Origin of the sequence: Delftia sp. HK171, assembly GCF_001886655.1 — a bacterium.
Classification (GTDB): domain Bacteria; phylum Pseudomonadota; class Gammaproteobacteria; order Burkholderiales; family Burkholderiaceae_C; genus Comamonas; species Comamonas acidovorans.
The window spans coordinates 2680172-2735073 of the sequence record NZ_CP018101.1 but is presented as its reverse complement, the minus strand read 5'-3'; the positions used below and the strand labels follow the sequence as shown (position 1 = coordinate 2735073).

Sequence of the window (54902 nt, the reverse complement as noted above, 5' to 3'; positions counted from 1 at the left end):
AGAAGGTGGCCGAGTGGAACTACGACCCGCGCTGAGGCGTGGCCCTGCTCCATGCCGGGCTGCATGTCGGGCTGCATGTGGCGGCGTGTGCCACGCCCGGCACACGGCGACACGCAAGGGCCCGGCCGGCACCATGAACGCCATGGATTCGCCCGTCGCACAAACCGAGAGCCCGTACGAGATCATCCGCCGCCTGGAGGGGCTGATCCGCACGGGCACCATCGCCGCAGTCCGCCATGCGCGCCCTGCGCGCTGCCGCGTCAAGACCGGCAACCTGACCACCAACTGGATTCCCTGGCTGGCCCTGCGCGCCGCAGGCGAGAACGCCAGCGTCTGGTGGCCACCGGCCGTGGGCGAGCAGTGCGTGCTGCTGTCGCCCGGCGGCGACCTGCTGGGCGCCGTGGCGCTGACCGGCATCTACAGCAGCGCCGCAGCCCAGCCCAGCGACCGCGAAGGGGTATGCCACACGCAGTGGAGCCCCACTGATTTCATGGAGCACGACAGCACCACGGGCCGTCTCAACATCAACGTGGCCCATGGCATCACGCTGCGGGTGGGCAACTCGGTGATCAGCATCGACGAGCAAGGCATCAGCCTGCAGGCCGGCGGCGGTTCGGCCACCGTCAATGCGCAAGGCCTGGCCGGCGCGCCCGATGTGACCACCGGCCCCATCAGCCTGCTGCGCCACCGCCACGGTGGCGTCAGGGCGGGCGACGCCATCACGCAGGGACCGCTATGAACCGCCATACAGGCCTCCGCATCGAGGGCATGGAGCATCTGCGCCAGAGCGTGGCCGACATCCTGTCCACGCCCATCGGCTCGCGCGTGATGCGCCGCGACTATGGGTCGCTGGTCCCGGCGCTGCTGGACCAGCCCGACAACAACGCCACCCAGGCACGCCTGCGCGCCGCCGTGGCCAGCGCGCTGATGCGCTGGGAGCCCCGCATCCGCCTGACACGCATCGTGATCGAGCGCGATCCGGCCATACCCGGGCGCGCCGACCTGACGCTGATCGGCACCTTCAACAACACGCGCCGCCCGGCACCGCTGAGCCTGCAGATGCCCATTGCCCGCACCCTTTCATGAAGCAAGACATGACCCCTGCACTGGACGCCCTGCCGCCGCCCGGCGTCGTCGAGACGCTGGATTTCGAGCGCATCCTCGACGCCCACCGCGCCGATCTGCTGGCGCGCCACCCGGAGGCCGCCGAGGTCCTGGCGCTGGAGAGCGAGCCGCTCAACAAGCTGCTGGAGGCGCACGCCTATCGCGAGCTGCTGTACCGGGCGCGCGTCAACGATGCCGCGCGTGCGCACCTGATTGCGTTCGCCCAGGGCTCGGACCTGGATCACAAGGGCGCCTTCTATGACGTGGCCCGACTGCCCGGCGAAAGCGACGAACGCTACCGCCAGCGCATCCTGCTGCGCGTGCGCGCGCTGGCCGGCAGCGGCACGGCCGAGCACTACGAGCACCTGGCCATGACGGCCAGCCCCAATGTGCACAGCGCCATCGCCACCCAGCCCCAGCCCGGCCGCGTGAGCGTGCAGCTGTGGCTGGTCGAGCCCGCCCTGGCCGAAGAGACGCTGGCCATCGTGCTGTCGGCCCTCAATGCGCCAGGCGCGCGGCCGCTGGGCGTACCCGTGTCGGTATCGCTGGCGCGCCCGCACCCCATCGACATCACGGCGCACCTGCTGCGCGAGCCCGGTGCGCCCGTGGACATCGTGGCGCGCCTGCAGGCCGGCCTGGCCGCCCAGATCGCGGCCTACGCGCTGCTGGGCCGCGATGTGCCGCGCTCGTGGATCACCACGCGCCTGCATGTGGACGGCATTGCCCGCGTCACCTACCCCGACGCCCAGGCCCCGGCCGAGCTCACGCCGCTGGCCGCCGACGAATACCCGGTGCTGGGCCGCGTCCAGCTGGTGGACGAGGGCCTGCAGGCATGAGCACCGCCGCCATCGCCCCGACGGCGCCCCGCCGCCATGTGCTGCCGCCCAACGCCACGGCGCTGGAGAAGGCCGTGGACCAGGTCGTCCCGAATTGGGATGGCCTGGCCGGCGCCTTTCCCGCGCCAGCCCATGGCGAGCCTGCGGCCTTTCTGCCCTGGCTGGCGGCCGAATGGGGCATTGCCCAGTTCGACCGCTACTTCGACGATGTGCCCGCCCTCATCGCCAACGGCCTGCCCTGGCTGCGCGAGCGCGGCACGGCCGCGTCCATGCAGCGTGCGCTGGGCTGGCTGGGCTATGACGGCGCGCAGCTCGACGAGGATGGTGCCTGGCTGCACCTGGACCTGGGACGCATCATCGGCGACGCAGAGCTGGCCAGCGTGGCCCATGTGGTGCGCGCCAGCCTGCCGGCGCACGTGCGCTTTTACCGCGTCTTCCACGGCCACGACCTGCGCCCGCTGCGGCTGGACCACGGCCCGGGCCTGGACGCCGGCATGCTGGACAACGACAGCGGCACCTGGATCGATGTGTCGCCGTATGGCGAACCCGTCAAGCTCAGCCAGGGCCTGCCCCGCCGCACCGGCACCGAGGCACCGCCTTCGGACGGCGTGCTCACGGCCCAGCTGTTCCGCGTCACCACCATCGCCACCTATGCCGACCGCATGCTGCTCGATGCCTGGACGCTGGACAGCGAGATCCTGATCGACGCCAGCCTGGGCATCACCGAAGTCAACGCCACCACCACGGGCGAGCCCGCCTACTACGCGCCGCTGCGGCCCATTCCCGCGCAGGCCATGGCCACCCACAGCGCCTGGACGGCGCCCGCTCCGCTGGCCCTGGCCAGCCTGCACCCCTGGGCCAGCACCGAGCGCCCGCACGACAACACCCGTACCTGGACCGGACGCTGGGACAGCACGCCCTGGCGCCGATCCTTCGAAACCCGCACCACCACCACCGAAGAACCCGAGGAACCCTGAACATGGCAGTTCTGCAGCAAGCGGGCCGCATCGCCCTCGCCAAGGCCGTCGCCGCCCAGACCATCCACATCGCCTGGGGCCGCGGCCTGCCCGCCTGGGACGCCGCGCCCGAGCCCGAACCCATCACCGCCAACGCCCTGGTCGACGAAATCGGCCGCCGCCTGGTCACCGAGGTGCGCTTTGCGCGGCCCGACGACAACGGCGAGATCGAGCTGCCCAGCGGCGCGCGCTACAGCGTCAGCGACACACCCACCACCTTCGTCTACCTGCGCGCGGCCTTCGGCTTCGACGATGCCAAGGGCGAGGACGTGCGCGAGATGGGCGTGTTCTTCGGCACCCAGGTCGCCACCGACGTGCCGCCCGGCCAGCGCTGGGTGCTGGCCAGCCAGCTGACCGGCAAGGGCGAGCTGTACACGCTGGAGCGCCGCCCCCGGATCCTGCGCAGCGGCAGCGTGCGCCAGGTCGAAGAAATCATCCTCCCCTTCTGAACGGCACCCCATGAGCCAGACCAAGATCTACGACCGCTTCGACGCCGGCAAGCGCTACGACAGGCTGCAGTTCGCGGCCGACCGCGTGCTGCAATCGGCCGAACTCAACGAGCTGCAGAGCATGCAGCAGCACCGCCTGCGCGGCATCACCGATGTGCTGTTCAAGGAGGGCGACATCGTCCGCGGCTGCCAGTGCATCACCTCCGCCGACACGGGTGCCACCACCATCGAGGCCGGCGCGCTCTACGTGGCCGGCGCCGTGCGCGGCATCACGCCGGGCACGCTCACCGTGGCCACCGTGGGCACGGTCTACGTGGGCGCCTACCTGCAGACCGATACCGTCACCGAGCTGCAGGACCCCGAACTGCTGAACCCCGCCGCCGGCACGCGCGGCTATGGCGAGCCCGGTGCGCTGCGCGAGCGCGTCACCCTGGTCTGGGGTGCGCAGGGCGACGGCACGGCCGGCACGTTCTATCCCGTGTGGACCATCATCGACGGCTCCGTCATGCCCAAGGAGCCGCCGCCCAACATCGACGCCGTCACCCAGGCCCTGGCCCGCTATGACCGCGACAGCGCGGGCGGCACCTACGTGGTGCGCGGCCTGGACGTGATCATGGGCGAGGACCTGGCCACCGGCCAGCAGGTCTACACCGTGCGCGAGGGCGCCGCCCGCGTCAACGGCCATCCGCTGGAACTGGGTGCCAGCCGCCGCCTGGTCTACGAGGCCAAGCCCGACCTGTTCTTCGTGGACAGCGAGCCCCACACCTCGGCCGGCACGGCCGCCCAGCGCATCCGCTTCGACCGCCAGCCCGCTGTCGGCACGCCCCAGGTGCGCGTGCAGGCGCGCAAGACCGTCACGCTCACGCATGGCGGCTTCACGGGCGCGGCCGACCCGCTGCCCGACAACGCCGTGCTGGCCGTGGACAGCGTGGTCCAGGCCGGCACCACCTACGTGCAGGGCACGGACTGGAAGCTGGTCGGCGGCCAGATCGACTGGAGCCCCTCGGGCGCCGAGCCCGTGCCCGGCAGCACCTACCAGGTCACCTACCAATACATGCTCAACGCCACGCCCACAGCTGTGGACTCCACGGGCTTCACCGTGGAAGGCGCGCTCAAGGACACCCTGGTGCTGGTCAGCTACCACTACGCGCTGCGCCGCTACGACCGCCTGGTGCTCAACAGCGAAGGCCAACTGCAATGGGTGCCCGGCGTGCCCGCCGCCTGGTCGCCCAAGGTGCCGGCAGCACCCAGCGGCACCCTGGCCCTGGCCTCGGTCTACCAAAGCTGGGACAGCAACCGCCGCGTGGACCAGGACGCCGTGCGCGTCGTGCCCATGCAGACCCTCAAGGCCTACCAGGACCACATCCAGACCATCTACGCCGACCTGGCCGAGCTGCGGCTGTCGGTGGACGTGTCGGGGCGGCACAGCGGGGTCAAGAAGGGGTTGTTTGCGGATCCGATGCTGGACAACGGCCTGCGCGATGCGGGGCGCAGCCAGAGCGCCCATATCCTGGGCGGACAGCTGCAGCTGCCCATGAACGCCAAGCTGCACCAGATCGGCACCGACATCACCGCTCCCCAGACCACGCCCTACCAGCCTGTGGTCGTGCTCGACCAGTTGGGCCGGACCGGCTCCATGCTGGTCAATCCCTATGGCGCCTTCGATGTGCTGCCCAGCGCAGCCACCCTGACGCCGGCCGTGGACTACTGGACCGATGTGCAGACCCAATGGGCCAACCCCATCATCCTGCGCCTGACGCCCAGCCAGGCGCGTCCTTCGGAAACCGAAAAGCTGCTGTCCGAATCCACCAGGGCACTGGAGAAGCTGCGCCAGATCGATGTGCAGTTCTGGCTGGATTTCCCGGTGGGCGAAACCCTCACCGAGCTGATCTTCGACGGCATTCCCGTCACGCCCCAGCCCCTGACGGGCGGCACGCTCGTGGCCACGGCGCAGGGACTCAAAGGCACGTTCAAGATCCCGGCGGGCGTGCCCTCGGGCACCAAGAGCGTGCACTTCACGGGACGCGCCGGCAGCCATGCCGAAGCCGTCTTCACAGGCCAGGGCCAGTTGCTCGAGCGCAGCGTGGCCAAGATCACAGTCCAGCTCTACGACCCGCTGGCGCAGACCTTCACCCTGGGCACCACGCGCGAGATCTGCGGCACGCGCCTGTGGTTCGCTGCGGCGGGCGACAAGGATGTGCAGGTGCAACTGCGTGAAGTCACCAGCGGCGTGCCTTCGCGCAGCATCCTGGCCGAATGCGTGCTCAAGCCGGCCCAGATCAGCGCCGACATCGCCGCGGCCAAACCCACGCAGGCGCAATGGGCGCCGGTGCTGCTGGAGTCGGGCGTGGAATACGCCATCGTCGTGCTGACCAACGACAACACCACGGCCCTGGCTGTGGCCGAGCTGGGCGGCTGGGACGCCGCACGTGCCCAGTGGGTCACCAGCCAGCCCTACAGCGTGGGCGTGCTGCTGTCCAGCAGCAACGCCAGCACCTGGACACCGCACCAGACACGCGACATGGCATTCGAGCTGCTGGCGACCGAACACACGGCCAACACGCGCACCATCGAGCTGGGCAGCATCGCCGTGCAGGACGCCACCGACCTCATGGTCCAGGCCGGCGCCATGCTGCCCGCGGCCGACGCGCAACTGGTCTTCGCCATGCAGTTGGAGGACGGCACCACGCTCGAGGCCGCCGCAGGCCAGCCCGTGCAATTGGCCAGCCGCTACAGCGGCAACGTGGCCGTGCGCGCCAAGCTCTCTGGCAACACCAACCACGCAGCCCACCTGCTGCCGGGCATGCAGCTGGTGGCCGGCAGCCTGCAGGCCACGGGCGACTACATCAGCCCCGCCATCAACGCCGGCAGCTACGTCACGCTCAACGTGGTGGCCGAGGCCGTGCTGCCGGCCGGCAGCGCCCTGGCCGTGCAGATGCAGGCCGAAGGCAGCAGCGCCTGGACCAACGTGCCCTACCTGAGCACCAGCCCCCAGACCGCAGGCGTGCTGGAGTTGAGCTACCGCCTCACCGGCATCAGTGCCGAGCGCCTGCGTGTCCGCCTGGTCCTCACGGGCAGCCACGGCGCCCGTCCCCAGGTCACCAACTTGCGAGCCATCGTGATATGACATTGCACGACGACAAGACAGCGCAGGGCTGGCCCCTGCCCCACCCTGACAACCGCCTGGAAGACGACGTGCTGCGCCTGCGCCAGGCCGTGCAGGACGTGGACCAGGCGCTGACCGCAGCGCGCCAGCTCATCGACACCAAGGCCAGTTCCCAGGGCGTGCAGGACGCCATGGACGTCGTGGCCCAGCGCATTGAGCAACTGGAGACCGCCGTCCAGTCGCTGAGCACCGGCAAGGTGGCCAGCGTCAACGGCGTGGCCGGCGTCAACGTCAAGCTCAACCCAGAGCACCTTGCGCTGGGCCCGGCCAACGGCGCCACCAGCGAAAGCTTCGGCTACGACGCCCAGGGCCGCATCAGCAGCATCACGCGCAGCGTCAACGGCTTCAGCGCCACCACCGCCGTCAGCTACGACGGCGCCGGCCGCGTCTCCCAGCAGCAGACCAGCTACCGCGGGCGCGTGCGCACGGAAACCTATGCCTACGACACCGCCACGGGGCGAGTGTCGGGGGTCAATGCTACGGAGGTACAGGGATGAGTTTCGATCCCATCACGAATGCAGGCGTCAAGGCGCTGCAGGGTCAGGTCAACACGGTGCAGTCGCAGACGACTGCGCTGACGACGAAGCTGGCGCAGATCGAGAGTACGTTGGCCGGTTTGGGGACGGCCGCTGCGCGCAAGCCGCTCAGGGTAACCATCTACACCTGGGGCGCCGGCACGCATACGTTTCTGCCCGAGAGCAGCTACCAATATGTCTGGTTGATAGGTGCCGGGGGTGCCGGAGCTGTTGGCTACTCGTACTCCAACACAAGAATGCGCATCGGAACGGGTGGAGGTGCTGGCGACGAACTCTATCGGCGAATCACTCTCACAGGAAGTGCGACCTACGAAGTTGGCGCAGGCAGCTCGGGCCGCGGAGGCAATACAAGACTCGGGCTGCTCTCAGTGGACGGGGGGCCTCCAGGCCAGACCGGTGATTTCGACGTTCCGGCCTATCCGACAACGCAATCGACGCGGCGAGGCCATGGCATAACACCCGGCAATGTGGGAGCACAGGCTGGGGGCTCTTCCAGCATGGGAGTTGGGGGCGTCTGCGGCAACAACACCGTCGATGCTACGTATCCCACGGGATACGGCGCAGGAGGAGGCGGAAGCTACCCTACCCGCGCGGCGACCCCTGGTGCTGGTGGCTACATTCGCATCGAGGAGTATTGACCATGGAACGCTATGCAAAAGTCATCGAAGCGGTGGTAGACAACATCGTGCTTTCCGAGACTGATCTACCGGATTGGATCCCGTGTGGCGACGCCTCTCCAGGCTGGCTGCATGACGCCAACACGGGCCTGTTCACCCCCCCGCCCACGACGGTGTCCACTTCTGCCACACGCCACATCACCCCCCTGGCACTGCGCCGCCGATTCACCCTGACCGAACGCTCGGCCATCGAATGGGCTGCCGTGGACCGTGCCGACACCAGCGAGAAACAGCGCAAGGATGCCGCCATGCTGCGCGCCTGCCTGAAGGACCAGGAGCAGGCCGGCTTCATCGACCTGGACGATGCGGACGTAGCCGCCGGCGTGCGGCTTATCGAGGACCTGCAACTGATCGCACCAGGCCGCGCAAGCGAGATCCTCGGGGCACCCGTCCAGCCCGGCGAACGCCCCTGACATCTCCACCTGCAAAAGCCCCGGCACCTATTGGGCGGCCGGGGCTTTTCCGTTTCTGATCTGCACCCCGAACCGGTGCAAAAGCAAGCCTCTGTGCAGCCCTCCCGCACAGCCAAGGTCGCTGGCGCCCATGCCCCTGCCGCGAGAACATCAATGCAACCCGGGCGCAACGCCAGCGGCCTTGCAGGCTGCAGGCGCCAACCCGGCCAGGACAACCAGGCCGCCTTGGCTGCATGAACTTCAGCATGAAACAAACCATCACTGTCGATCCCGCCAACGCCGCAGCTTGCGCAAAGGTGCCTGCATGAGCCTGGATGCCGTCATCAGTGCCGATCTGGTGAAAACGCGGGCGGAGATTGCTGCGCTGGGCAGTGCTGTGGCGGCTGCGCGCAATGAGATTGCAGGGCTGAACACACAGGTAAGCGGCAACAGTGCGATCAAAAGCGTACAGCGATTGAGAGTTCAGCCAATTGCGGACAACACAAGCCGCATCTACCACAGCGATGTAACGATTAGTGCGATCAATCCCCTGAAGTCAATCGTGCTGATCCGCCGCATCTACTCCGGTTCTCGGTTCGACACCATTTTCCTGGATTGCGAAATACTCACCCCGACGCAGCTGCGCTGTAGCTCCTATGCTTACTACGAAGGAAGCTACAACGCAATTTCCGGGCCTCTCATGGACATCCAGGTGGTGGAGTTCAAGTAATGCCCCACCACTACGCCCAGCTCACCCCCGCCGGCGTGGCCTTCGCCATCACCGAAACGCACGCCGAGCTCAACGCTCCCGACCTGCTCCCCCTGCCCCGCTACGACACCTCGGTGCTCGGCCGCCGCTGGACCGGCACGCACTGGGAGGACGTTGCGCAGGCCCTGCCTGAAAGCCTGGCTGCACCCGCTGCAGCCAGCGAACCCGCCTTACGCCACATCACCCCCCACGCCCTTCGCCGCCGCTTCACCGTGGTCGAGCGCACGGCGCTGGAGTGGGCCGTGGTGGACCGCGCCGAGGCGGGCGAGGCCGACCGGCTCAACGCGGCCACGCTGCGCTCGCTGCTCAAGGACATCGAGCAGGCGCGGCAACTCGATCTTGACGACCCCGAACTGGCCGACAGCCTGCGCCAGTTCGAGGCCTTCGGACTCATCGCCGCGGGGCGTGCCCAGGAAATCCTGGACGGCCCCGTACAAGCCCACGAACAGCCGTGACCACCCCTTTTTGACGACAGCCCCACGGCCCAACCACCCCCCAACCCGGAGAACACCATGGCGACAGCCCCGTTCCATCATGGCATTCGCGTCACGGAAGTGAGCGAAGGCATCAATTCCATCCGCATCGTGTCCACGGCCGTGATCGGCCTTGTGGCCACGGCCAGCGACGCCGATGCGGCCACTTTCCCGCTGAACCGCCCGGTGCTGGTCACCAAGGTCGATGCGGCCATCGGCAAGGCCGGCACCAAGGGCACGCTGGCCCAGGCGCTGAACGCCATCAAGGAGCAGTGCCGCCCGGTGCTGGTCGTCGTGCGCGTGGCCGATGGCGAAGGCGCCACCGAGGCCGAGCGCCGCACCGACCAGGATGCCAAGGTCATCGGCACCACCGCCGGCAACCAGTACACGGGCCTGCAGGCGCTGCTGGCGGCCCAGGCACAGCTCGGCGTCAAGCCGCGCATTCTGGGCGCGCCGGGCCTGGACAGCCAGGCCGTGACCGACGCGCTGGCGTCCGTGGCCATCAAGCTGCGCGGCTTTGCGTATGCAGCGGCCATCGGCAACGATGTGGCCGAGGCCCAGGCCTACCGCGAGCACTTCGGCCAGCGCGAGCTGATGCTGCTGTGGCCCGGCTTCAAGGCGCTGGACCTGTCCACCGCCGCCGTGCAGGACGCCTCGCCCGTGGCCTACGCCCTGGGCCTGCGCGCGCGCATCGACCAGGAGCAGGGCTGGCACAAGACGCTGTCCAACGTGCCGTTGTCCGGCGTGCTGGGCATCTCGCGCGATGTGCACTGGGACCTGCAAAGCCCCGATACCGAGGCCGGCATCCTCAACCAGGCCGGCATCACCACGCTGATCCAGAGCCAGGGCCACCGCTTCTGGGGCTCGCGCACCTGCACGGACAGCGAGCTGTTCCGCTTCGAGTCCAGCGTGCGCACCGCGCAGGTGCTGGCCGACACCATGGCCGAGGCGCATTTCTGGGCCGTGGACAAGCCCATGCACCCCAGCCTGGTCAAGGACATCCTGGAAGGCATCAACACCAAGTTCCGCGAGTTGAAGGCCCTGGGCTACATCCTGGACGGCAAGGCCTGGTACGACGAAACGGTCAACGAGACCGCCACGCTCAAGGCCGGCAAGCTGGTGCTGGACTACGACTACACGCCTGTGCCTCCGCTGGAGGACCTGGGCTTTCGCCAGCGCATCACCGACCGCTACTTCGCCGACTTCGCCCTGCGCGTGGGCACCGGCCAGTAAGCGGCGGCCGCATCCGACACACCCAATACACCGAACACACCGGATACACAGGAGAAAAGCACCATGGGACTGCCCCGCTCTCTCAAGAATTTCGCCACCTTCGTGGATGGCAACTCGTACATCGGCGACATGCCCGAAGTGGGCTTGCCCAAGCTCACCCGCAAGATGGAGAAGTACCGCGCCGGCGGCATGAACGGCGAGGTCAGCCTGGACTTCGGCATGGAGGCCATCGAGGCCGACCTGACCGCTGCCGGCTACATGAAGGAGTTGATCTCCACCTGGGGCACGCTGCGCCACGACGGCGTGCTGCTGCGCTTCGCCGGCGCCCTGCAGGGCGATGACAGCGAAGGCGTGGACTCGCTGGAAGTGGTCATGCGTGGCCGCTTCTCGGAGTTCGACCCCGGCAAGGCCAAGGCCGGCGACAAGACCGAGATCAAGTACAAGCTGGCCGTCAGCTACTACCGCCTGTCCATCAACGGCCAGGTGCTGATCGAGATCGACCCGGTCAACTTCGTCGAAGTCGTCAACGGCATCGACCGCCTGGCCCAGGTCCGCGCCGCGCTGGGCATCTGAGCCTGGCTCAACTGACCGGGCCGGCCGGCCCGGTCCTCCTCTTTTCTTCACCCGAACGCTGACACACCATGGACACCACCAAGCCCCAGGAAGACCTCCAGAACCAGGCTGCCGCCAACGCGGCCGCCCTCGCATCGGGCGATGCGCGCGAGATCACGCTCGACGTGCCGCTCAAGCGCCCCGGCGGCGACCTGGCCCGGGTGCTGGTGCGCCGCCCCAATGCCGGCGCGCTGCGCGGCCTGTCGCTGGTCGAGCTGCTGCACATGAACGTGACCGCGCTGCAGACCCTGCTGCCGCGCGTGACCGAGCCCATGCTGCACAAGGCCGAGGTGCTGCAGCTGGACCCCGCCGACCTGGTGACCCTGGGTACGGAGGTGGCCTCTTTTTTGGTGCCGAAGGCGCAGAGGGAGCAATTCCCGAGCGCGTAGAGGACGCCATGGCCGACCTGGCCATGGTCTTCCACTGGCGGCCGGCGGACATGGAGGACATGTCGCTGGCCGAACTCGGCCAATGGCATGAACGGGCGCGCGAGCGCTACGAAAGCCAGGACTGAGCCAGGACTGAGCACCACCCCCCACTCCATCGCCCGCCTCTCGCCCCTCTCTTGCACGCCCCTTGCCCATGACCTCCACCCAACGCCAACACCGCACCGGCCAGGGAGCCCTCCATGGCCGTTGACACCCTGCGCCTGGACGAGGTGCTCAAGCAGGCCGAGCGCGTGCACCAGCCCCTGGCGCTGCTGGGAAGAACCAGCAGCAACACGGCCCGGGAACTCAAGGAAACGGTCGACCAGTTGAAGAAGCTGCAGCAGCAGCAAACCCAGCTGGGCGACTACCGCGCGCTGCGCAGCGGCCTGGCCGACACCACGGCGCGGCTGCGCGGAGCGCGCCAGCAGATGGCCCAGCTGCGGCTGGAATCGGGCGCGGGCGAGCAGCCCTCGCGCGCCATGCTGCGCGCGCTGCGTTCGGCCCAGGTCGAGGAAGAGCGCCTGGCGCTGCTGCGCGCCACGCAGCGATCGCGCCTGATGGACATGCGCGAAGGCCTGCGCGGCGCGGGCGTGGACACGGGCAACCTGTCGGCGCACGAGCGCAAGCTGCACAACGACATCCGCGCCACCACGGCCCAGATGGAAAAGCAGCGCAAGGTGGTGGCACCGGCCGCCCAGCGGCTGGAGAGGATCGACGCCCTGCGCGAGCAGAGCAAGACCCTGGCCGATCGCGGCCAGGCGCTGCGCGAGACGGGCGGCAAGATGCTGGCGCCCGTGCGCGCCGTGAGCCAGGCCTTCATGACCGACGACCAGGCCGCCGCGCAGCTGCGCGCCACCATGGCGGGCAGCAACGGCAAGCCGGGCGCCGAATACCAGCAGGTGCTGGACTTGGCCAAGAGCCTGGGCACCGACATGCCCGGCAGCACGGCCGACTACATCGCGATGATGAACCAGCTGCAGCGCCAGGGCGTGTCCTCGCAGGATGTGCTGGGCGGCGTGGCCCGGCAGGCGGCCAACCTGGGCGCCGTGCTGCAGATGCCGACCAAGGAGGCTGCCACGCTCGCGGCGCAGCTGCAGCAGGCCACTCGGGCCGGCGCAGGCGACATGGCCGCATTGGCCGATACGGTGCAGCGCGCCGCCCACCTGAACCTGGACCCCGACGAAATGGTCAAGGGTCTGGATGCCATCGGCAAGGCCCTGCCGCAGCTGGGACAGCAGGGCGCAAGGTCGGGACAGATGTTTGCGCCGCTGCTGCTCATGCTCAACGATGCCAGCATCAGCGGCAAGGCTGCCGGCACCGCCGTGGGCAACCTGGTCAAGAACTCCATGGACCCGGCCAGACTGGGCCAGGTCAACAAGATGCTCGCGGGCCAGGGCGTGTCGCTGGACTTCAAGGACGCCAGCGGCCAGTTCGGCGGCACCGAGCAGATGATGGCCCAGCTGCAAAAGCTGCAGAGCCTGGGCAGCGACAAGCTGCGCGCCGCTGCGCTGGACAAGCTGGCGGGCGGCGATGCGCAGACGCGCAAGGCCCTGGAGGCGTTGCTCCAGCAGGGCCCGGGCGGCTACCAGCAGATCGCCTCCCAGCTCAAGTCACAGGCGGATATGGATGGGCGCGTGGCCATCCTGAAGGACTCGGTCTCGGCCCAATACGAGTCCGTCAAGGACAGCTACAACGGCCTGTTGAGCGACATGGGCTCGACCATCGAGTCCGACCTCAAGGCCGTGCTGGGCACGCTGCGCGAGATGACCGAAGGCATGCGCGCCTGGGTCAAGGAGCATCCCCAGATCGTGCAGTGGACGCTGCGCATCGTGGCCGTGCTGGGCCTGCTGGTCGCAGGCGTCGGCGTGGTGAGCAGCGTGCTGTTCGGCCTGCTGGCGCCGCTGCTGCTCACGCGCACCGTGTTCGGCCTGCTGGGCGCGGCCATGGGCGCAGGCAGCGGCGCCTTGGGCGTGCTCAGGCGCGGCCTGGCGGCCGTGGTCCTGTCGCTGGGCATGATGGGCGGCGGCGGCAGTGCCATGGTCCTGCTGTCGGGCGGCATGCGCATGGCCAGCAGCGCCGTGGGCGTGCTCCGGCGCGGCGTGGGCGCCGTGGTCCTGTCCCTGGGCATGATGGGCGGCGGTGGCGGAGCCATGGGCCTGCTGTCGGGCGGCATGCGCATGGCCAGCAACGCTGCGGGCGTGCTCAGGCGCGGGCTGGGCGCCGTGGTCCTGTCGCTGGCCATGATGGGCCGCGGCGCTGCCATGGGCAGCATAGGCACCGCCCTGGCCGGCGCGGGCCGCGCTGCAGGCCGCATCTTCGGCGGCGGGGCAGGCGCAGCCAAAGGCGTGGCCGGCAAGGGCCGTGCGGGCGCCGTCATGGGCCTGCTGGGCGCCGGCCTGGGTGCCGCAGGTGCCGTCGGCGGTGGTCTGGGCGGTAGTCTGGGTGGTGCAGCCGCATCGCTGATGGGCCTGGTGCGCATGACACCCATGGGCCGGCTCGCAGGCGGCCTGATGGGCGCGGGCGGCTCGATCATGCAGAACTGGGATGGCCTGTCCACCGCCGTCAAGGCCGGCGACTGGAAGGGCGTCGGCGGCACGCTGCTGGACGCCGGCAAGGCCGGCCTCGATGGCGCCACGGGCGGCCTGTTCGGCGTGGTCTCTGACCTGGCCGGCAAGGGCATCAGCGGCCTGGCCTCGTCGGTGGGCTCATGGTTCAAATCCGGCGATGCGTCAGCACCCGACCAGGGCCGCGCCGGCGCACTGCGCCAGGGTGTTGCGGCCGCAGCCACGGCGGCCACGCTGGCCACGGGCGCCATGCCGGCCATGGCCGACACGGGCGCCGTGCGCATCGACAGCCGCCCGCCGCTGGCCAGCGCCGCTGCACCCGCGTCGGCACCGGCCCCGGTGGCCGGCGCCACCATCCACATCACCGTCAACGCTGCGCCCGGCCAGGACGCGCAGGCCATTGCCCGCGCCGTGGCCGCCGAGCTGGACCGCCGCGACATGGCCAAGCGCTCCAGCGTGCTGTCGCAGCTGTCGGACATCGACTGAGGAGCATGAGCATGCTGATCACACTGGGCCAGTTTTCCTTCGGCATCGACACACTGGCATTCGACAAGCTGGTGCGCAGCAGCACCTGGCGCCACCCGAGCAACAGCCGCGTGGGCGCGCGCCCCGCCCGCCAGTCGCTGGGCCCCGGCGATGAAACGCTGGGCCTGACCGGCGTGCTCGCACCCGAGTTCCGGGGCACGGCCAAGTCGCTGGACGACCTGCGCGAAATGGCCGACCAGGGCAAGGCATGGGCCCTGGTGGGCGGCGAAAGCATCCTGGGCGCCTGGGTCATCGAGAGCCTGCAGCAGACCGGCACGCACTACACACCGGGCGGCAAGCCGCGCCGCATCGAGTTCGATCTCAAGCTGGCCCGCGTGGACGACCACCTGGCCGAAGGCAGCGGCGGCGTCGATCCCTGGCCCGATGAAGACTTCTGGGAATGGTGGATCTGATGGCCACGCAGGAATACTTGCACGCCAAGCCCCAGTACGAAATCGTCCTGGACGGGCGCGACATCACCAGCAGCGTGAACACGCGGCTGATGAACCTGACGCTGTCCGAATCGCGCGGCGAAGAGGCCGACAAGCTGGACATCACGCTGGACGACAGCGATGGGCGCCTGCCCATGCCGGGCAAGGGATCCAAGATCGCGCTGAAGCTGGGCTGGGCCGGACATGGCCTGGTCGACAAGGGCACCTACGAGGTGGACGAGGTGGAGCACCAGGGCGCGCCCGACAGGATCGTGGTGCATGCGCGCTCGGCCGAACTCAAGCGCCAGCTGCGCACGCGCTCCGAGCACAGCTACCACAACAGCACGCTGGGCCAGATCGTGCGCAGCATCGCCCAGCGCAACGGCCTGCAGGTGCGCGTGGACGCGCAGTTCGAGAACCTGCGCGTGGACCACATCGACCAGACCCACGAAAGCGATCTGAACTTCTGCAGCCGCCTGGCGCGGCAGTATGACGCCGTGTGCACGGTCAAGAAGGGCAAGCTGGCCTTCATCGCCATCGACAGCAAGATCACCGCTGCCGGCCAGGCCGTGGAGGCCGCCACGCTCACGCGCGCCGTGGGCGACAGCCACAACTACCACACGGCCGCACGCAACGACTACAGCGGCGTGCGCGCGTACTGGAACGACGCGGATCGTGCCGAGAAACGCAGCGCCACGCAGGGCGCCGAGGACAACGAAAAGCGCCTGAAGGACACCTACGGCAGCGAGGCCGAGGCGCAGGCCGCCGCCAAGGCCGAGATGGGCCGCATCAACCGCGCCAAGGCCACCATGGGCCTGAAGCTGGCGCTGGCGCGGCCCGACCTGATGCCGCAGACGCCGCTGAAGCTGCAGGGGTTCAAGGCGGAGATCGATGACACGCCATGGCTGGTCGTCAAGATCCAGCACGAGCTGGGCGACGGCGGCTTCACCTCCAAGCTGACGCTGGAGACGCGCGCCAAGTGAGCGAGAGGTAGGCCGTAGAACGCGTCCTGGAGCGGCCGGCGCAGGCCGTTCAGCGCGCGGCCAGGGTCGCCACGGCCATGATGGCGGCGCGGCCCGAATCGTCGGCCCGGCCATAGCAATCGAGCAGCTCGCGCTCGTCGGGCGCCAGGGTCTGGACCGATGCGTTCGCATGCTGGCCCGTGACCACATACAGGACATCCACGCCCAGGCCCGCCATCACGGCCAGGGCGGCCGCATTGGGCGATTGCTCGCCCTTCTCCCAGGTGGCCAGGGTGCCGCGCGAGACGTCGCAGGCGTCAGCCATGGCGAGCTGCGCCACGTCCAGACGCAGACGCTCTTGCCTCAGCCTTTCACCGATGTGATCGAAATTTCTTCTATTCATCAATTGACATGCTCGAAATTTCGAGCAATGATGCAGTCAGCGTGTAACCAAACCATCCAAACCATCCCAAATACTACATGACAGCCATGCACTCCCCCAGAGCCGTGCCCGGTATCCCTGCGGATCCGGTGCTTCATGACAGGCCCGTGCCGCTGCGCATGACGGCATCCGAACGCGAACGCCACGCCCGCTATGCCAGCCGTGAAAGCCGCAGCGCCTCCAACTTCGCGCTGAAGCTGTACCGCATGGGCATGCAGCAGTACGAGCAGCAGATGCCGCCGCTGCCCCAGGCCGATCAGGCGCGATAGCCACCCGCGCCGACCTGTTCACCGCCTTGTCTTCGATCCCAACTGCCCCCAGGAGCCTGCCATGCGCATGATGTGCCCCCACTGCAACGAACACGCCTACACCCGCACCAGCCTGCAGCTGACCAGCACCAGCCGCGAGACCATCTTCCAGTGCCGCAACTTCGAGTGCGGCCATGTGTTCTCGGCGGTCACCGAGATCAACCGCACCATCAGCCCCAGCGCCATCCCCAACCCCATGGTGATCCTGCCGATGAGCACGCACATCAAGCGCAAGCTGCTGCAGACCCAGCTGGACGCCATGCCGTCCTCGCAATACGAAGGCGCAGCGCACCGCGCAGCCCAGGCGGCCGAATCCGCCCAATCCAGCGAAGGCGTGCGCAGCTAGCGCGGCCGGGGCGCCTTCGCCGCTCCTGACGGCGCCCCACCCGGCGCGCGGGCAGCCCGCCTGCACCGCCGCCACCCCACCCCCTTTCCCGCAATCTGCGGAGCCTGCATGAAGGCCCTGCGGGATGCGCTCACCCTGAAACGACCTGGACAGACCATGAAGCTCGGCGACCTGCGCCTTTCCGATCTGATGCGACTGCTGCGGGCAGACGATGCGCCCGCGCCCGAATACCGGCCCGAGGACCCGCCCGCGCTGCCCGAGGCCTACCAGCGCCTGAGCGTCCAGGACTGCCGCATCCGCCTGCGCGAGCTGCAGCGCGAGGCCGCGCAGCGCTGCGCCAACGGCCGCTGCGGCAGCGCCGAAAGCCGCGAATGGGCGGGCCTGGCCAGCCACTACCGCATGGCCCTGGTGCTGCTGGCGGGCATAGACGGCGAGATCGAGGAGCTGGCCCTGCGCGACTGGCGCGAAATGCCGCCGCCCGAGCGCGACGCCATCCGCCGCCAGATCCGAGCGCTGCGCACCTGCCTGCTGCCGCTGCGCGCGCTGGCCCTGAGGACCTGAGCCCATGTCCGTCCTGCTCGCCGCCAAATCCACCGGCCGCAGGCTGCGCACCGCCAGCCTGCAGCAATGGGACCAGCACAAGCCCCGCCCCCACATGGTCCAGCGCGCCATGCAGGCGCTGGAAAAAGCCTTGCCGCCGCAGTGGCTGCAGCCCATGAAGCTGCTGGGCCTGGGCGACTGGCAAAAGGGCGCGCAACACGCCAACGGCCAGCCCGAATGGGCGGCCTGCCACGACGCGCTGGCCGCCATTGACGACTTTGCCAGCCGCCACGGCCGTGCGGCCGAGTGGAATCTGGACGACTACGAGATCTGCCAGATGGCCAGGCGCCTGAGCGACGAAGTCGGTGAGCTCGACGCCGGCGCCCAGGCCCAGAACATGGACCTGGCCGCACGCGTGGACCTGGTGCGGCTGATGCTGCGCATGCTGGGCCTGCAGGAAAGCACGCCGCTGGCCGGCGAGCCCGCCATTCGCCGCGCGCTGGACGCGGCCTGGTGGCGCCGCATGCTGCGCCGCCACGTCACGCGCACCGTGGAGGCCGGCGCCGTCAAGCTGGGCATCGTCAACCGCCGCACCGGCGGCTATGCCAGCAATGCCACCGTGCGCCGGCGCACCGCGCAGATCGAACGCAACGCCCGCGCGCTGGAGCGCAGCCTCTACCGAAACGAGGCCGGCCAGGTCTTCACCCTGGCCGAGCTGGCCGCGCTGTCGCCGGCCAACCCCGTGATCCGTGGCGGCGAGCTGATGACGCGCATCCGCGGCGCAGAGGAATATGCCGACGCGCGCAGCCACGTCGGCCTCTTTCTCACGCTGACGGCGCCCAGCCGCTTTCACGCCGTCACGCTGGGCAGCGGCGGCCGGCCGCGCCCCAATCCACATTACGACGGCCACAGCACGCCGCGCGATGCCCAGCTGTGGCTGCGCACCATGTGGGCGCGCGTGCGATCGCACCTGGGCCGCCAGCGCATCGCCATGTACGGCATCCGCGTGGCCGAGCCGCACCATGACGCCACGCCGCACTGGCACGCCCTGGTCTGGGCCGAGTGCGAGGAGCACGCCCAGCACATCGAGGCCGCCATCCGCAAATGGTGGCTCAGCGAAGATGGCGACGAGCGCGGCGCCCAGCGCAACCGCATCAACGTCAAGCGCATGACCGGCGGCGGCGCTGCCGGCTACGTGGCCAAGTACATCGCCAAGAGCGTGGGCCATGCGGCCCTGGCCGACCACCTCGACGTGGTGCAGGGCCGCCTGTGGGATGTGGAGCAGGGCGGCATGCCCGGCCACCGCCGCGTGGACGCCTGGGCCGCCTGCTGGGGCATTCGCCAGTTCCAGGCCGTGGGCATGCCCAGCGTCTGCGTCTGGCGCGAACTGCGCCGTGTCAGCAAGGACCAGGTCGAACAGATCCGCATCGAAGGCGACAAGGCCAGCTGGAAGGCCTGGGGCGCCAGCCACCGCCACGGGCCCGACATCCCCGCCGACTGGCGCCGCTACATGGAAGCCATGGGCGGCCACTGCCTGGCCCGCGACCGCTGGCACCTGCGCATGGCACGCCGCCCCGTGCCCGCCGGCGCCGTCAACCAATACGGCGAGGCCATCGCGCCCGGCTGCGGCCGCGTGGTGGGCCTGGAAACCCGGCGCGGCCAGTGGCTGGTCTCGCGCCGCATCGCCTGGCGCAGCGTGGCCCGCGCCACGCTGGAGTTCCAGGAAACCCAAGGTGCGGAAAGCGCCAAGGGTGCCGAGGTCGCCGAGGTCGCCGACGTGGCCCCGCCGACCCTGCTCGCCCGCGCGCCGCTGGCGCGCGCTTGGACTGGTTTCAATAACTGTACGGCCCGGCTCACGGGCCACACGCTGCGCGCCCTCATCGGCCGCAGCGGGCACCTGCGCGAGGACCGGGGCAACCCGGCCGGGCCCGATTCGGGTGCCGATTCCGCGCCCGATTCCGTGCTGCACCGCCCCGCATCCGGCGCCACGCCATCCAACCACCCTTTCTTTACCAGCTGATCCACCCCAGGAGGACCCACCATGCACCACAACATCACCGCCCTGCGCAGCTACCGCGCCACCCTCATCCCCCACGGCGTGGACGCCGCGCAGCTGGATCAACTGGCCGACGCCCGCCTGCTGCCCGTGCTGCGCCTGAAGGCGGCCAGCGCCAGCCACGCCCAGGCCTGCGCCCTGCTGGCCAGCGGCCGGCCCGTTCTGCGAGTCGAGCGAGTTGAACGTGCGGAGCGCAAGAAGGCAGGCAAGTCCATCACGCCGCGCCAGGCCTGATCAAGCACCCCAGCACCGGACACGACATCGGAGAACACCGCAATGACGCAACAGAACATGGAACTCTTTCACAGCGCCCCGCGCCTGGACACCCAGGGCATCGCCAACTACCTGGGCCTGAGCCGCGAGCACGTCACCGCGCGCCTGACCAAGCGCCCGGACTTTCCCAAGCCCTTCATCAACGCCAGCCGCCGCATCCGCTACTGGCGCATGGCTGACGTCAAGGCCTGGGCCGAGGGGCGCCGGTGAGCCGGCACCAGGCCATCGCCGTGCGCTCAGTGATCGCTGCCCGCAAGAAAACGGCGTGCCTGATCACGCGCCCCGTCGAAGATCTGCCGGGCCATGGGCTGCGGCACGCTGGCCGGCAGGCGCGGCTGCAGCCGGTCGATGGCGCCGTCCAGCGCCTCGACCATCTCCACCATGCTCTCCCAGAGACCTGCGATGCGCGTGGTCTCGGCCAGGGCCTTCCAGTGGCGGCGCTGGATCTCGGCCAGGCGGTAGTGGCGGCTGCGCCCCGGCAGGGCCATGGCCATCCTGGCGCGCTGGCGGGCAATCTTGCCGTGGCCGTGACCGATGATGGGCCAGGCCGACAGCACGTCGTACAGCGGTGTCATCTCATAGCCGCCGCCCGGCTGCAGGAACACCGAGAAATTCTTGGCATGCCCGTCCGTGGCCGCCAGCAGCCAGAACGCCAGCTGGGCCATCACGAAGCGGGCGCAATCCTGGGCAGGCTCGCTGCCATGCTGCAGCACCTGCAGGCACTGCAGCATGCCGGGCCCGCCGTGGGTCTCGTACTTGTTGGCGCTGGCAACGCCGCGCACCTGGCAGAAATCTTCCTGGGGCAGACGCGCAATCCAGCCCTGGGCCGTCCAGGCGCGGTCAAAGCGCTCCACGCACAGCACCTGCTGACCGCCAAAGGTCTCGATGCTGCTGTCGGCCACGGCAAAGCCCAGCTCGGCCAGCAGCCGGGCGCACAGCCACTCATTGGCCACTGACTCGCTCAGGTCGTAGTGCCAGTGCGGCACCACGCCGATGGCCGGCTTCAGGATATGCGTGGTCGGCGTCGCACCCAACGGGCGGCACCACTGGCCGCCATGGCGCAGCACCGCCGTCTTCTCCTGCGCACCGGCAATGGACAGCCGGAACTCCTGGTCCACCTCCAGCGCGCCAAACCCACCACCCAGGCTGGCCAGGTGCTCGGCAATCTGCGCCTCGCTCAGCGGCTCGAAGCGCACCTGGTCGAACCCTTCAGGCACGGCCCCCTCGGGCAGCAGTTGCACGGCACCCACGCAATCGCGGCCAATGGCTTCCAGCAGCGAAAACGCATCGATCCCGCGCAGCCCGAAGCGCTGGTGAACGCGCCGGCGAATGCCCTCGCCGTCCGGCAGCAGGTTGTCGAAATAATGGGCCACCACCTCGCCCGCCACCGTCAGGTCGCGCGTGAAGGGCATGGACAGCGACAGCGGCCGCGCATGCGCGCTCTGCGGCCAGGCCGGGTCATAGGCGAACACATGGCGGCCCGTGCGCGTGACCTCCCAGGAGCCCACCCGCTCCCCATTCATCCAGACGCCCAGCGCCGCCATCACCAGGACCCTTTCGGCTTGCGGTCCTGCCAGTGCGGCGGCAGCGCCTGCGGCTTGAAGGCCACGGGGCGGTCGGCGGGCTTGCGGGGCACGTTGTCACCCGCGTACGGCTGTGGAGCGGGCTCGGCAACCTTCGACGCAGCAGGCACAGGCACAGGCACAGGCACAGGTGCAGGTGCAGACGCAGGAGAAACCACCGCATCCGCCCTGGGCCGCATGAGCAGATCGGCATCCAGCAGTTGCAGGATCTCCATCAGCTGGCGCACGCTGATGGCGGCCGGGTCACGCTCTATCGCCGCCACACGCGACTGGGACACGCCCAGCCGCTGTGCCAGTTGGGCCTGGCTCACGCCAGCGGCCTTGCGCAGCGACTTCAGGTGCAGCGCAAGCTGATCGGGCAGTTGCAACAGGTGGTCCATGGTGTTCTCCTGGCCAGGGCATTCAAAATATCATCTCAAGATGATGAATTGAAATTATCACTCCAGAATAATATTGTCAACATATCATATTGGAGTGATATTTCTGGCAGCCATCTTGCCTACAACCGTGCCGCTATGTCCTCGGCCGTCTCCCGGTAATAGGTATTGAACAGCTCGTTGATATCCACGTGGCCGCTGATGCGGGCCAGCGTCATCACATCCACGCGCTTGCTCAGCCAGGTCAGCGCCGTGGCGCGCAGGTCATGGAAGCGCAGGCCCTGCACCATCACCCGGTCGCGCAGCTTGCGGTAGAGCGTGTCGCGGCTGGCGTCGCTGATGGTCCAGTAGGCGTCGCGCCCCGCAGCCTCGGCGGCGGCGTCCAGCACGCGCAGCAGGCGCACGGCACGGCGCGTCAGCGGCACATGGCGCTCGCCCACCTTGGCCTCGGTCTTGTGGTGCGGCAGGTGGTAGACCCGGCGCTTGAGATCCACATTGCTGCGGCCCATGCGCAGGATCTCGCCGCTGCGCATGGCCGTGTGCAGGGCCACCAGCATGGTCCAGGCCGTCTGCTCCATGGCGGTGACAGGCGCCAGGCGCGGCGAGACATTGGCCGAGCGCAGCATGCGCCGCACCTCGCTCCACTGCCCCGTGCGTCGGCGCGCATGGGACTTGGCCGGCAGCTTGATCTCGGGCCAGGGGCTCTTGCCCACCCATTTCCACTGCTTGACCGCCAGCGTCCAGATCGGACGGAACTGCTGCGCCTCGCGCAGCACGCTGGCGCCAGAGACCTGCTGCAGCCGCGCATCGCGCCAGCGCGCCAGGTCGTCACCCGTGATCTCGTGGAACACCTTGGCCGCCAGCTCGGGAAACTCGCGCAGCCAGGCATCAAAGCGCAAATGGTCGGCCCGCGCAGTGCTGGCCGTCTTTTTGTCGGTGACCTCGCGCCGATAGCGCTCCACCGCCTCGGCCAGCGTGCGCCGCGGAAACTCCCCGCGCGCCCCGGCCAGAATGGCCGCCTCCTCGGCCACGGCCCAGCCCTGCGCCTCGGCCTTGGTCGCCCGCGTGGCGGTGCGTCGAATACCCGCTCGCTCCACCTCGGCCCGCCAGCCGTTCTTCACCTTCCGGAAATACGCCATCCCACCTCCTGCAGCCCGCGCGGGATCACAAGCGGGATCTGCGCGGGACTGTGATGTGATTTTGCGCTGTTTTGTGCCGGTTTCAACCCGTTCCGTTTTGCCCTCAGAACCCAGAAAAAAAGCCCGCCTCCTCTACAGGAAGCGGGCTTGAGCAGTGTTCGCCGCAGTTGAGCGGCGTTGGTGCGTGGTGCGCGGGGGGGACTCGAACCCCCACACCATTGCTGGCGTCAGGACCTAAACCTGGTGCGTCTACCAATTTCGCCACCCGCGCTGGTTCTTGAGGGAGCCGCCTGCGCGGCGGCTCCTAGGTCAGGGCGCAGATTCTAGCCGCAATTGCGGGGTGGATTGCCATACCCCGGATTTGAGCGGCGGCCTCTGCGTTTTCGCCGCCTCAATGCGTGGGCTCGCGGCGCACGCGGAACACGGCGGCGTACATGGCCGGTAGCGCCAGCAGTGTCAGCACCGTGGCCACGATCAGCCCGCCCATGATGGCCACGGCCATGGGGCCCCAGAACACGCTGCGCGACAGCGGGATCATGGCCAGCACGGCGGCGGCAGCCGTCAGCACGATGGGGCGCAGGCGGCGCACGGCGGCCTCGATGATGGCGTCCCAGGCCGGCACGCCGCGCGCGCGGTCGGTCTCGATCTGGTCGATCAGGATCACCGAATTGCGCTGGATCATTCCCATCAGCGCCACCACGCCCAGCAGCGCCACGAAGCCGAAGGGCCGCCCCAGCAGCAGCAGCGCCGCCGCCACGCCGGGAATGCCCAGCGGCCCGGTGATGAACACCAGCAGTGAACGGCTGACACTGCGCAGTTGCAGCATGAGCAGCGTGAAGGTGAGGAACAGCATCACGGGCACGCCGGCGACGATGGCGTCCGAGCCCTTGGAGCTTTCCTCCACGGCGCCGGCCACATCGATGCGGTAGGCCGTGTCGCCCGCGGCGTGCCAGCGCGCCTCGATCTCGCGCAGGCCCGGCAGCAGCGCATGGGTCAGCGTTGCGCCCTGCAGGCCCTCGCGCACATCGCCCTGAACGGTGATGGCGAACATGCGCTTTTCTCGCCACATCACGCCGGGCTCCCAGACCATCAAGGGCTTGGCGATCTGCGTGAGCGGGATCGACTTGCCCGACGCCGTGGGCAGGTAGGCGTTGGCGATGTCGGTGATGGCGTCGCGCTCCGAATACGGCGTGCGCAGCACGATGTCGATGAGCTTGTCACCCTCGCGGAACTGGCCCACGGTGGAGCCGCTGAGCATGACGCGGGCTGCCTGTGCGATGGCCTGGCTACTCACGCCCAGGGCGCGCGCCTTGTCCTGGTCCACCTCCAGGCGCACGGCCTTGACGGACTCGTTCCAGTTGTCGTTGACGCCGCGCATGTCGGCGTTGGCGATCATGACCTGCTTGACCTCGTCGGCATAGGCACGCAGCTTTTGCGGATCGGTGCCGGAGACGCGGAACTGCACCGGATAGGGCACGGGAGGCCCGTTGGGCAGCAGCTTGACGCGGCCGCGCACCTCGGGGAACTCCTGGGCCAGCAGCGCCGGCAGCGCCTTGCGCAGACGCTCGCGCGTGGGCAGGTCCTGGGCGACCAGGATGAACTGCGAGACGTTGTTCTGCGGGAACACCTGGTCCAGCGGCAGGTAGAAACGCGGCACGCCCGAGCCCACCCACTCGCTGACCGTGCGCACGCCCTCCAGCTGCATGAAGCGCTCTTCCACGCGGCGCGTGACGGCCTCGTTGGCGGCCAGCGACGTTCCTTCGGGGAACCAGATGTCCACCAGCACTTCGGGCCGGCTGGAATCCGGGAAGAACTGCTGCTGCACGCGCGACATGCCCACCAGGCCCAGCGCGAAGACCAGCACCGTGATGGCGATGGTCAGCCAGCGGTGCGTCACGCACCAGTTCACGGCGCGCCGGAAGCGGTTGTAGAACGGGCTGTCGAAGACTTCATGCTCGGCCGACGAAGCATTGAGGTTGGTCTCCTCGATGGGCACCTCGCCCGAGGCCACCTCGGGCGGCAGCGTGGCCGCGTGCGGCGGGCGCTTGAGCAGCAGCATGCCCAGGTAGGGCACGAAGTACACAGAGGCGAACCAGCTGAGCACCAGCGCAATCACCGTCACCGCGAAGATGGCGAAGGTGTACTCGCCCGTCATGGACTTGGCCATGCCGATGGGCAGGAAGCCCGCCGCCGTGATCAGCGTGCCGGTCAGCATGGGCTTGGCCGTGATCTCGTAGGCAAAGGTGGCGGCGCGGTACTTCTCGTAGCCCTCCTCCATCTTGCGCACCATCATCTCCACCGCAATGATGGCGTCGTCCACCAGCAGGCCCAGCGCGATGATCAGCGAGCCCAGCGACACCTTGTGCAGGCCGATGTTCCAGTACCACATGGCCAGGAAGGTCGCGGCCAGCACCAGCGGAATCGTGATGGCCACCACCAGTCCCGGGCGCGGGTCGATGTACCAGCGCTTCCACAGCGGCTGGTGGCCCTCGCGCTTGTGCAGGCCCAGGCTGATGAAGCTCACGGCCAGCACCACCACCACGGCCTCGATCAGCACCTGCAGGAATTCGTTGACCGAATCGGCCACCGCCTTGGGCTGGTCCTGCATGTTGGCCAGCTCCACGCCGGCCGGCAGCGTGCGCGCGATGTCGCCCACGGCGCCGCGCAGGGACTTGCCCAGGCGGATGATGTCGCCGCCCTTGGTCATGGACACGCCCAGCGCAATCGTCTCGCGCCCCTGGTGGCGCACCTTCACATTGGCCGGATCGGCATAGCCGCGGCGGATCTCGGCGATATCGCCCAGGCGCAGCTGCGCGCCCGATGCGCCGCGGATGGGCATGGCGCGCAGCTCATCCACCGCCAGGAACTGGCCGGCCACGCGCACCTGCACATCCTCGCGCGGCGTCTGCAGCACGCCTGCGCCCTCGATGGCGTTTTGCTGGCCCAGCTGGCCCAGCACCTGGTTCATGTCCAGGCCCAGCTGCGACAGGCGGCGCTGCGACAGCTCGATGTAGACCTTCTCGTCCTGCACGCCGAACAGCTCGACCTTGGCCACGTCGGGCACGCGCAGCAGGCGCTGGCGCACGTCGTCGGCCATGGTCTTGAGCTCGGCGTAGCTGAAGCCGTCGGCCTGCAGGGCGTAGATCACGCCATAGACATCGCCGAACTCGTCATTGAAGAACGGCCCCTGCACGCCCTGCGGCAGGGTGTAGCGCATGTCGCCGATCTTCTTGCGCACCGTGTACCACAGCTGCTGGACATCGCCGGGGCGCGAGTTGTCCTTGAGCTGGAAGATGATCATCGACTCGCCGGGCTTGGAGTAGCTGCTGATCTTGTCGGCGTAGGGCACCTCCTGCAGCGTGCGCTCGATCTTGTCGGTGACCTGCTCGGCCATCTGCTGCGCCGTGGCGCCCGGCCAGTTGGTGCGCACCACCATGGCGCGGAAGGTGAAGGGCGGGTCCTCGTCCTGCCCCAGCTGGAAGTACGAGGCAAAGCCCAGCAGGAGCAGCACGACGATGAAATAGCGCGTCAGCGCCACATGGTCCAGGGCCCAGCGCGAAAGATTGAAGTGCGCGCCCTGCGGCGCCTTGTGCTTGGGCCCGCTCATTGGGCCGCTCCGCTGGGCGCAGCGCCTGCGGCGGCAGGTGCCTGTGCAGGCTGTGTCTGTTGCGGCCGGTGCTGAGCCGGCTGCTGCTGTGCCGGCTGCGGGGCCTTGTCATAACGGTCCTGATAGACCGTGACCTTCTGGCCTGGCGTGAGCACATGCACGCCGGCGGCCACCACCTGCATGCCGGGCGTCAGGCCAGCGGCAATCACGGCCTCGTTGCCATCGGCCGTGGCCAGTTGCACGGGCTGCAGCTTCACCGTGCTGCTGGCGGCATCGAACACCCACACGGCCGTGCCCTGGCCGCCGCCGCCTTCCTGACGCAGCGCCGTGGTCGGCAGCTTGATCACGGGCTGGCCCGTGGGGCCCATGCCCTCGGGCAATGCGTGGACCGTGGCACCCAGCGGCGGCACGGCGGCCGCATCCGACGCGGGCAAAGCCACCTTCACCTGATAGGTGCGCGTGACCGGATCGGCACTGGCCGCCACCTCGCGCACCTGGCCCTGCAGCGGCTGCATGCCGGCCGACCAGGGGCGCACATTCACCTTCTGGCCCACGCGGATGGCACCGCGCTTGTCTTCGGGCACCACGAACACCACGTCGCGCGGGCCGTCCTGGGCAATGCGCACCACGGGCGATCCGGCCGACACCACCTGGCCGGGTTCGGCATCTATGCCGGTCACCACGCCGGGCACATCGGCCAGCAGCTGCGCGTAGGACTCCTGATTGCTCTGCGATGCCAGCTGCGCCTTGGCCTGGTCCAGCGTGGCCTGGGCGGACTTGAGCGTGGCCTCGCGCCGCTCCAGCTCCGCACCGCTGATGAAGTTCTGCGCCTTCAGCTGCGAGTAACGCCTCACATCGGCGGCGGCAAGATCGCGCTGCGTGGTCGCGGCCGCCACCTGGGCGCGCGCGGCGTCAGCTCCCAGCCGGTAGTCGCTGGCATCGAGCCGCGCCAGCAACTGGCCTGCCTGCACGTGCTGGCCCAGTTCCACCTCGCGGCGAACGAGTTTGCCGGCCACGCGAAAGCCCAGGCGCGACTCTATGCGCGCGCGCACCTCGCCCGCGTACTCCAGTTGCGTGTCCAGCGCGCCCACGCCTACGGTGAGCAGCTTGACGGCGCGCACCGGCTCGGGCGGCGGCTCGGCCTTGGAGCAGGCGCCCAGCGCCAGCGCGGCGGCCAGGCACAGAGGGGCAAGAAGAAGATGGCGCGGCAAAGCGCGCGCGGCAGGGTTCGATGGCAAGTCGGGCATGTGGATCCGGGAGGGCTGGTGCGAAAAGCGGCTGCGGGCTGCAAGATCCGGGCAACATGCCGCGGCAGCTGGCTGGCGCCGTTTACTGACTGACGGGTTAGTAATTTAGGAGAAGCCCTTGAGCCCGTCAAGTGAAATGCATGGCCTTGCGCGCAGCATCGACAATCGGCCACCGTGAAGTCCACCGCTCCCACCCTGCCCACCTCCCCCGCCCCGGTCACGCACTACGAGAACTTTCCCGTGGCGTCCTGGCTGTGCCCGCCCCGCTTGCGCCCGCCGATTGCCGCGCTCTACCACTTCGCACGCACTGCAGACGATCTGGCCGACGAGGGCGACGCCACGCCGTCCGAGCGCCTGGCCGCGCTGGCCGCCTACCGTGCCGACCTGATGGCGCTGGGCACCGAAGGCGAGGCCTCCATGCTCTCCCGCACGGCCTGGCCTCTTGTCTTTGCAGGGCTGGCACCGCAAGTACGCGCCCACCAGCTGCCGCTGGCGCTGATGGACGACCTGCTCAGCGCCTTCGCACAGGACGTGCGCAAGACCGAATCCAGCACCACCTACGCCGACCGCGCCGAGCTGCTTGACTACTGCCGCCGCTCGGCCAACCCCGTGGGCCGGCTGCTGCTGCATCTGTACGGGGTGGATGATGCCGAATCGCTGGCCCGCAGCGACGCCATCTGCACCGCCCTGCAATTGATCAATTTCTGGCAGGACTTCAGCGTGGACCTGCCGCGCGGGCGCCACTACCTGACCGATGCCGACTGCACCGCCCATTGCGTGCGGCGTGAAGACCTGCGCGCCGAGCCCGCTGCACTGACCCCTGCCGTGCGTGCACTGCTGGCCGAGCAGTCGGCATGGGCGCGCGCACTGATGCAGTCCGGCGCACCACTGGTGCACCGCCTGCCGGGCCGCATCGGCTGGGAGCTGCGTCTGGTCGTGCAGGGCGGGCTGCGCATCCTGGACAAGGTCGATGCGCTGCAGGGCGCCAGTCTCTACCGCCGCCCCACCGTCGGCAAGGCCGATGCGCCGCTGCTGCTGTGGCGCGCCCTGCGCATGTGATGGCGGGCCGGCCGTTGTGACACCCAGGCTTTGGCTCCCAGCCGTCCATGGGACAATCCGGCCCCATATGAATCCGGATCAGTACGTCCAAGACAAGGCCGCCGCCTCGGGCAGCAGCTTTTATTACGCCTTCCTCTTCCTGCCGCGCGAGCGCCGTGCCGCCATCACCGCCTTTTATGCGTTCTGCCGCGAAGTGGACGACGTGGTGGACGAAGTCTCCGACCCCGGCGTGGCCGCCACCAAGCTCGGCTGGTGGCAAAACGAAGTGCACCAGGCCTTTGCAGGCAAGCCCTCGCATCCCGTGATGCGGGCGCTCATGCCGCACGCCCCGGTCTACGCCATCGAGGAGCGCCACCTGCAGGCGGTCATCGACGGCTGCCGCATGGACCTGGAGCAGACCCGCTACCTGGACTTCCAGGGCCTGACCCGCTACTGCCACCTGGTCGCAGGCGTGGTCGGTGAAGTGGCCGCGCGCATCTTTGGCCAGACACAGGAAGAAACCACCGCCTACGCCCACAAGATGGGTCTGGCCTTCCAGCTGACCAACATCATCCGCGACGTGGGCGAGGACGCCATGCGCGGACGCATCTACCTGCCCATCAGCGAGCTGCAGCAGTTCGACGTCAAGGCGCATGAAATCACCAAGCGCGAGTACTCCGACCGCTTCACCGCGCTGATGCGCTTTCAGGCCGAGCGCGCCCACCGCCTCTACGACGAGGCCCTGGCCCTGCTGCCCGCCGCCGACCGCCGCACGCAAAAGCCCGGCCTGATGATGGCCAGCATCTACCGCACCCTGCTGCGCGAGATCGAGGCCGACGACTTCCGCGTGCTGCACCAGCGCATCAGCCTGCCGCCTCTGCGCAAGCTGTGGCTGGCCTGGAAGATGCAGGCGCTGGGGCGCATGGCGCGGTGAGCAGAGACAGCGCCAAGCACACGCCTCGCGCCGCTCAGCCGCGCGCCGCCATCCTCGGCGGAGGCTGGGCCGGCTTTGCCGCCGCCCTCACGCTGGCGCGCAGCGGCTGGCACATCACATTGCACGAGGCCGCACGCGAGCCCGGCGGCCGTGCGCGCGGCATGGACCTCGACACGCCACAGGGCCCGCTGCGCGTGGACAACGGCCAGCACATCCTCATCGGTGCCTACACCGAAAGCCTGCGCCTCATGCGCGAAGTGGGCGTGGACCCTGAACGGGCGCTGCACCGCCAGCCCATGGCCCTCCCCTATGCCGATGGCAGCGGCCTGCGCTTTCCCGACTGGCCTGCGCCGCTGGAAGCGCTGGCCGGCATTGCCACCGCACGCGGCTGGAGCCTGGGCGAGCGTGCAGCCCTGCTGGCGCGCGCCGTGCGCTGGCGGCTGGCGGGATTTCGCTGCGCGCCGCAGGCCACCGTGGCCGACCTGTGCGCCGGCCTGCCGCAGCGCCTGGTCACCGAGTTCATCGACCCGCTGTGCATCTCGGCGCTCAACACGCCCATTCACCTGGCCAGCGGCACGGTGTTCCTTCGCGTGCTGCGCGATGCGCTGTTTAGCGGCCGTGGCGGCTCGCATTTCCTGGTGCCGCGCCGTGACCTGGGCAGCCTGTTCCCGGCGCCGGCCGCGCAGTGGCTGCAAGAGCGCGGCCACGCCGTGCGCCTGGGCAGCCGCGTCGCAGAACTGCAGCCCCAGGGCCCGCACTGGACGCTGGGCGCAGCCCAGGCCGAAGACGCGCCCTTCGACGCCGTGCTGCTGGCCTGCCCCGCGCCCGAGGCGGCGCGCCTGGCACTCACCGCCGCAGAGCACGACAGCCTGCCTGCACGCGACGGCATAGCCCTGCAGCGCTGGGCGCAGCTGGCCCAGGACCTGCAGCACCGCCCCATTGCCACCGTCTATGCGCAGGCCTTTGACGCCTCGCACACATTGCCCCCGGGCGCGCCCTGGCTGGCGCTGCGCTCCACGCCCGATGCACCTGCGCAATTCGTCTTCGACCGTGGGCAACTCGGCGGCCCGCAGGGCTTGATGGCCTTCGTCATCAGCGACAGCGCATCGGACCGCGAAACCCTGCAGGCCCAGGTGCTGGCCCAGGCCCGGGCGCAGTTGGGCTGGCATGGACTGGTTGCGCTGCGCACCGTGATCGACAAGCGCGCCACCTTCGCCTGCCTGCCGCAGCTGCAGCGCCCCGGCATGGAGTTGGGCCACGGCCTGTGGGCCTGCGGCGACCATGTGGATGGACCGTATCCGGCCACCATCGAAGGCGCCGTGCGCAGCGGCCTGCAGGCGGCCGAGGCCATCGGACAGGCCCTGGGAGCCGAGGGAAAAGCCTGATCCCCCGGGTATCTCCGTAGCCTGCAGACCCTGGTTTGACAGCAGATTGACAGCCGCCCGCGCCACCATCGCTGGCGCCGCATCCGCTGCCCATTCACTACAACGATAGCCAGGAGACCAGACATGCCTTCGCGCGACTTTCTTCACCACGCAGACCTGCCCCCGCTCGGCCGCCGCCAACTGCTGGCCGGCACGGGCGCCATGGCCCTGTCGGGCCTGCTGCCTGCGGCCGCGCTGGCGCAGGACGCCTGGCCCACGCGCCCCATCCGCTTTGTCGTGCCCTTTGCGCCCGGCGGCAGCTCGGAAATCGTGGCGCGCTCCACGGCCGCCGAGCTGTCCAAGACCCTGGGCCAGAACGTCTTCGTGGACAACAAGCCCGGCGCGGCCGGCAACATCGCCATGCAGGAAGTGGCGCGCGCCGATGACCAGAGCACCGTCATCCTGGGCCACATCGGCACCCTGGCCGTCAATCCCTACATCTTCGACAAGCTGCCCTACGACGCCAACAAGGACTTCCAGCCCGTCAGCCTGCTGGCCAAGGTGCCCAGCCTGTACGTTGTCCACCCCGATGTGCCGGTCAAGAACCTGCGCGAACTCATCGCCTACGCCAAGAAGAAACCCGGCCAGCTCAGCTACGGCTCGGCCGGCAATGGCAGCGCCGGGCACCTAGCCTTCGAGTACCTGAAGATGACGGCCGAGATCTTCATGTTGCACGTGCCCTATCGCGGCACGGGGCCGATGATGACGGACCTGATGTCGGGCCGGCTGGACGCTGCCTCAGTGGGCGCCGCCGCCCTGCTGCCCTTCATCAAGGCGGGCAAGGTGCGCTGCATCGCCACGGGATCGACCCAGCGCCTGCCCCAGTTGCCCGATGTGCCCACCGTGGCCGAGCAGGGCTTCCCGGGCTTCGAGATGACGCAGTGGTACGGCATGCTCGCCCCCTCCAGCATGACCCGAGCCCACGTGGACAAGCTGGCTGCCGAATGCGCCAAGGCCGTCAAGGCGCCCGACGCGCTCAAGCGCCTGCAGGGCGATGCGGCCGAGCCCATCGGCAGCACGCCCCAGCAGTTCGCGCAGTTCATTGCCACCGAGCAGACGCGCTGGCAAAAGGTGCTCAAGCGCGCCCAGGTCAAGCCGGACTGAGCGCACACGGACTGACACCCCCAGGCACAGGCCCCGGCATCAGCTGGCCGGGCCAGCCTTCTCGGCCATGGCGCGCAACACGCCCTGGCCGGCCTTTTGCACATGCTCGGCGCTCAGGCGCGCGGCCTGGTCCGCGTCGCCCTGCTCTATCGCCGCCACGATGGCGTCCAGCTCGGCCAGCGTCTGCGGCAGGCGCCCGGGCTGGGACATGGAGATGCGCCGCAGCACCGTCACGCGGTTGTTCAGCTGCCGCAGCATCTGGCCAGCCACCAGATTGCCGCAGCCCTCGATCAGGATGTCGTAGAACTGGTTCTTGATCGCCAGCAGGGCCACCTTGTCGCTGGCCACGGCGGGCACGGCCAGCTCGCCCAGCTTGGCGCGCAGCGCGGCGCGCTGGCCTGCCGAGGCATGCAGCGCAAAGCCCCGGCTGGCCAGCCCCTCCAGGCTGGCCCGCACCTCGTAGATATCGCGCACTTCCTGCACCGAGATGTCCGTGACCTCGGGGCCTCGGTGCGGAACGATGGTGATCAGCCCCTCGGCCTGCAGATGCTGCAGCGACTCGCGCAGGCACGAACGGCTCACATCAAGGCTCTCGCACAGTTCGCGCTCGGACAGCTTCTGGCCCGGCGCAAACACGCCATCGAGGATGGCCGTGCGCAGGGTCTGCGTCGTGCGCAGGCGCAGCGACGTTTCTTCGCGGGGGACACGCAGCATCTGGTTCATGGGACGAATCCTACCCGCCGATCCAGGGGTCGGACGGACTGACGGATTGTCATACACACACCTGGCGCTGCAGGCAATCCCGATTTTCATCAAGTAGGATTGTCTGACAATCTGATTAAATCCACTCCACCGAAAGACATCTTCACCGCCTTCCATCAGGAGTTTTCATGACCCGAGCCTATGCACCCAAGAACCCCGCCCTCTTCGACCAGGGCCTGTCCACCCGCCGCGAGGTGCTGGGCGCCGAGTATGTCGATGCGTCCATCCAGAACGCCACGGACTTCAACATCGACATGCAGGAGCTGGTCACCCAGTACTGCTGGGGCGATGTCTGGAACCGCCCCGGCCTGGACCGCAGGACGCGCTCCTTCCTGAACCTGGCCATGATCACGGCGCTGAACCGCCCGCATGAACTCAAGCTGCATGTGCGCGGCGCCATCAACAACGGCCTGACCAAGGAAGAGGTCAAGGAGGTCTTCCTGCAGACCGCCATCTACTGCGGCGTGCCGGCCGCCATCGACTCCTTCCGCGTGGCTTCGGAAGTCTTCAAAGAGATGGACATCTGAGGCACGCAGCATGACCACCATAGGATTCATCGGCCTCGGAATGATGGGCCAGCCCATGGCCCACCTGCTGCACGCCGCAGGGCACGCCCTGGTCATCCGGGACGCCGTGCCCGCCGCCACCGCACGATTCGCGCAGGAGCATGCGGGCGTGGCCGTGGCATCCGGCGCGGCCGACTTTGCCGGCTGCAGCGTGGTCTTCACCATGCTGCCCGACTCCCGCATCGTCGATGCCGTGGTCGGCGAACTGGCACCGCACCTGCCGCCCGGCGCCTGCATCATCGACATGAGCTCGGCCGACCCCAACCGCACGCGCGCGCTGGCCGGCCTGCTGGGCGAGCGCGGCATCGGGCTGCTGGATGCGCCGGTCTCCGGCGGCGTCAAGCGCGCCATTGCGGGCACGCTGTCCATCATGGTCGGGGGCGATGCGGACCTGCTCGCCCAGCACCTGCCGCTGCTGCAGCGCATGGGACAGGCCGTCACCCATGTCGGCCCCGTGGGCGCGGGCCATGCGCTCAAGGCGCTGAACAACTATGTCTCGGCAGCGGCCCTCATCGCCACGGCCGAGGCCATCCACGCAGGCGCGGCCTTCGGCATTGCGCCAGCCACCATCGTGGACGTGATCAACGCCTCCACCGGCAAGAACAACACCACCGAAAACAAGGCCCACCAGTTCATGCTGAACGGCGCCTTCAACTCGGGCTTCTCGCTGGCGCTGCAGGCCAAGGACGTGGGCATTGCCCTGTCGCTGGGCCAGGCCATGCACACGCCCATGGCACTGGCCGAACAGGTCAGCGCCATGGCGGCCGAGGCCTCCAGGTCCCTGGGACCCGCCGCCGACCACACCGAGCTGTACAGGTACGTGGCCCCGGCCTGAGCCTGCGCCGTCTCGCCGTCGTCAAGGGCCGCATGCGGCCCTTGCCTTACTGCCTCACGCCACCAAACACGCCACCGACAACCGGCCGCACAGAGCCGGCGGCCCCTGCACGCGCCTCCAGGAGACAAACCCATGCGCCCCCTCATCCGCAATCCTCTCGCCCAGACCCTTCTCGCCGCCGCGCTGGCAGCGGCCAGCCTTGCCGCCCAGGCCTTCCCCAACAAGCCCGTCACCATCGTCGTTCCCTACGCGGCCGGAGGCTCCACCGACGTGCTGGCCCGCGTGCTGGCCGAGGCCATGACGCGCGACCTGGGCCAGCAGGTCATCGTCGAGAACCTGGGCGGCGCCGGTGGCACCATCGGCACCAGCCGCGTCACACGCGCCCAGGCCGACGGCCACACCCTGCTGCTGCACAACATGGGCATTGCCACGGCGCCCGCGCTCTACAGCAAGCTGGCTTTCGATGTGAGGCGCGACCTGGAACCCATCGCGCTGGCCGGCGACGTGCCCATGATCCTGGTGCGCAGCAAAGGCTTTGCGCCCGCCACGCTGGCGGATTTCATCGCCCACATGAAGGCCAAACCGGGCGAAGTGCGCTTCTCGCATGCCGGCGTAGGCGCCACCTCCCACCTGTGCGCCATGCTGCTGCTGCAGACCACCGGCACCGAGGCCACCCTGGTGCCCTACCGTGGCACGGGCCCGGCGCTGCAGGACCTGGTGGCAGGCAATGTCGATGTCATCTGCGACCAGCCCGTGGCCACCGGCCCGCACATACAGGCCGGCATGCTCAAGGGCTACGCCGTCGCCACGCGCGAACGCCTGCCCTCCCTGCCCGATGTGCCCACCTTCGCGCAGGCCGGCCAGCCCGGCTTCGAGCTTGCCGTATGGCACGGCCTCTACGCACCGCGAGGCACGCCCCAGGCCGTCATCGAGCGCCTCAACAAATCGCTGCGCACCGCCCTGGCCGAGCCCGCCCTGGTCAAGCGCTTCACGGACATGAGCGTCATCATCCCGCCCGCAGACCGCCTCACCCCCGACGCCCTGCGCCAGCACACCGCCGCAGAAATCAAGCGCTGGGACCCGGTCATCAAGGCTGCGGGGGCCAAGGCGGAATAGAGGCGCAGCAAGGAGCAGGCAGGCCAGGAAGATAGGCGCGCTGAGCAGGGCACAAAAACCCGACGCAGCCCAAAGCCTGGGACACCGAGCAAGGGCCGCCCCGCCGCGAGGGTGTCGTCCCCCTCCCGCGAAGCGAGAGAGGGGGAAGCCGCGCAGCGGCTCAGGGGGTGACGATCATTTTTCCATCCACCACTGGATGACGATCTTGGCGATGTAGCCGACAAAGCCCACGCCCAGGCCCAGGAAAATCACGAAGGTGCCGAACTTTCCTGCCTTGGACTGGCGCGCCAGCTGCAGGATGATGAACACCATGAAGAGGATGAAGGCCCCCACGCCATAGGTGAGGAAGAAATGGGCGATCTGTTCTTCTGTATACCCGAATATCACGACAACACCGTCCTACATCCTCCCCTGCAGGCCCGGCCGGTCCGGGCCCGCCCGGCTCAACGCGCCGGAAAGGCCGACGCATCGACCAGATCGCGGTACGCGTGCCAGCTCGCGTGCCCCAGCAGGGGCATCACGGCCACCAGTCCCAGCAGCCAGCTGCCCAGGCCCAGCAGGGTCAACAACACAATGAGGGCGGCCCACAGTGCCAGAGGCACAGGGTTGGCCAGCACGGCCAACCAACTGGTCAGCACGGCCTGGCGCACCGTCACCCGCCTGTCCAGCATCAGCGGCATGGCCACCACGCTGGACGCAAAAATAGGCGCTGCCAGAAAACTGCCCAGCGCCAGCCATATCGCAAACAACTGCCCGTCGCGGGCCAGCACCACGTGCTGCACGAAATCCGCCGGAGTGGCGATGCGCACGGGCGAGAGCACGGTGATCAGCGAGGCCGACACCAGCACCCAGCCCGTGGCCGCCAGCGACAGCAGCAGCCCGAACTGCACCAGGCACCAGTAGCCGCCCTGCCCCTCGGCCTTGGACGCGTGGCCGCTTTGCCAGCGCATCCAGGTGCTGCGCACCAGGGACAGGTCGGCGCGCTCGCCACGCTCCAGCGCACGGCTGATGGCGTAGAGGCTGGTTGCCACGACAGGGCCGACGATCAGGAACCCCGACAGGGCCCCAGCCATCAGCCAAAAGCGATTGTGCCCCAGCGTCAAGATCAAAAACCCGATCAAGGTCAAGACCAGGCCATGTGCCAGGCTCAGCCAGGGCGCCCTGGCCATGTCGCGCGCGCCACGCGCCAGCCAGCTCAGGGGGTGTTTCCAGCCGATGCTGCGCACGGCGGGGAGGACGGGGGGGTGGAAGAAAGCGGTGCTGTGGCTGGTGGGCATGGCATGGCGCGGCTTCGCGGGCAGGCAGGGTCAGCTGTCAGCCAGCCCCTGGCACAACTGCGCAAGGCTGGCCACCGTGACGTGGGGCGTGGACCCCTCGTGAGGCCATGCTACGCCCGTGCGGTTGAGCCAGACTGCGTGCATACCCGCATCCATGGCGCCCAGCGCGTCGAGCCGCGCGTCGTCGCCAATGTGCAGCACCTCGTCAGGCGCCACGCCTGCCGCCGCCGCTGCCGCGTGGAAAAAGCGCACGTCCGGCTTGGCCATGCCGGCCTTGGTCGCGCTCAGCGCGGCATGGAAATGCTCGCCAATGCCCACCACGTGCACGCTGGCGTTGCCGTTGCTCAGCGCCACCACGGGCCAGCGCGCGGCCAGGAACTGCAGGGCGGGCAGCGCGTCCTCGTACAGGTCCACGCGCTGGCGCTCGGCAAAGAAGATGTCGAAGGCCGTTTCCGCCAGGCCGCCATCGTCGCCATTGCGCTGCAGCGCCAGGCGGATGGACTCGCGGCGCAGGCCGCTCAGGTCGTGGGCAAGGTCCGGGCGGTCACGCTCGATCTGCACGCGGATGGCGCGCAGGGTGGCCACGTCGCGCAGCGCTGCGGCCGTGGTGGGCGCATGGGCGTGCAGCCAGTCCAGCAGCACCTGTTCGGCGCGCGAGATGGCTGGCCATACGGGCCACAGCGTGTCGTCCAGGTCGATGGAAATGGCGCGGATGCGGCCGCTGCGGCGCAGCTGCTGCAATGCGGCCAATGCAGGGTCAAGAGAGGATTCGGCGAGGGGGGCGATGGTGGCTTGGGACATGGTTCGAGCATAGCGAAGGCAGCCGTTGCCGGCAGCAGCCGGGTCATCCGACTCGCGTGGCAGGCGGCTCCGTCCTGCCACAATCGGCCCATGCCTTCCCGCTTCGCGCCAGAACCTCCATTCCGCCACGACCAACCCCAGCGCACCGCCGTGCTGCTGTGCAACCTTGGAACGCCCGATGCGCCCACGGCCCCGGCCGTGCGCCGCTACCTGGCGCAGTTCCTGGGCGACGACCGCGTGGTCGAGATCCCCAGGATTGCCTGGCTGCCCATCCTGCACGGCATCATCCTGCGCACGCGGCCGGCCAAGTCGGCGGCCAAGTACGCCACCGTCTGGCATGAGAAGGACGGCTCCCCCCTGCAGCACTGGAGCGCGCGCCAGGCCCTGCTGCTGCGCGGCTGGCTGGGCGAGGCCGGGCACAACGTGCTGGTGCGCCATGCCATGCGCTACGGCAACCCGTCCATCCCCAGCGTGCTCGATGCCCTCAAGGCCGAGGGCGCCACGCGCATCCTCATCCTGCCGCTGTACCCGCAGTACTCGGGCACGACCACGGCCAGCGTGTTCGATGCGGTCTATGACTGGGCCCGCACCCAGCGCCATATTCCCGAGCTGCGCTTCGTCAACCGCTACCACGACGACGCTTCCTACATCGACGCGCTGGCCCAGCGCATCGAGGCCCATTGGCGCAGCAACGGCCGTGGCGAGAAACTGGTCATGAGCTTTCATGGCGTGCCCGAGCGCACGCTGCACCTGGGCGATCCCTACCACTGCGAATCGCGCAAGACCGCACGCCTGCTGGCCGAGCGCCTGGGCCTGTCGCCCTCGCAATACCTGGTGACCTTCCAGTCGCGCTTTGGCAAGGCCAAATGGCTGGAGCCCTACACCGAGCCTTCGCTGATCGAGCTGGCACGCAGCGGCACCAAACGGGTGGACGTGGTCTGCCCCGGATTCACCAGCGACTGCCTGGAAACGCTGGAGGAAATCAGCCAGGAAGCGCGCGAGGCCTTCATGCATGCCGGTGGCGAGCAGTTCGAGTTCATTGCCTGCCTCAACGACAGCGCGCCCTGGATCACGGCGCTGAGCCGCATCGCCCAGCAGCATATGCAGGGCTGGCCCACGCAGAAGGCGCCGCAGGCCGAACTCGACGCCAGCCTGGAGCGCGCCAAGGCCGTGGGCGCACAGCGCTGAGGCCGTTCTGCATCTTCTGCACCGCGCCATATAACCCTGCCTCATGAGCAGAATGCATAAGCGTCTTTGTATATAGATGCTGCAAGCGGGACAATTGCACTCCAGTTGCTTGTTCCGCCGGTCTTCCATGATCGGCCCCAGCCATCATGACCAAGACATTTCTTCCCTCGCTGCCCCTGGCAGTCCCGCTGCTGGCGCTGGGCCTCGCCTGCACCGCCTTCGGCACGGCCCACGCCGCCGAACCCCTGCTCACCCCTGCCGGCGTGCAGGCAGCCGCCGGCCAGGACGCCGTGCGCATCATCGACATCCGCGATCCCAAGGCCTATGGCGAGCGCCATATCCCAGGCGCGCTCAACGCCCCCTACGGCAAATGGCGCGGCCCCGCCACCAACCCTGGTGAACTGCCGGAGCTGCCCAAGCTCACCGAACTCGTGCAGTCCCTGGGGCTGACGCCCGCCACCCACGCCATCGTGGTCTCCGCGGGCGCGGACGCCACCGACTTCGGCGCCGCAGCGCGCGTGTACTGGACGCTCAAGCTGCTGGGCCTCAAGGAGCTGTCCGTGCTCAACGGCGGCATGAAGGCCTGGAACGAGCAAAAGCTCCCGCAGGACAACGAGGCCGTCAAAGTGGCCCGCAGCAGCTACCAGCCCCAGCTCGACACCAGCCTGATCGCCACGCGCGAGGACGTGGGCCAGCACGTCAAGCTCAGCAACGCCGCCCTGGTGGACTCGCGCCCCGACGCCTTCTACCAAGGCAAGACGCGCGCGCCCGCCGCCAAGATCTCGGGCACCCTGCCCGGCGCGCAGCAGCTGGACTTCAACCAGTGGTTCGTGCCCGGCACTTCCACCTTTGTCGATACCGCCACGGCCAAGCAGATCGCCGCCAAGGTCAAGCGCGAGCAGGGGCAGGACATGGTGGCCTTCTGCAACACCGGCCACTGGGCAGCCACCGACTGGTTCGGCCTGTCCGAAGTCGCGGGCCTGCCGGGCGTCAAGCTGTATGCGGGCTCCATGGTGGACTGGACGCAGCAGGCCGATGCGCCGCCCATGGCCAACCAGCCCGGCCGCGCCGAATCCCTGGCCTACGACGCCAAGCAGTGGTGGGAAAAAAAGTTCAAATAAACACCCCCTGAGGCGCTTACGCGCCTTCCCCCGTGGCACGGCGCCTCTCTACCCGCTTCGCGGGGGAGGGCGACTGCATGGAGAAAAATGATATGAAACGACTTCCTCTTGCGGCCATCCTGGCCGTTTTCTTTGGCTGGCTTCTGTGGAGCGTCTCGGTGCGCCAGGCCGCGCTGTTCGCCGTGGGCCTGGGCCTGGGCGCGGTGCTGGCCGGCAAGCGCTTCGGCTTCACCACGGGCTGGCGCATGCTGATCGAGGACAAGGACGCCAGCGGCGTCTTCGGCCAGTTGCTGCTGCTGGCGCTGGCCGCCGCGCTGGCCATGCCGCTGCTGGGCCACTATCCTGAACTCACGGCCGCCCTGGGCCCGCCCAGCATCAGCCTGCTGGTGGGCGCCTTCGTCTTCGGCCTGTGCATGCAGATCGCGGACGGTTGCGGCAGCGGCACGCTGTACAAGGCCGGCATGGGCATTCCCATGAACGCGGCCATCCTGCCCGTGTTCGCCATCGGCAGCTTCCTGGGCAGCCTGCACCTGGGCTGGTGGCTGGACCTGGGCAACACCCAGCCCGTGGGCCTGGTCACGGCCTGGGGCTGGGCCCCTGCCCTGCTGGCCACGCTGGCGGCGCTGGCCGTGGTTGCGCTGGCCGTGGCCTGGTATGTGCGTGGCGCCAACATGGCACTCAAGCGCCCGGCCAAGCCGCTGTTCGTGCGCAAGTGGGTGGTGGGCGCGGTGCTGCTGGCCGTGCTGGCCACGCTCAACCTCATCATTGCGGGCCAGCCCTGGGGCGTGGTCTACGGCTTCGGCCTGTGGGCCGCCAAGATCGCCAATGCCACAGGCGCCGTGGACCTGGCCGGCAACTGGTTCTGGAGCCAGCCCGGCAACGCCGCGCGCCTGCACGAGACCGTGCTGCTGGACGTGACCAGCATCACCAACATCGGCATCCTGGGCGGCGCCCTGTGGGTGGCTGCCGCCAAGCCCGTCAATGCCAAGCCGCTCACGGGCACGCAATGGATGGTGGCCCTGGTGGCCGGCCTGGTGCTGGGCTACAGCTCGCGCCTGGCCTTCGGCTGCAACGTGGGCGCCATGCTCTCGGGCATCTCCACGGGCAGCATCCACGGCTGGATCTGGGTGCCGCTGGCCTTTGCCGGCACCATCTTCGGCCTGCGCATCCGTCGCCACTTCAATTTCTGAGAGGACCCGCCATGACACAGCAAAACACCCTGCGCGCGGTCTTCTGGGCCGTGCTCGTCCTCTTCCTGGCCTGGGACCACCTGCACTCGCCCCCCGTGGACCTGCGCTTCGAGGCGCCGCTGATCGCGGCCGGCTCGGGCAAGGCCACGCAAGGCGGGCACTGCTCGATGCCGGCGGGCAAATAGGTCAAGGCAAGGCCAAGGCCAAGGTCAGGGCACGCTGGGCGCCGGCCCCTCGTCCGCGCTGGCCGTCACGGGCAGCGGCGCGGTTTCCACGTCGAAGCCAGCCGCCTGCCAGGCCTTGAGGCCGCCCACCAGCGGGCGCACGTTGGCAAAGCCGGCGCGCTGCAGCTGGCGCGCCAGGCGGGCGGCGGATATCTCGTTGGGGCAGTCGCAGTAGATCACCAGCCCGTGAGGATGGTCGTGCTGGGGCAGCAGGTGCGCATGCGACTCGCCGCCATCGCGCGGGCGCAGCTCCCAGGACTGGGCGCCGGGGATATGGCCCTGGCGGTACTGCGGCAGGGCGCGCACATCGATCACCGTGGGCTCCATGCCCTGGGCATGCAGGCCCGCCAGTTCGCGCACCGACATGCGCGGCATGCGCAATGAACGCACCATGCGATGGCGCTGCCACCACTTGCGCACGATGAACAGCCCCAGCGCCACGCCCAGCAGCAACAGGCCCCACTGGCCCAGTGCCGTGAGCACGCCCAGCAGGTCTTCCACCGTGGAGCTGAACAGCGAGCCCAGGTACACGGCCGAGCCCACCCAGATCAGCGCGCCCAGCCCGTCATACAGCACGAAGCTGCGCAGCGGCGTGCCCATCACGCCGGCCAGCGCGCTGGCGATGGAGGCAAACCCCGGCACGAACTTGGCCACCAGCAGCGACCTTGCGCCCCAGCGGCCATAGACGGTCTCGGTCTGGCGGATGCAGGCATCGGGCGACAGCGAGATGCGGCAGATGCGCCCCAGCACCCGGTGGCCGTAGGCCTTGCCGGCCTGGTACCAGAACAGGTCGGCAATCAGCGCCGCGCTCACGGCCACGGCCACCAGCCACAGCAGGCGCACCCAGTCAGCGCCTTCCAGCGCGCCGGTCACGACCAGCACCGGGTAGGCCGGAATCGGCGCACCCAGCTGCTCGACGAACACATTGAGAAAGACGATGCCGAAGCCGTACTCGCGGATCAGCTCCACCAGAAAACCCATGTCAGGCCTCTCTTGCCCAGACGGTGCCCGCGCCCGAAAAGAAGGCGAAGCTGCACCCGTCGCAAATGCTAGCGCGGCAGCAACATCCGCGCCCGGCCCGGGTTGATGCTCAGCCGCGCTGCAGATGCTCCAGCACCCATTGCCAGTGCGCGGGCACGTTCAGCGCCGGCGCATGGCCGCAGCCGGGCACCTCCTGCCAGTGCAGCAGGCCGCGCGCGCCGGGGCCGCGCGTGGTCATTTCCCGGGCCACCTCGGGCAGCACCAGGTCCGAGTCCACGCCGCGCAGCAGCAGCACGGGAATCTCCAGTGCGTCGTAGTGCGGCCAGATGCCGTAGTCGTCGTCATGGGCCGTGAACTGCTCGATCATGGCCGGGTCGTAGTGCGGCGTGACGCGCCCATCGGGCAGGCGGCGCACGCTGGTTTCGGTGAGCTTGCGCCACTCGGAGTCGCTGAGCCAGCCATAGGGCCGGTAGGCCTGGCGAAAGAAGGCCTCCAGCTCGCCCACGGTGTCGAAGGCCGGCGGCTCGCCCGCATAGGCCTTGATGCGCGCCAGCGCCGACTCGGCCAGCTGCGGCGCATTGTCATTGAGCACCAGCGTCGCAATGCGTGCGCGCAGCGACGGCTCGAACAGGCCCGAGGCGCAGACCGTGCCGATCGCACCGCCCATGGACGTGCCAACCCAATGCGCGCGCTCCAGCCCCAGCGCATCGAACAGCCCGCGCGCAATGCGGGCGTAGAAGCCCAGCCGGTATTCCTCGCGCGGCGCGCGGCTCCACTGGCTCAGGCCCCGGCCCGGCGTGTCGGGGCAGATCACGCGCCAGCCCTGGCCTGCCAGGAACTGGGCCAGTGCATCCATGTCGCGCCCCGTACGTGCCAGTCCGTGCCAGGCGACGACGGTGCCCGCTGGCGACACATCGGGCGCGGGCTGCCAGTCCATGTAGTGGATCTCGTAGCCCGCGCATTGCGTGTAGCAGGAAGCGGGTGCGGGCGCGGATGAGGAAGATGCTTTGGAAGCCATGGGAGAAATCTCTGCTGTGCAGGAGCGGCCGGCCGCCGTGGCCGCCGGCCGCTCCAGGGCCTGGCTCACTCAGGGATGCGGATCAGCCCGTCGCTGACCTCGATGGTGTTGGCCGTGCTGGGCCGCGCCACGAAGGGCGGCACCTGGGCCGCCGTGATGGCGGGCGCCGCGCCCGGCTGGCCGCCGCGCGGCGTGGTGCGCACCACCTGGCTGGCGGGCAGCGCGGTGCTGCTGCGCAGGTTGGCCCACACGGCATCCATGGCCTGGTTGAAGTACGGATGCAGCGGCACGAAGCGCGTGTCGAAGCCCGAGAACGGCAGGAAGGCATCGAAGTGCTGGGCATTCACCACCTCGATATAGCGCAGCCGCGTGTTGCTGCCGTCCAGCCCCCGGTTGAGCACCGTGTAGGCGCGCGCATTGTGGTTGACCGGCACCAGCGCATCGCTGCGGCCCGCCACGATGATAGTGGGCTTGCCGCGCAGCTTGGCGGTGTGCAGCACCTCGTTGATGCCGGCGCGCACGGCGTCGCTCTGGGCACGCGTGGGCACGCTGCTTTCGGAGAGATTGAAGCCGGTCACCGGATCGAAGCCCGTCACCAGCGCGTGCTGGCACAGCGCGTTGTCCAGGCCCAGGTCGGCCACGCGCGTGGAGGGCGACACGGCAAACTGCCAGGCCTTGGCCCCGCCCACCGAGTCGTTGTAGACCACCGTGGCGGGCGTGCCGTTGGCCGTGCCATTGGCCGTGGCAAAGCTCTGAGCCAGCGCGGCCCCCGTGGCGGGCACCACGTCGCCCGTGGCATTGGCGGCCGCAAAGCTGGTGCGGCACAGGTTGGCATCCACGCCAAACCGGCCATAGGCCATGGTGTACATGGCCGACAGGATGGGGCCGTTGCCCAGCGCGTAGTGGGCGTTGTGCATGCGGTCGTGGTCACGCGTCCAGCCGTACAGGCGCAGCTTGCTCAGCGCATTGGCGGCGCGGTCGGCCGTGGTGCTGCCAATGACCAGGCCCTTGGCAGCCAGGCTGGTGCAGCGTGCCTCGGCCCGCGCCGTCATGGCGGTGAGGCCTATGTAGTTGAAGATGGATGTCTCGGTCAGCGCCGCATCGGGGGCCAGCGCCGCGCAGGGCTGGTAGATGTTGCCGTAGGTGGTGTACTCGGCCAGCGTGCGGCCCGGGTTGGGCATGGTCGCATTGCCCACGGCAATCGTGTAGCCCTGGCGCGTGGGCATCTCGGTCACGGGTTCGGAGGCCACCACGCCGTCGATCAGGCCGTCCGCATCCAGCTCGGCCGCACGCAGCACGGCCGCGCCACCGTTGGAGGCCGAGCCCGCCAGCACCAGCGTGTTGTCCTTGCCGAAGGGCACGGGGTCCTGCGTGGTGCCATAGCGGGCATTGAGCACGTACAGCGCATAGCGGGCCGCGGCCAGCGTGTCGTTGCCCCAGTCCTTTTCAGGGTTCTGCTGGGAATGCGCGTGCTTGATGGCGATGCGGTTGGGAAACGCCGCGTTGTAGGCAGCGCGCGCCGCATCGGTCAGCCGTGCGGCAAAGAAGGACAGGCTGCCGGCGTCCGTACGCGTGGCGCGCGTGCCGTCCAGCTTGTTGACGGTGTCGTCGCTCAGGTTGTGCAGGCCCACGCCCTTGCCCGCATCGGTCAGCGCCACGGCGCAGCCCTTCTTCAGGCCCCACTCGCCCGCCGTGCCGATGGCGCCATACACGCCGCGCGAGCCCGAGGACGGGCCCAGCACGATGCAGGGCCGGTTGCGGTCAAAACTGTCCGGCACCTGCACGGCCACCATGGTCTGCTTGCGGCCCGTGCCGTCGTCCAGCACGGCCAGGTACTCGCGCCCGGGGATCAGCCCTTCGCCCGTGGTCACCTGCCCGTCTGCCGTGATGTTGGGGCCGTACAGCGTGCCGTAGCCGCCGCCCGCCGTGGGGTCCAGGATGCCCCGGTAGTTGGAGTACAGCGCATTGCGCCGCAGCTCCGCCGCCGTGGGATTGGCAGGGTCCGCGTACAGGGGCGCGGCTGCGGCGCCCAGGCCGGTCTTGCCCAGGCCGCCCGTCAGCAAGTCCTGCGTGGCCGCCGTGGCGCCCGTGCCGGTGGCCGTGGCCGGATACACCGTGGCGCCCAGTTCGGTAAAGCCCTTGGGCAGATCGTTGCTGGGCTCATGCTCGCCGCTGCCGCAGGCCGCCAGCGCGGCCGCCGCCAGCGCCGTGAAGGCCCAGCGCCAGGGGGTTGCAGGAATCGACGACACCATCTCTTCACGCTTCAACATGCCCATCTCCTTGTGGTAGTTCTCTGATGCACGAATGCGCCAGGGGCCCTGGTCAGGCTCCGGCGCGGGAAGAACGCAGACGCCCCACGACGCCCGTGGGGAAATAGTAGACCGACAACACAAACAGCACGCCCAGCCACAGCAGCCAGCGGTCGGGCGACAGCAGCGCGGCCAGCCAGGGCAGGCTGTGCGCGGCCTCGCTGGCCACGCGCAGCAGGTCCTGCAGATAGCTCTGGGCGATGAGGAACAGCACCGAGCCGATCGCCGCGCCATAGATGGTGCCCATGCCGCCGATCACCACGATCAGCAGGCAGTCCATCATGATCTCGAACGACAGCGAGGTATCTGGCCCGTTATAACGCAGCCACAGCGCCAGCATGGCCCCGGCCACGCATGCGAACAGGGCCGACAGCACGCTGGACAGCGTGCGGTACACCACCACCCGGTAGCCGATGGCCTCGGCACGGAACTCGTTCTCGCGGATGGCCTGCAGCACGCGGCCGAACGGGGAATTGACGATGCGCAGCAGCGCCAGCACCAGCACCACGGCCAGCACGAACAGCAGGTAGTAGGTGATGATGCGGCCGTCGATCAGCACGCCCAGCACCTCGTTCTCGAAGGGCTCGAAGCTGGGCGACAGCCACTCGGGCAGCTTGAAGCTCAGCCCGTCCTCCCCGCCCGTCCATTCCGACAGTTGGGAGGCCAGCGTCTGGAATGCCGCCGCCACGGCCAGCGTGATCATGGCAAAGAAGATGGCCCGCACGCGCAGCGAGAACAGGCCGATGGCCAGCGACAGCAGCAGCGACACCAGCAGCGCCGCGCCCAGGCCCAGCGCCAGAGCGCCCCAGCCCGCACCCATGCGCGAGGACGCTATCGCCACCCCATAGGCGCCAATGCCGAAGAACATGGTGTGCGCAAAGCTCACGATGCCGGTATAGCCCAGCAGCAGATCGAAGCTGGCCACCAGCACCACGAAGATCAGCACCTTGGCCGCCACGTTCAGCGCCTTCACGCCAGGGAACACGAACGGCGCTGCCGCCAGGCCCAGGAAGATCAACAGCAGCAGCACCGCCAGCACGCGGCTGCGCGGCAGGTCGCCGGAAAGCAATCGGTTGAGCATGTCGATCACTCCTTCAGCGGTTCGCCACGGGATAGACGCCCTGAGGCCGCCACAAGAGGATGGCCACCATCAACGCAATGTTGGAAAACAACGCCACCTTGGGCACCAGGAACCCCGTGTAGTTGGCCATCAGTCCCACCAGCAGCGCTCCGATCAGCGCCCCGCCTGTGCTGCCCAGCCCGCCGATGATGATCACGATGAAGATCAGCACATTGACCTGCGCGCCCATCTGCGGCACCACGCTCTGCTGGTACATGCCCCACATCACCCCGCCCAGCCCGGCCAGGGCCGAGCCCGCCACGAACACGCCCACGAACAGGCGGCGCACGCGGTAGCCCAGGGCCTCCACCATCTCGCGGTCCTGCACGCCCGCGCGGATCAGCAGGCCGATCTTGGTGCGCGACAGCGTCCAGGCCAGCAGGGCAAACACCGCCAGCCCCACCAGCACGGCCACCACGCGGTACTTTTCCACGGCGGCATCGCCCAGCAGCCAGGCGCCCTTCATGCCCTGGGGCAGCGGCAGCGGAATCTGCTGCGGGCCCCAGATGAGCTTGATCAGTTCCTCGCCGATGATCATGCCGCCCATGGTGATCAGGATCTGCTTGAGATGCTGGCCGTACACGGGCCGCACGATGAAGCGCTCGAACGCCAGCCCGATGGCGCCCGCCACCAGCATGGCCACCACCATCGCCGGCAGCACGGCCAGCAGGTTGCGCCACAGCTGATCGGACCCCGTCCAGTCGCCCATGGCGCCCAGCACGCTGGTGGCCACGAAGGCACCCAGCGCGATGAACACGCCGTGGCCGAAGTTCAGCACATCCATCAGCCCGAACACCAGCGTCAGCCCCGAGGCGATGATGAACACGATCATCCCCATGGCCAGCCCCGCCACCGTCAGCGTCAGCCAGGTCGAGGCCGAGCCCACCAGCGGCAGCGCCACCAGGGCCAGCACCGGCACCAGCAGCAGCGGCTTGAAATCCCAATCCAGCCTGTTCAGCTTGTTCATAGCGAAAGCCCCAGCAGCGACTGCTGCAACGCCGCGTCTGCCGAGAACTCGGCCATGCCGCCCGCGTGCACCACACGGCCGTTGTCCATCACCGCCACGCGGTCGCCCAGGCGGCGCGCAAAGCCCAGGTTCTGCTCCACCAGCACAATCGTCGTGCCGCCCACCTTGAGCTGCGCGAAGGCCGCGATCATGTTCTCGATGATGGCCGGCGCCAGGCCCTTGCTGGGCTCGTCCACGATCAGCAGATCGCGCGGCTCCACGATGGCGCGTGCCACCGCCACCATCTGCTTTTGCCCGCCCGACAGCTTGCCGGCCGGGTGGTTCCAGAACTTCTCCACGGCCGGGAACATGCCGAAGATCCACTGCAGCCGCTGCGCGTCCATGCGGTCGGCGCGCGAGGCGCCGCGCGCGGCCAGCAGCAGGTTTTCCTGCACCGTCAGGTCCGCGAAGATGCCCATGTTCTCGGGCACATAGGCAATGTTCAGCCGCGCGATCGCCGGCGTGGGCAGGGCCGTGATGTCGGTCCCGCCAAAGGCGATGCGCCCCTGGCTGGCCCGCCACAGGCCCATGATGGTGCGCAGCGTGGTCGTCTTGCCCGCGCCGTTGCGCCCCAGCAGCATGGTCAGCTGCCCGCGCGGCACGGCCAGGTCCACGCCATGCAGGATGTGATAGGCCCCGATATGCGTGTGCACGCCCGACAGTTCGAGCAGGTTGGAGTTTGGGTTGAGGTTGGCGGCAGCGCTCATGCGGCCTCCTTCACGGCGCCCTGCTCCGGCATCACACCCAGGTAGGCCTGCTGCACCACAGGCGAGGCAATGACTTCGGCCGGCGGCCCATCGGCCACCAGCGTGCCATTGGTCAGCACGATGATGCGGTCGGCCAGCTCGCGCACCACATCCATCTTGTGCTCCACCAGCAGGATGATCTTGCTGCGGTCCTGCTTGAGCGTGCGTATCAGGTCCAGGATCACCGGCGCCTCGTCATGGCTCATGCCCGCCGTGGGCTCGTCGAACATATAGACCTGGGGTTCCAGCGCCATCAGCAAGGCCACCTCCAGCTTGCGCTGGTCGCCATGCGGCAGCGCGGCCACGGCCTCGTCGCGCCGGGCGGACAGGGCCACCTGGTCGAGGATGTGCAGCGCCCGCTGCGTGAGCGCGCGGTGGTCGCTCCAGATGCTCCACAGGTTCAGGCCGCGCCGGTGCGGGCCCTCGTCGCGCGCCTGCACGGCCAGGCGCACGTTCTCCAGCACGCTCAGGTGCGGGAACAGATTGGTGAGCTGGAACGCCCGCCCCAGCCCGGCGCGGGTGCGCGCCGAAGGGGCCAGCCCCGTCAGCTCGCGCCCGCCCAGCAGTACGCGCCCGGCCGTGGCCTTGAGCTGCCCCGAGATCAGGTTGAAATACGTGGTCTTTCCCGCCCCGTTGGGGCCCACGATGGCCGTCAGCGTGCCCGGCTCGAAAGCGCAGCTCACGCCGTTGACGGCCACATGGCCCCCGAAGCGGATGGTCAGATCCTCTGTGCGCAACATTGCTCAGCGGCCGTTGCGGATGGGAACCTGCATCTCCTCGGGCTTGATCTCGCGCACCAGCTCGGGCACGCCCCAGGCCAGCGCCGGGTCCACGCGGATCTTGAAGTGGTACATGCTCTGCAGGGCCTGGTGGTCTTCCTTGCGGAAGGTCATCTGGCCCTTGGGCGTGTCGAAGCTCATGCCCTCCATGGCCTTGATCAGACCGTTGGTCTTGGTGTCTCCACCTGTCTTCTTGAGCGCCGTCACGATGGCCATGGCCGCAGAGAAACCGCCTGCCGTGAAGAAATCCGGCGGCGTCTTGTACTGCTTGTAGTGCATGGACACCAGCGCCTCGTTCACCGGGTTCTTGGGAATGCCGTAGTAGTAGTACGTGGCGCCCTCCATGCCCGGCAGATTCTTGTAGGCTGCCATGGCGGGCAGGATGTTGCCGCCCGTGGCGATCTCGATCCCGTAGCGCTTGAGATCCATGTCCGCGATCTTGAACGGATTGCCCGCCCCGGCCCACACGATCCAGATGATCTTCCTGCCCGGCTGGTCCTTGAGCTTGTCGATCAGCCGCTGCGCCCCTGCCGTGAAATCCGTGGTGGCCGCGGGCAGGTACTCCTCATGCGCCAGCTTGCCCTTCTTGATGGAATCCTTGAAGGCCTTCACCCCGTCGCGGCCGAAGGCGTTGTCCTGGGCCAGCGTGGCAATCGTCACGCCCGCCTTGTCGATGGCCACGGCATTGCTGATGGCGTCCTGGCTGGAGTTGCGGCCCGTGCGGAAGATGTACTTGTTCCATTTGTCGCCCGTGATCGAATCGGCCACGGCCGGCTCCACCAGCAAAATCTTCTTGTACTCCTCGGCCACGGGCAGCATGGCCAGCGCCACGCCGGACGACGTGGGCCCCACGGCCAGATCGGCCTTGTCATCGGAATACGCCGTGGCCAGCAGGCTCTTGCCCAGGTCGGGCTTGCCCTGGTCATCCTTCTCGATCACCACCAGCTTTTTGCCATTCACCGCCATGCTGCCGCCCGTGGCGTACTCCAGCCCCATCAGCAGCCCGGCCTGGGTCTGCTTGCCATAGGCCTCCAGCGCGCCGGTCTTGCTGTAGACGTGGGCGATGCGGATCTCGCCCTGCTGGGCCATGGCGGCGGGAGCCGCAGCGGCCATGGTGGCCATGGCGGAGAGTGCGAGGGCGGAATGCAGGAAGGGGCGGCGTTGCATGGTTTGTCTCCTTGGGTTGGCGGCTGGGCTGGCGCCCGCTGCTTTTGTGGGGAGGGACCATGCATGCTTTGTGCCAGGCAGGCCCAGGCGGGCCAAGGAGGCGCAATGACGGGCGCAATGGCAGGCACCGGCAGAGCACGGGCAGCGAGTGCCCGACTATTGAACAGATTGAGTGTCTTGACTTCAGACAGTTGCCTGAATCCGATACAGGGCAAACCATGAATCCCTGGCACCTTCCCCTGCGCTTGGCCACGCAGGGCATCAGGCCTTGGCGAGCCGCTCCTTTGCCAGCTTCGTGCCTTCTGCCAGCGCCTTCAGCTTGCGCCACGCCACGTCCCGGCCCATGGGCGCCAGACCGCAGTTCGTGCAGGGGAACAGCCGCTCCTTCGGCACGAACTCCAGTGCCCGGCCGATGGTGTCCGCCACTTCCTCGGGTGTCTCCACCACGTCGCTGGCCACATCGATCACGCCGACCATCACGTCCTTGCCGGCCAGCAGCCTCATCAGGTCGGGCGGCACGTGGGAGTGGATGCATTCCAGGCTCACCTGGTCGATGCGGCTCCTGGCCAGCGCGGGAAACACCGTCTCGTACTGGCGCCATTCCTCGCCCAGCGTGCTCTTCCAGTCCGTATTGGCCTTGATCCCGTAGCCGTAGCAGATATGCACGGCCGTCGTGCAGGTCAGGCCCTGCGCTGCGCGCTCCAGCGCCTGCACGCCCCAGTCGGCGGCATCCTTCATGTAGACATTGAAGGCGGGCTCGTCGAACTGGATGATGTCCACGCCGTCGGCCTGCAGCGCCAGGGCCTCCTGGTTGAGCAGCTCGGCAAAGGCGAAGGCCATCTTGACCTTGTCGCCATAGAAGCGGTCCGCCACGGTATCGACGATGGTCATCGGGCCGGGCAGCGTGAACTTCAGCTTCTTCCTGGTGTGCGCACGCGCCAGTTGCGCCTCGAAGGCATGCACGCGGCCCTTCAGGCGCAGGGCGGCAACCACCTGCGGCACCATCGCGTCGTAGCGGTTGTCGCGGATGCCCATCTTCACCTTGTTGTCGAAGTCGATGCCCTCCACCTGCTCCAGAAAGCCATGCACGAAATGCTGGCGCGACTGCTCGCCGTCGCACACGATGTCCAGGCCTGCATCTTCCTGGGCCTTGATCCACAGCAGGGTTGCATCGGCCTTGGCCTGGCGAAGCGCATCGCCCTCGGCCCGCCACTGGGGCCAGAGCTTGTTGGTTTCGGCCAGCCAGGCTGGCTTGGGCAGGCTACCGGCGATAGAGGTTTCAAACATCGGAGAATTCCTTCAAGGCAAAGAGGGGTGGTGCCAGCGTACTTCAGGACCGTTGTCCCAAGCCGCTGTGCAATGAATGAAAAATGGTCTGTCTGTCTGTCTGGCCGGTCAGAGCGCGCAATCGGCTGCCCATTGCTCAAGAACATTCCTGTACGGCTTGATGAAATGCTCCTGCGCAAACCTGCCCTGCTTGACGGCCAGCTGGCTGCGCTCTTCACGGTCATAGACAATCTGCGTCAACGAGTAATCATGGTTCTTCAGGCTCGGCTGATAGATTTTTCCTGCCGCGCAATTGGCGTTGTAGATCTCGGGGCGATAAATCTTCTGGAAGGTCTCCATGGTGCTGATGGTGCCGATCAACTCGAGATTCGTGTAGTCGGCCAGCAGGTCGCCCTGAAAATAGAAAGCCAGGGGTGCCACGCTATTGGGCGGCATGAAGAATCGAACCTGCATTCCCATCTTCCCGAAATACCGGTCCGTCGATGAAAGCTCATTTTGCTGATACTCGGCACCCAGTACGGGATGCTGGTTTCCGGTGCGCTGATAGGTCTTGCTGGTAGAGGCGCTGATGCAGATGACCGGGGGCTTGTTGAAGTGCTCCCTGTACGTGCTCGAACGGGCGAATTGCTTGAACAGCTTGCCATGCAGGTCGCCAAAATCGTCCGGCGTGCTGAACTCCTGGCGGTTGATGTTGTACTCCGGCAGCAGAACACTGAAGTCATAGTCGCGCACGTAGGAAGAGAAATTATTCCCTGCAATGCCGGCTATGCGCTTGTTCGATTTCCTGTCCAGAATGCTGGTCTTCAATATCTCGATCAACGGAAATACGCCACTTCCCATCTCGGCACCCATGCCCATGTCCACGGAGATGATGTCCAGCTCGACTGAATAGCGGTCTCCCGTCGGATTGTCCCAATGCGCCAGGTCATTGAAGCGGTTGTCAATCATCCTCAGCGTATGGCGCAGGTTCTGTTGGCGGCTCGCTCCCCGGGCCAGATTGGCAAAGTTGGTGGTAATGCGCGTGCTGTCCGATGGGTGATAGTTCTCATCGAAACGGATGCTCTTGAGGCTGAAGTGCAGTTCTGCGTTCATGGTGATCCAATGACCTGATTTAGAAATAAAAAAGTGGGTTGACTCAGGCCGCAGCCATTTCCTCGGCCAGGCAGGGCCTGGCGCGGTGCATCAGCTCGACCAGCGGCAATGCCCGTTGCACCGCCAGTGCGGCCCGCTGTATCAGGGCCTCGTCGTGCAGGCGGTAGTCCACGAAATCCTTGTCGGTCGCGTAGACGCCCAGGGGCAGCGTGCGCGCCTGGAAGAAGCTGAACAGCGGCCGCAGCTGGTGGTCGATCACCAGGGCATGGCGCTCGCTGCCACCGGTGGCCGCCAGCAGCACGGGCTTGTCGATCAAGGCGTCCTGGTGGACGAAGTCGAAGAAGTGCTTGAACAGCCCGGTGTAGGCGCCACGAAAGACCGGGGTGGCCACCACCAGCACATCCGCCTGCTCCACCGCCGCAAGCTCACGCTCCACCATCTCGGGCAACTGCGAGCGCCACACCGCGCCGGCAAGCTGCGGCGCGAGCTGGCCCAGTTCCACCAGGCGTTGTTCGCACGGAACTTCGTCGGCGATCAGATCGGACAGATGCTCTGCCAGGGCGGCAGATTTGGAGGGGCGTTGCAGTCCACCGGAAACGGCGACCAGACGGAGCGGACGTGACATGGCTGCTTTCACGCGAGATGGCCAAGTTCAGCGCGGAAGCCGGCTCCGGCATCCATGCGATCCGAGGGTGTGGTGATGACCATGACTGCCTCCCAAAATGCAAACGAACAATGGGAGCGAATGGTATGGATGCGAATCGATGAAGTAAAATGGTTTTAATTCACAGATGCATGAGCCTCACTCATGATCAGGCTTGATCCCGCCCCTCTTACCCATCGGCCTTGTCATCGGAATACGCCGTGGCCAGCAGGCTCTTGCCCAGGTCGGGCTTGCTCTGGTCGTCCTTCTCGATCACCACCAGCTTCCGACCACTCACTGCCATGCTGCCGCCCGTGGCGTACTCCAGCCCCATCAGCAACCCGGCCTGGGTCTGCTTGCCATAGGCCTCCAGCACACCCGCCTTGCGGTAGACGTGGGCAATGCGGATCTCGCGCCATTACAGGATGCTTGCTCAGAGCCCCCTCTTATCTGCCAACCGAGCCTGCTCCCTGACCCACTCCCTGTTTTTTCCACGCACGCACCATTCTGGTTTTTTGACCCAATCAGTGAAATACATATTGGGGTGATCTTCCAAAATATTGCAACGCACATAACCCATTTTTGGCATAGCGTAGTATTGCAGCGGAGTAAGCACAAAAATACAAACAGCAATCAAGGAGGCTCCAAATATATTGCTCATGCAAAAAGTGCGGTCAATAATTTTCGCCACCGAAGCACCGCATGGAATGGCTTTAAGCACTGAACCAATAGCCACAATGATTGAAATGATGATGATGTAAATTGACAGAGGTGCTCCGGGAGTTATTCTTACCATCGCCGATCTCTCCGAAATTTCCTCTATTGCAGAAATCAAACCAACATCCAAAACCCACAACCCCATCAACAAGAGACCGATGCAAAACGGTATTACCCAAATGATCATCCCACGAATTCTTTTTAAATCATGCATTTTTATCATTCATTTGATTCTATAAGAAACCATGTTCAAATTTAAGTCAGGCGCTCCGAGCGGCTTGCACTCATCGGATTTCAACAAATACAGCCCGACATCAGTTCCCCCAGGAATACTTCTCAGGGAATCAACAACTCTTTCCTTTATTT

Annotated in this window: 59 protein-coding genes, 1 tRNA gene and 1 pseudogene (2 of these 61 running past the window's edge); 36 read left to right on the top strand and 25 right to left on the bottom strand. The window is 68.0% G+C overall.

Annotated elements, in window-relative coordinates; genetic code table 11:
- From BO996_RS12380 to BO996_RS12295, 19 genes are all read left to right on the top strand, one after another.
- Window positions 1–35, top strand: the 3' portion of a protein-coding gene (locus BO996_RS12380) for a phage tail protein (protein ID WP_071954883.1). The gene continues 475 nt to the left of window position 1, outside the view; only the last 35 of its 510 coding nucleotides appear in the window; its start codon lies off the left edge, out of view; its stop codon occupies window positions 33–35.
- 107 nt (window positions 36–142) lie between these two features.
- Window positions 143–739: a phage baseplate assembly protein V gene (locus BO996_RS12375; RefSeq protein WP_202396721.1), complete on the top strand. Its 597-nt coding sequence runs from the start codon at window positions 143–145 to the stop codon at window positions 737–739.
- Window positions 736–1086 (top strand): GPW/gp25 family protein, encoded by a 351-nt coding sequence (locus BO996_RS12370; RefSeq protein ID WP_071954882.1) that lies wholly within the window; start codon window positions 736–738, stop codon window positions 1084–1086. The genes BO996_RS12375 and BO996_RS12370 overlap by 4 nt, the downstream gene beginning before the upstream one ends.
- Window positions 1087–1094: 8 nt before the next feature.
- Window positions 1095–1940: a baseplate assembly protein gene (locus BO996_RS12365; protein ID WP_232240524.1), complete on the top strand. Its 846-nt coding sequence runs from the start codon at window positions 1095–1097 to the stop codon at window positions 1938–1940.
- On the top strand, window positions 1937–2917 hold the full coding sequence (locus tag BO996_RS12360) for a phage tail protein (RefSeq protein WP_071954880.1): 981 nt from the start codon (window positions 1937–1939) through the stop codon (window positions 2915–2917). Before BO996_RS12365 ends, BO996_RS12360 begins: the two co-directional genes overlap by 4 nt.
- A gap of 2 nt (window positions 2918–2919) precedes the next feature.
- A complete protein-coding gene (locus tag BO996_RS12355; RefSeq protein ID WP_012204516.1) occupies window positions 2920–3405 on the top strand; it encodes a hypothetical protein in 486 nt (161 codons plus the stop codon).
- A gap of 10 nt (window positions 3406–3415) precedes the next feature.
- Window positions 3416–6532, top strand: coding sequence for a DUF4815 domain-containing protein (locus tag BO996_RS12350; protein ID WP_071954879.1), 3117 nt, complete (start codon window positions 3416–3418; stop codon window positions 6530–6532).
- Window positions 6529–7068: a hypothetical protein gene (locus BO996_RS12345; RefSeq protein ID WP_071954878.1), complete on the top strand. Its 540-nt coding sequence runs from the start codon at window positions 6529–6531 to the stop codon at window positions 7066–7068. Before BO996_RS12350 ends, BO996_RS12345 begins: the two co-directional genes overlap by 4 nt.
- Window positions 7065–7745, top strand: a complete 681-nt coding sequence (locus BO996_RS28750) for a hypothetical protein (RefSeq protein ID WP_083571146.1) — start codon at window positions 7065–7067, stop codon at window positions 7743–7745. The genes BO996_RS12345 and BO996_RS28750 overlap by 4 nt, the downstream gene beginning before the upstream one ends.
- Window positions 7746–7747: 2 nt before the next feature.
- Window positions 7748–8197 carry a hypothetical protein gene (locus BO996_RS29405; RefSeq protein ID WP_198041282.1) on the top strand — a complete coding sequence of 150 codons (450 nt, stop codon included), beginning with the start codon at window positions 7748–7750 and terminating at the stop codon, window positions 8195–8197.
- Between the two features lie 304 nt (window positions 8198–8501).
- Window positions 8502–8906 (top strand): hypothetical protein, encoded by a 405-nt coding sequence (locus tag BO996_RS12335; RefSeq protein ID WP_071954877.1) that lies wholly within the window; start codon window positions 8502–8504, stop codon window positions 8904–8906.
- Window positions 8906–9400: a hypothetical protein gene (locus BO996_RS12330; protein ID WP_071954876.1), complete on the top strand. Its 495-nt coding sequence runs from the start codon at window positions 8906–8908 to the stop codon at window positions 9398–9400. Before BO996_RS12335 ends, BO996_RS12330 begins: the two co-directional genes overlap by 1 nt.
- 57 nt (window positions 9401–9457) lie before the next feature.
- A complete protein-coding gene (locus BO996_RS12325; protein ID WP_016450710.1) occupies window positions 9458–10651 on the top strand; it encodes a phage tail sheath subtilisin-like domain-containing protein in 1194 nt (397 codons plus the stop codon).
- A 63-nt stretch (window positions 10652–10714) separates the two neighbouring features.
- Entirely contained in the window at window positions 10715–11224 is a 510-nt protein-coding gene (locus BO996_RS12320) for a phage major tail tube protein (protein WP_012204508.1), read from the top strand.
- A gap of 68 nt (window positions 11225–11292) precedes the next feature.
- A complete protein-coding gene (locus BO996_RS12315) occupies window positions 11293–11652 on the top strand; it encodes a phage tail assembly protein (protein ID WP_012204507.1) in 360 nt (119 codons plus the stop codon).
- 8 nt (window positions 11653–11660) lie between these two features.
- Window positions 11661–11777 (top strand): GpE family phage tail protein, encoded by a 117-nt coding sequence (locus tag BO996_RS12310; RefSeq protein WP_012204506.1) that lies wholly within the window; start codon window positions 11661–11663, stop codon window positions 11775–11777.
- A 114-nt stretch (window positions 11778–11891) separates the two neighbouring features.
- Window positions 11892–14741 (top strand): phage tail tape measure protein, encoded by a 2850-nt coding sequence (locus BO996_RS12305; RefSeq protein WP_071954875.1) that lies wholly within the window; start codon window positions 11892–11894, stop codon window positions 14739–14741.
- 11 nt (window positions 14742–14752) lie between these two features.
- A complete protein-coding gene (locus tag BO996_RS12300) occupies window positions 14753–15193 on the top strand; it encodes a phage tail protein (RefSeq protein ID WP_071954874.1) in 441 nt (146 codons plus the stop codon).
- On the top strand, window positions 15181–16194 hold the full coding sequence (locus tag BO996_RS12295) for a contractile injection system protein, VgrG/Pvc8 family (protein WP_083571145.1): 1014 nt from the start codon (window positions 15181–15183) through the stop codon (window positions 16192–16194). The genes BO996_RS12300 and BO996_RS12295 overlap by 13 nt, the downstream gene beginning before the upstream one ends.
- A 49-nt stretch (window positions 16195–16243) precedes the next feature.
- Here BO996_RS12295 and BO996_RS12290 read toward each other — a convergent pair whose 3' ends face one another.
- Window positions 16244–16498 carry a helix-turn-helix domain-containing protein gene (locus BO996_RS12290; RefSeq protein WP_232240523.1) on the bottom strand — a complete coding sequence of 85 codons (255 nt, stop codon included), beginning with the start codon at window positions 16496–16498 and terminating at the stop codon, window positions 16244–16246.
- 164 nt (window positions 16499–16662) lie between these two features.
- Here BO996_RS12290 and BO996_RS12285 point away from each other — a divergent pair, with 164 nt between their 5' ends.
- The 6 genes from BO996_RS12285 (at window position 16663) to BO996_RS12260 (ending at window position 20348) form a co-directional block, all read left to right on the top strand.
- On the top strand, window positions 16663–16884 hold the full coding sequence (locus BO996_RS12285; RefSeq protein WP_224986487.1) for a hypothetical protein: 222 nt from the start codon (window positions 16663–16665) through the stop codon (window positions 16882–16884).
- A gap of 61 nt (window positions 16885–16945) precedes the next feature.
- Window positions 16946–17269, top strand: a complete 324-nt coding sequence (locus tag BO996_RS12280) for an ogr/Delta-like zinc finger family protein (RefSeq protein WP_071954873.1) — start codon at window positions 16946–16948, stop codon at window positions 17267–17269.
- Window positions 17270–17425: 156 nt separating this feature from the next.
- Window positions 17426–17830 (top strand): hypothetical protein, encoded by a 405-nt coding sequence (locus BO996_RS12275; RefSeq protein WP_232240522.1) that lies wholly within the window; start codon window positions 17426–17428, stop codon window positions 17828–17830.
- 4 nt (window positions 17831–17834) lie between these two features.
- Complete coding sequence (locus BO996_RS12270) at window positions 17835–19829, top strand: replication endonuclease (RefSeq protein WP_071954871.1); 1995 nt, start codon at window positions 17835–17837, stop codon at window positions 19827–19829.
- 21 nt (window positions 19830–19850) lie between these two features.
- Window positions 19851–20099, top strand: a complete 249-nt coding sequence (locus BO996_RS12265) for a hypothetical protein (RefSeq protein WP_071954870.1) — start codon at window positions 19851–19853, stop codon at window positions 20097–20099.
- A gap of 42 nt (window positions 20100–20141) precedes the next feature.
- A complete protein-coding gene (locus BO996_RS12260) occupies window positions 20142–20348 on the top strand; it encodes a helix-turn-helix transcriptional regulator (protein WP_012204496.1) in 207 nt (68 codons plus the stop codon).
- Window positions 20349–20374: 26 nt separating this feature from the next.
- Here the strand turns inward: BO996_RS12260 and BO996_RS12255 are convergent, their stop codons facing one another.
- The 6 genes from BO996_RS12255 to BO996_RS12230 all read right to left on the bottom strand — a co-directional run bounded on the left by BO996_RS12255 (window position 20375) and on the right by BO996_RS12230 (window position 28091).
- Entirely contained in the window at window positions 20375–21682 is a 1308-nt protein-coding gene (locus BO996_RS12255) for a type II toxin-antitoxin system HipA family toxin (RefSeq protein ID WP_071954869.1), read from the bottom strand.
- Window positions 21682–22101, bottom strand: coding sequence for a helix-turn-helix domain-containing protein (locus BO996_RS12250; RefSeq protein ID WP_071954868.1), 420 nt, complete (start codon window positions 22099–22101; stop codon window positions 21682–21684). Before BO996_RS12250 ends, BO996_RS12255 begins: the two co-directional genes overlap by 1 nt.
- 119 nt (window positions 22102–22220) lie before the next feature.
- Window positions 22221–23237 carry a tyrosine-type recombinase/integrase gene (locus BO996_RS12245; RefSeq protein ID WP_026062098.1) on the bottom strand — a complete coding sequence of 339 codons (1017 nt, stop codon included), beginning with the start codon at window positions 23235–23237 and terminating at the stop codon, window positions 22221–22223.
- Between the two features lie 185 nt (window positions 23238–23422).
- Window positions 23423–23508 (bottom strand) — tRNA-Leu (locus BO996_RS12240).
- Between the two features lie 120 nt (window positions 23509–23628).
- The gene (locus BO996_RS12235) at window positions 23629–26844 is read right to left on the bottom strand and encodes an efflux RND transporter permease subunit (protein ID WP_071954867.1); all 3216 of its coding nucleotides are present in this window, start codon (window positions 26842–26844) and stop codon (window positions 23629–23631) included.
- Window positions 26841–28091, bottom strand: a complete 1251-nt coding sequence (locus tag BO996_RS12230) for an efflux RND transporter periplasmic adaptor subunit (RefSeq protein WP_071954866.1) — start codon at window positions 28089–28091, stop codon at window positions 26841–26843. Before BO996_RS12230 ends, BO996_RS12235 begins: the two co-directional genes overlap by 4 nt.
- A 174-nt stretch (window positions 28092–28265) precedes the next feature.
- Here BO996_RS12230 and hpnC point away from each other — a divergent pair, with 174 nt between their 5' ends.
- The 4 genes from hpnC to BO996_RS12210 all read left to right on the top strand — a co-directional run bounded on the left by hpnC (window position 28266) and on the right by BO996_RS12210 (window position 32591).
- Entirely contained in the window at window positions 28266–29150 is an 885-nt protein-coding gene (gene hpnC, locus BO996_RS12225) for a squalene synthase HpnC (protein WP_071954865.1), read from the top strand.
- Window positions 29151–29217: 67 nt separating this feature from the next.
- Complete coding sequence (gene hpnD / locus BO996_RS12220) at window positions 29218–30063, top strand: presqualene diphosphate synthase HpnD (protein WP_013803312.1); 846 nt, start codon at window positions 29218–29220, stop codon at window positions 30061–30063.
- Window positions 30060–31448, top strand: coding sequence for a hydroxysqualene dehydroxylase HpnE (gene hpnE / locus BO996_RS12215; protein WP_071957087.1), 1389 nt, complete (start codon window positions 30060–30062; stop codon window positions 31446–31448). Before hpnD ends, hpnE begins: the two co-directional genes overlap by 4 nt.
- Before the next feature lie 123 nt (window positions 31449–31571).
- Window positions 31572–32591: a Bug family tripartite tricarboxylate transporter substrate binding protein gene (locus tag BO996_RS12210; RefSeq protein ID WP_012204487.1), complete on the top strand. Its 1020-nt coding sequence runs from the start codon at window positions 31572–31574 to the stop codon at window positions 32589–32591.
- 39 nt (window positions 32592–32630) lie between these two features.
- Here the strand turns inward: BO996_RS12210 and BO996_RS12205 are convergent, their stop codons facing one another.
- Window positions 32631–33314 carry a GntR family transcriptional regulator gene (locus BO996_RS12205; protein WP_034391668.1) on the bottom strand — a complete coding sequence of 228 codons (684 nt, stop codon included), beginning with the start codon at window positions 33312–33314 and terminating at the stop codon, window positions 32631–32633.
- A gap of 167 nt (window positions 33315–33481) precedes the next feature.
- Here BO996_RS12205 and BO996_RS12200 point away from each other — a divergent pair, with 167 nt between their 5' ends.
- The 3 genes from BO996_RS12200 to BO996_RS12190 all read left to right on the top strand — a co-directional run bounded on the left by BO996_RS12200 (window position 33482) and on the right by BO996_RS12190 (window position 35870).
- On the top strand, window positions 33482–33880 hold the full coding sequence (locus BO996_RS12200) for a carboxymuconolactone decarboxylase family protein (RefSeq protein ID WP_012204485.1): 399 nt from the start codon (window positions 33482–33484) through the stop codon (window positions 33878–33880).
- Between the two features lie 10 nt (window positions 33881–33890).
- Window positions 33891–34754 (top strand): NAD(P)-dependent oxidoreductase, encoded by an 864-nt coding sequence (locus BO996_RS12195; protein WP_071954864.1) that lies wholly within the window; start codon window positions 33891–33893, stop codon window positions 34752–34754.
- Window positions 34755–34886: 132 nt separating this feature from the next.
- Window positions 34887–35870 (top strand): tripartite tricarboxylate transporter substrate binding protein BugD, encoded by a 984-nt coding sequence (locus BO996_RS12190; protein ID WP_071954863.1) that lies wholly within the window; start codon window positions 34887–34889, stop codon window positions 35868–35870.
- A 174-nt stretch (window positions 35871–36044) separates the two neighbouring features.
- On the opposite strand, the gene BO996_RS12185 is transcribed toward BO996_RS12190, so the two are convergent.
- The 3 genes from BO996_RS12185 to BO996_RS12175 are packed head-to-tail and all read right to left on the bottom strand — an operon-like array spanning window position 36045 to window position 37948.
- On the bottom strand, window positions 36045–36257 hold the full coding sequence (locus tag BO996_RS12185; protein WP_012204482.1) for a DUF2788 domain-containing protein: 213 nt from the start codon (window positions 36255–36257) through the stop codon (window positions 36045–36047).
- Window positions 36258–36313: 56 nt separating this feature from the next.
- On the bottom strand, window positions 36314–37147 hold the full coding sequence (locus BO996_RS12180) for a DUF2189 domain-containing protein (protein ID WP_034391664.1): 834 nt from the start codon (window positions 37145–37147) through the stop codon (window positions 36314–36316).
- A gap of 30 nt (window positions 37148–37177) precedes the next feature.
- Window positions 37178–37948 carry an HAD family hydrolase gene (locus BO996_RS12175; RefSeq protein WP_013803318.1) on the bottom strand — a complete coding sequence of 257 codons (771 nt, stop codon included), beginning with the start codon at window positions 37946–37948 and terminating at the stop codon, window positions 37178–37180.
- Window positions 37949–38038: 90 nt separating this feature from the next.
- Between BO996_RS12175 and hemH the strand changes: the two genes are divergently transcribed.
- From hemH to BO996_RS29400, 4 genes are all read left to right on the top strand, one after another.
- Complete coding sequence (gene hemH / locus BO996_RS12170; protein WP_071954862.1) at window positions 38039–39136, top strand: ferrochelatase; 1098 nt, start codon at window positions 38039–38041, stop codon at window positions 39134–39136.
- Window positions 39137–39282: 146 nt separating this feature from the next.
- On the top strand, window positions 39283–40257 hold the full coding sequence (locus BO996_RS12165) for a sulfurtransferase (protein ID WP_071954861.1): 975 nt from the start codon (window positions 39283–39285) through the stop codon (window positions 40255–40257).
- A gap of 92 nt (window positions 40258–40349) precedes the next feature.
- On the top strand, window positions 40350–41447 hold the full coding sequence (locus BO996_RS12160) for a YeeE/YedE thiosulfate transporter family protein (protein WP_071954860.1): 1098 nt from the start codon (window positions 40350–40352) through the stop codon (window positions 41445–41447).
- A gap of 11 nt (window positions 41448–41458) precedes the next feature.
- Window positions 41459–41632 carry a hypothetical protein gene (locus tag BO996_RS29400; RefSeq protein WP_012204476.1) on the top strand — a complete coding sequence of 58 codons (174 nt, stop codon included), beginning with the start codon at window positions 41459–41461 and terminating at the stop codon, window positions 41630–41632.
- 24 nt (window positions 41633–41656) lie between these two features.
- On the opposite strand, the gene BO996_RS12155 is transcribed toward BO996_RS29400, so the two are convergent.
- The 14 genes and pseudogenes from BO996_RS12155 to BO996_RS12090 form a co-directional block, all read right to left on the bottom strand.
- The gene (locus tag BO996_RS12155; protein ID WP_012204475.1) at window positions 41657–42652 is read right to left on the bottom strand and encodes a rhodanese-like domain-containing protein; all 996 of its coding nucleotides are present in this window, start codon (window positions 42650–42652) and stop codon (window positions 41657–41659) included.
- Window positions 42653–42761: 109 nt separating this feature from the next.
- On the bottom strand, window positions 42762–43670 hold the full coding sequence (locus BO996_RS12150) for an alpha/beta fold hydrolase (protein WP_071954859.1): 909 nt from the start codon (window positions 43668–43670) through the stop codon (window positions 42762–42764).
- Window positions 43671–43735: 65 nt separating this feature from the next.
- Window positions 43736–45940: a 3-hydroxybutyrate oligomer hydrolase family protein gene (locus tag BO996_RS12145; RefSeq protein ID WP_071957086.1), complete on the bottom strand. Its 2205-nt coding sequence runs from the start codon at window positions 45938–45940 to the stop codon at window positions 43736–43738.
- Between the two features lie 52 nt (window positions 45941–45992).
- Window positions 45993–47060, bottom strand: coding sequence for a branched-chain amino acid ABC transporter permease (locus BO996_RS12140; RefSeq protein ID WP_013803326.1), 1068 nt, complete (start codon window positions 47058–47060; stop codon window positions 45993–45995).
- Window positions 47061–47073: 13 nt separating this feature from the next.
- The gene (locus BO996_RS12135; RefSeq protein ID WP_071954858.1) at window positions 47074–48066 is read right to left on the bottom strand and encodes a branched-chain amino acid ABC transporter permease; all 993 of its coding nucleotides are present in this window, start codon (window positions 48064–48066) and stop codon (window positions 47074–47076) included.
- Window positions 48063–48812 (bottom strand): branched-chain amino acid ABC transporter ATP-binding protein, encoded by a 750-nt coding sequence (locus BO996_RS12130; RefSeq protein ID WP_071954857.1) that lies wholly within the window; start codon window positions 48810–48812, stop codon window positions 48063–48065. Before BO996_RS12130 ends, BO996_RS12135 begins: the two co-directional genes overlap by 4 nt.
- On the bottom strand, window positions 48809–49591 hold the full coding sequence (locus BO996_RS12125; RefSeq protein WP_071954856.1) for an ABC transporter ATP-binding protein: 783 nt from the start codon (window positions 49589–49591) through the stop codon (window positions 48809–48811). Before BO996_RS12125 ends, BO996_RS12130 begins: the two co-directional genes overlap by 4 nt.
- 3 nt (window positions 49592–49594) lie before the next feature.
- On the bottom strand, window positions 49595–50797 hold the full coding sequence (locus BO996_RS12120; RefSeq protein WP_071954855.1) for a substrate-binding domain-containing protein: 1203 nt from the start codon (window positions 50795–50797) through the stop codon (window positions 49595–49597).
- A gap of 261 nt (window positions 50798–51058) precedes the next feature.
- Window positions 51059–52084 (bottom strand): methionine synthase, encoded by a 1026-nt coding sequence (locus BO996_RS12115; RefSeq protein ID WP_013803331.1) that lies wholly within the window; start codon window positions 52082–52084, stop codon window positions 51059–51061.
- Window positions 52085–52192: 108 nt separating this feature from the next.
- Entirely contained in the window at window positions 52193–53176 is a 984-nt protein-coding gene (locus BO996_RS12110; protein WP_043823829.1) for a DUF1852 domain-containing protein, read from the bottom strand.
- Window positions 53177–53219: 43 nt separating this feature from the next.
- On the bottom strand, window positions 53220–53801 hold the full coding sequence (gene msuE, locus BO996_RS12105) for an FMN reductase (protein ID WP_071954854.1): 582 nt from the start codon (window positions 53799–53801) through the stop codon (window positions 53220–53222).
- 214 nt (window positions 53802–54015) lie between these two features.
- Window positions 54016–54231, bottom strand: a pseudogene (locus BO996_RS12100) (ABC transporter substrate-binding protein); the annotation flags it as partial.
- Window positions 54232–54252: 21 nt separating this feature from the next.
- Window positions 54253–54759 carry a hypothetical protein gene (locus BO996_RS29675; RefSeq protein ID WP_232240521.1) on the bottom strand — a complete coding sequence of 169 codons (507 nt, stop codon included), beginning with the start codon at window positions 54757–54759 and terminating at the stop codon, window positions 54253–54255.
- On the bottom strand, window positions 54760–54902 hold the 3' portion of the coding sequence (locus BO996_RS12090; protein ID WP_071954853.1) for a hypothetical protein. 748 nt of this gene lie beyond the right edge of the window; 143 of the gene's 891 nt are visible here — the last part of the coding sequence; the start codon falls outside the window, past its right edge; its stop codon occupies window positions 54760–54762.

What these genes read in the sequence shown, in the direction of transcription:
- BO996_RS12125 (WP_071954856.1), bottom strand. Translation starts at nt 49,591, where the DNA reads ATGTTGCGCACAGAGGATCTGACCATCCGCTTCGGGGGCCATGTGGCC.
- BO996_RS12365 (WP_232240524.1), top strand. Translation starts at nt 1,095, where the DNA reads ATGACCCCTGCACTGGACGCCCTGCCGCCGCCCGGCGTCGTCGAGACG.
- BO996_RS12130 (WP_071954857.1), bottom strand. Translation starts at nt 48,812, where the DNA reads ATGAGCGCTGCCGCCAACCTCAACCCAAACTCCAACCTGCTCGAACTG.
- BO996_RS12165 (WP_071954861.1), top strand. Translation starts at nt 39,283, where the DNA reads ATGACCAAGACATTTCTTCCCTCGCTGCCCCTGGCAGTCCCGCTGCTG.
- BO996_RS12320 (WP_012204508.1), top strand. Translation starts at nt 10,715, where the DNA reads ATGGGACTGCCCCGCTCTCTCAAGAATTTCGCCACCTTCGTGGATGGC.
- BO996_RS12265 (WP_071954870.1), top strand. Translation starts at nt 19,851, where the DNA reads ATGCACCACAACATCACCGCCCTGCGCAGCTACCGCGCCACCCTCATC.
- BO996_RS12270 (WP_071954871.1), top strand. Translation starts at nt 17,835, where the DNA reads ATGTCCGTCCTGCTCGCCGCCAAATCCACCGGCCGCAGGCTGCGCACC.
- BO996_RS12295 (WP_083571145.1), top strand. Translation starts at nt 15,181, where the DNA reads ATGGTGGATCTGATGGCCACGCAGGAATACTTGCACGCCAAGCCCCAG.
- BO996_RS12230 (WP_071954866.1), bottom strand. Translation starts at nt 28,091, where the DNA reads ATGCCCGACTTGCCATCGAACCCTGCCGCGCGCGCTTTGCCGCGCCAT.
- BO996_RS12275 (WP_232240522.1), top strand. Translation starts at nt 17,426, where the DNA reads ATGAAGCTCGGCGACCTGCGCCTTTCCGATCTGATGCGACTGCTGCGG.
- BO996_RS12280 (WP_071954873.1), top strand. Translation starts at nt 16,946, where the DNA reads ATGCGCATGATGTGCCCCCACTGCAACGAACACGCCTACACCCGCACC.
- BO996_RS12205 (WP_034391668.1), bottom strand. Translation starts at nt 33,314, where the DNA reads ATGAACCAGATGCTGCGTGTCCCCCGCGAAGAAACGTCGCTGCGCCTG.
- BO996_RS12145 (WP_071957086.1), bottom strand. Translation starts at nt 45,940, where the DNA reads ATGTTGAAGCGTGAAGAGATGGTGTCGTCGATTCCTGCAACCCCCTGG.
- BO996_RS12290 (WP_232240523.1), bottom strand. Translation starts at nt 16,498, where the DNA reads ATGGCTGACGCCTGCGACGTCTCGCGCGGCACCCTGGCCACCTGGGAG.
- BO996_RS12110 (WP_043823829.1), bottom strand. Translation starts at nt 53,176, where the DNA reads ATGAACGCAGAACTGCACTTCAGCCTCAAGAGCATCCGTTTCGATGAG.
- BO996_RS12155 (WP_012204475.1), bottom strand. Translation starts at nt 42,652, where the DNA reads ATGGGTTTTCTGGTGGAGCTGATCCGCGAGTACGGCTTCGGCATCGTC.
- BO996_RS12370 (WP_071954882.1), top strand. Translation starts at nt 736, where the DNA reads ATGAACCGCCATACAGGCCTCCGCATCGAGGGCATGGAGCATCTGCGC.
- BO996_RS12115 (WP_013803331.1), bottom strand. Translation starts at nt 52,084, where the DNA reads ATGTTTGAAACCTCTATCGCCGGTAGCCTGCCCAAGCCAGCCTGGCTG.
- msuE (WP_071954854.1), bottom strand. Translation starts at nt 53,801, where the DNA reads ATGTCACGTCCGCTCCGTCTGGTCGCCGTTTCCGGTGGACTGCAACGC.
- BO996_RS12325 (WP_016450710.1), top strand. Translation starts at nt 9,458, where the DNA reads ATGGCGACAGCCCCGTTCCATCATGGCATTCGCGTCACGGAAGTGAGC.
- BO996_RS12360 (WP_071954880.1), top strand. Translation starts at nt 1,937, where the DNA reads ATGAGCACCGCCGCCATCGCCCCGACGGCGCCCCGCCGCCATGTGCTG.
- BO996_RS12120 (WP_071954855.1), bottom strand. Translation starts at nt 50,797, where the DNA reads ATGCAACGCCGCCCCTTCCTGCATTCCGCCCTCGCACTCTCCGCCATG.
- BO996_RS12190 (WP_071954863.1), top strand. Translation starts at nt 34,887, where the DNA reads ATGCGCCCCCTCATCCGCAATCCTCTCGCCCAGACCCTTCTCGCCGCC.
- BO996_RS12210 (WP_012204487.1), top strand. Translation starts at nt 31,572, where the DNA reads ATGCCTTCGCGCGACTTTCTTCACCACGCAGACCTGCCCCCGCTCGGC.
- BO996_RS12160 (WP_071954860.1), top strand. Translation starts at nt 40,350, where the DNA reads ATGAAACGACTTCCTCTTGCGGCCATCCTGGCCGTTTTCTTTGGCTGG.
- BO996_RS12195 (WP_071954864.1), top strand. Translation starts at nt 33,891, where the DNA reads ATGACCACCATAGGATTCATCGGCCTCGGAATGATGGGCCAGCCCATG.
- BO996_RS12180 (WP_034391664.1), bottom strand. Translation starts at nt 37,147, where the DNA reads ATGCCCACCAGCCACAGCACCGCTTTCTTCCACCCCCCCGTCCTCCCC.
- BO996_RS12140 (WP_013803326.1), bottom strand. Translation starts at nt 47,060, where the DNA reads ATGCTCAACCGATTGCTTTCCGGCGACCTGCCGCGCAGCCGCGTGCTG.
- BO996_RS12255 (WP_071954869.1), bottom strand. Translation starts at nt 21,682, where the DNA reads ATGGCGGCGCTGGGCGTCTGGATGAATGGGGAGCGGGTGGGCTCCTGG.
- BO996_RS29400 (WP_012204476.1), top strand. Translation starts at nt 41,459, where the DNA reads ATGACACAGCAAAACACCCTGCGCGCGGTCTTCTGGGCCGTGCTCGTC.
- BO996_RS12245 (WP_026062098.1), bottom strand. Translation starts at nt 23,237, where the DNA reads ATGGCGTATTTCCGGAAGGTGAAGAACGGCTGGCGGGCCGAGGTGGAG.
- BO996_RS12335 (WP_071954877.1), top strand. Translation starts at nt 8,502, where the DNA reads ATGAGCCTGGATGCCGTCATCAGTGCCGATCTGGTGAAAACGCGGGCG.
- BO996_RS12300 (WP_071954874.1), top strand. Translation starts at nt 14,753, where the DNA reads ATGCTGATCACACTGGGCCAGTTTTCCTTCGGCATCGACACACTGGCA.
- BO996_RS12315 (WP_012204507.1), top strand. Translation starts at nt 11,293, where the DNA reads ATGGACACCACCAAGCCCCAGGAAGACCTCCAGAACCAGGCTGCCGCC.
- BO996_RS12355 (WP_012204516.1), top strand. Translation starts at nt 2,920, where the DNA reads ATGGCAGTTCTGCAGCAAGCGGGCCGCATCGCCCTCGCCAAGGCCGTC.
- BO996_RS12250 (WP_071954868.1), bottom strand. Translation starts at nt 22,101, where the DNA reads ATGGACCACCTGTTGCAACTGCCCGATCAGCTTGCGCTGCACCTGAAG.
- BO996_RS12260 (WP_012204496.1), top strand. Translation starts at nt 20,142, where the DNA reads ATGACGCAACAGAACATGGAACTCTTTCACAGCGCCCCGCGCCTGGAC.
- BO996_RS12150 (WP_071954859.1), bottom strand. Translation starts at nt 43,670, where the DNA reads ATGGCTTCCAAAGCATCTTCCTCATCCGCGCCCGCACCCGCTTCCTGC.
- BO996_RS12135 (WP_071954858.1), bottom strand. Translation starts at nt 48,066, where the DNA reads ATGAACAAGCTGAACAGGCTGGATTGGGATTTCAAGCCGCTGCTGCTG.
- BO996_RS12375 (WP_202396721.1), top strand. Translation starts at nt 143, where the DNA reads ATGGATTCGCCCGTCGCACAAACCGAGAGCCCGTACGAGATCATCCGC.
- BO996_RS12200 (WP_012204485.1), top strand. Translation starts at nt 33,482, where the DNA reads ATGACCCGAGCCTATGCACCCAAGAACCCCGCCCTCTTCGACCAGGGC.
- BO996_RS12175 (WP_013803318.1), bottom strand. Translation starts at nt 37,948, where the DNA reads ATGTCCCAAGCCACCATCGCCCCCCTCGCCGAATCCTCTCTTGACCCT.
- BO996_RS28750 (WP_083571146.1), top strand. Translation starts at nt 7,065, where the DNA reads ATGAGTTTCGATCCCATCACGAATGCAGGCGTCAAGGCGCTGCAGGGT.
- BO996_RS29675 (WP_232240521.1), bottom strand. Translation starts at nt 54,759, where the DNA reads ATGATAAAAATGCATGATTTAAAAAGAATTCGTGGGATGATCATTTGG.
- BO996_RS12330 (WP_071954876.1), top strand. Translation starts at nt 8,906, where the DNA reads ATGCCCCACCACTACGCCCAGCTCACCCCCGCCGGCGTGGCCTTCGCC.
- hpnD (WP_013803312.1), top strand. Translation starts at nt 29,218, where the DNA reads ATGAATCCGGATCAGTACGTCCAAGACAAGGCCGCCGCCTCGGGCAGC.
- hemH (WP_071954862.1), top strand. Translation starts at nt 38,039, where the DNA reads ATGCCTTCCCGCTTCGCGCCAGAACCTCCATTCCGCCACGACCAACCC.
- BO996_RS29405 (WP_198041282.1), top strand. Translation starts at nt 7,748, where the DNA reads ATGGAACGCTATGCAAAAGTCATCGAAGCGGTGGTAGACAACATCGTG.
- BO996_RS12345 (WP_071954878.1), top strand. Translation starts at nt 6,529, where the DNA reads ATGACATTGCACGACGACAAGACAGCGCAGGGCTGGCCCCTGCCCCAC.
- BO996_RS12310 (WP_012204506.1), top strand. Translation starts at nt 11,661, where the DNA reads ATGGCCGACCTGGCCATGGTCTTCCACTGGCGGCCGGCGGACATGGAG.
- BO996_RS12350 (WP_071954879.1), top strand. Translation starts at nt 3,416, where the DNA reads ATGAGCCAGACCAAGATCTACGACCGCTTCGACGCCGGCAAGCGCTAC.
- BO996_RS12235 (WP_071954867.1), bottom strand. Translation starts at nt 26,844, where the DNA reads ATGAGCGGGCCCAAGCACAAGGCGCCGCAGGGCGCGCACTTCAATCTT.
- BO996_RS12285 (WP_224986487.1), top strand. Translation starts at nt 16,663, where the DNA reads ATGCACTCCCCCAGAGCCGTGCCCGGTATCCCTGCGGATCCGGTGCTT.
- BO996_RS12305 (WP_071954875.1), top strand. Translation starts at nt 11,892, where the DNA reads ATGGCCGTTGACACCCTGCGCCTGGACGAGGTGCTCAAGCAGGCCGAG.